Origin of the sequence: Streptosporangium sp. NPDC023615 (assembly GCF_040640155.1) — a bacterium.
GTDB lineage: Bacteria > Actinomycetota > Actinomycetes > Streptosporangiales > Streptosporangiaceae > Streptosporangium.
In genome coordinates this window covers 1-47,291 of the sequence record NZ_JBFABE010000063.1, presented here as the reverse complement: position 1 = coordinate 47,291, position 47,291 = coordinate 1, and the positions used below count along the sequence as shown (strand labels likewise).

Below are 47,291 nucleotides of genomic sequence, written 5' to 3'. Positions count from 1 at the left end.
TGACCACGTAGAGGACCGCGATCATCAGGGCGGGCACCAGCAGCCACAGCCGGCCAGGCCCGCCTGGGCGCGTATCGCCATCGCCGAGACGTGGTGGGCGACGGTGTCGTGCAGGTCGCGGGCGAGCTGTTCGCGTTCGAGCAGTTTGGCCTGGTCGAGCTCGCGCGCCCTGGCGCGGGCCCGGTAGCGCAGCGCCCCGCCCAGGGTGACGGTCGTGGACAGCACGGCGAACGCGCCGATCGTGCCGGCGCCGGTGGCGTCCTCGCCGATCGTGGTGAGGGAGGCCGAGACGATCATGATCACGAGCCCGGTCACGGCCTCGCGTCCCGACCCCCACCGGAACAGCGCGTAGGGGAGGATGAGCTGGTAGACCATCGTGTACATCTCCGACAGGGGCTCGCCCGTCAGGACGCCGGGCAGCCCCGTGACGGCGAAGCAGATCACGACCATCGCCAGCGGCCTGCTCCGGCGCCACAGCAGCGTGGGCACCAGCCCGACGGCGACGCACACCGAGACGGCCCGCCACGGAAGGTCCGGCCGCAGGACCCCTTCGAGCACGGCGACCGGGACGATCACCCCGACCAGCGCCCAGTCCCGCCACACGCGCCGAGGGGCGCCCGGAGGGCGGGGTTCGTCCCAGAGGGAACGAAGGACGGCGGGCACATCATCATCGTACGAGCCCGCGGGTCGTTCCGGACGGCCCGCGGACGTCAGGTGCAGGGGTTGGTCTTGCTGTCCACGACCTTGTCGGTGAGGGCGTCGGGGATCTTGGGGAGGGCGCGGACGCCCGGCCAGTCGGCGCCGATGATCAACTGGATGATCGGCCCGTCCGGGGCCTTGCCGTCGGCGGTGGGCGGGGGCGCCACCGTCGGCACGTACTTCTCCGTGGTGAGCGGCTTGACCTTGCCCGGGACCGGGGCGCGCTTGTCGCCGGAGAGCCTGGCGGCCACGGCGTCACCGTAGGAGGCGCCCTCGTCGGCGTCCTTCTTGGCGTAGCGGACCGTGGTGGTGGGCACGTTGCCGGTCGCCGGGCGGGCGTTGCCGACGTGGGTGACCACGAAGCCCTGGTCGGCCAGCTCGTCGGCGACCTGCTTGGCCCGGCCCGGCGTGTCGGTGCCGTTGAACACCTGGAGCCTGACCTGCTCGCGCTTGACCGCGGGCTTGGCCTTGGGGTCGGGCGGCGGGGTGACCTCGGTGTCGTTCTTGATCGCCGCGAAGAGCTGGTTCGCGTACGGCTGCACCCAGGCGACCCGGTTCGGGTCGTCGGGGTGGGGGCCCCACGGAACGGTGATCAGCTTCACGCCGCTCGCGGTCAGCTTCTGGGCGCTCTGCCCGATCTTGAGCAGGGTGCCGGTGTCCCTGGCCAGTTCCTCGTCCATCCGGACGGACTTGGCGGCGGTGTTGATGAAGTTCACCATCTTGGCGGGATCGGTCAGCAGCTCGCTGCTGGTGGCCTTCTTCACCACCTGGCTGAGGAAGACCTGCTGGCGTTTGATGCGGCCGATGTCGCTGCCGTCGCCGTAGTTGCGCAACCGGACGTAGCCCAGGGCCTTCTCGCCCGCCAGCAGGTGCCAGCCGGCCGGCAGGGTGAGCTTGGAGTCCTTGTCGTCGACCGGCTTGGTCAGGCAGACCCGGATGCCGCCGAGGGCGTTCACGATGTTCTTGAAGCCGGTGAAGTCGACCTCGACGAAGTGGTCGATGTGGATGTCGGTGAGCGCCTCGAGCGTGGTGATCGTGCAGGTGATGCCGCCCTCGTTGTAGGCGGCGTTGATCATCTCGGTCCGGGCCGCGACCTGCTGGCCCGTCTCCGAGGTACAGGCGGGCATGTCGACCATCGAGTCGCGGGGGAAGCTGACGAAGGTCGCCTTGTCGCGGTCGGGGGCGATGTGCATGAGGATGATGGTGTCGGTGCGCTTGCCGTCGGAGGCGGTCCACTCCTGGCCGTACTTGTGGTTGTCGCCCTCGCGGGTGTCGGAGCCCACGATCAGCACGTTGAGCGCGCCCTTGACGGGCGCGGGCCGGTTGTTGCCGAGCTTGCCGGAGAGGTCGAGCGTCTCGACCCCGCCGAGCGCGTCCCGGTAGACCTTGTAGCCGCCCAGGGTGCCGAGCACCAGCAGCCCGGTCGCCGCGATGCTCGCCCATGCGCCGACGCCGAGCCGCCGCGGCCCGCGCCCCCTGCCCTTCGAGGCCTTCCTGGGCGACATCGGCTCCGTGGGAGGCGCCGAGGCGGGAGGTGTCTGCGCCCCCGCCCGCCGTACCCCCCGGCGGCCGGGGGAGGTCGTCTCGGCCCGGCGGTCCCTGACGGCGGCCTGCCGGTGGTCGCTCATGCGGTCCTCCCGCTCGGCGGCGTCTTCCGGTGATGATGAGGCTCGATCACTGCGCCCAAAGAGTAGATCATGGGGTACGCGCCAGGAGCCGTGATGATGCGAACTTGGCCAAGACCGCCCCCTGAGACCGCTGTGTGATCCGGCGGCCAGCATACTCAAATACGGACATTTAGTGGAATGTTACTGAAATTAGGTTTACGTACGATCAAGGCCGCCGCCAGGCAGGCGGCGGGCACCGCCGGCAGCACGTAGCGGTAGTCGAACTCCGCCACCGCCGGAGGCATCACCAGCAGCACCGCCGCCACCGACCAGGGCAGCGCCCACGCCGTCGAGGCCGACCGGAACCGCCGGACGCACGCCGCCGCGGGCGGCAGCAGCAGGATCACCAGCACCGCCGCGCCCGGCAGCCCGGCGACCCCCTGGTAGGTACGCATCCAGCCCGCGTACGGTTCGACGATCCGGGTGGAGATCGGACCCCGCTGGTAGCGCTCCGCGGCCTGGGCGCCGACCGTCGCCGGGTAGCGCCCCGGCGGCGGGGGCGGCGTCGCCGGGAAGCGGTAGTAGTCGTAGATCTCCTGGTCCGGGTAGACCGGACGGCCCACGGTGAACGACCGGCTCAGCTCCGAGGCGACCGACCCCAGGTAGTCCAGCGGCTGGCTCCGGATCGCCAGCGAGGCGAACCGCCCGGCCAGCGCGTCGCTCTCCCGGGTGAACGTGATGCCGGGCAGCCTCACCAGCGGGGACTCCTGCGACCAGACGTACTCCTGCGCGGGAGGCCTCAGGGCCGGCGGGCGCGGGTCGCAGAGCACCGCCAGGTCCGGCGGCGGCCGCATCACACCGCAGTCGGCGAAGGTCATCGTCTTGGCGTACAGGAAGACGCCGTTCGCCCCCACGATGCCGATCCGCTGGGTCGTCGCGTGGAACCAGGCGCCGTAACCGAGGATCGGCACCGTCGCGGCGATCAGCATGATCCCCGCCGCGCGCACCCGGCCGCGCTCCCGGAGGATCAGCCAGCAGGCGAAGAGCGCCACCAGCGGCAGCCCGACGGTCCTGGTCAGCGTCGCCGCCGCGAGCAGCAGGCCGATCCCGGCCGCGGTACGCCACCCCGTCCGGCTCCCCGGACCCCCGGGGGTCAGGCCGCGTACGGCCAGGCAGGCCGCCGCGACGACCAGGACCGTGAAGAGGGTGTCGGAGACCAGCAGGTGTTCCAGCTCGATCTGGTAGGCGTCCAGCAGGGAGGGGGCCGAGGCCAGGGTCGCGGCCCAGCCGGGCGCCCGCAGCCGTCGCGCGGTGAGGTAGACCAGCACGCCGACGAGCAGGCCGATCAGGTGCTGGGCGACCGTGACCACGGCGAAGTCGTGGAACGGCTGGAGCAGCCTGAGGAACATCGAGTACCCGGCCGGCCGCACCAGGTCGGGCCGGGGCCTCATGGCCGTGACGACGTAGGTGTAGGAGTCGGGGAACCAGAGCGCGGGCCGGTACCCCAGCACGGTGACCAGCCGCAGCGCGGCCCCCGCGGCCAGCAGCCCCAGGAACCAGCGATGCTCTCGCGCCCCACGGGCCAGGAGGGGACCGCGGCCCTCGGGGGGAGCGTGCTCCCGGGGGGAGCCGTGCCCGTCCAGCGGATCGCGACCGCCCAGGAACCGCCGACGCAGCCGCGCCCACCCGAACACTCGTCCCCCTCCTCGCGCGCTGCGCGTACGCTACCGGCTCCCGGGTGACCTCGCGGCCCGCCCCCGGGCACGGCGCGCCCGCCGTCGCCCCGGGTTGGCAGTACGATCTCGTCACATCATGACCACCGGCCCGCTGGATCGCGCGCGCAGGCCCTCGGCGGGCAGGGTGCTCGCCGTGCTCTCGGTCGTCCCCCCGCTGGCGGTGGCGGGCTGGCTGCTGACCGGTCTGCCGCTGCTGCTGCTCGGCGCGTTCCGGCCGCTCCTCGCGGTCCCGCTCGGCCTGGTGATCGTCACGCTGCTCTGCCGGTACGGCCTGCGGCGCGTACCGGAGATCGGCGGGGCCACGGCCCGGCAGGTCGCCGGGGTGGTCGCGGTCGCCCTGGGGTCGGGGATCCTCAACGGCCTCCTGCACGGCGAGCAGCTCATCGTCCGCCGCGACCCGGGCACCTACGCGCAGTACGCCCTCTGGCTGGCCGGGCACGGCTCGCTGCCGGTGCCCTTCCAGGAGCAGGCCTTCGGCGGCGCCGACCCGGCCCTCCGCTTCGGCAGCGTGGGCTTCTACGACTTCGGCGGCGCGGTCGTGCCCCAGTTCATGCCGGGCGCGCCGATGCTCCACACGGTGGGCGCCTGGGCGGGCGACATCGCCGGGCTGCTGCTGGTGCCGCCCGTGCTGGGGGCGGCGGCCGTGCTCGTCGTCGCGGGGACGGCCGCCAGGCTCGCCGGTGCCCGCTGGGCGCCCCTGGCCGCGCTGCTCCTCGCCGTCTGCCTGCCGATCCTCTACACCTCGCGGACCACCTTCAGCGAGATCCCGTCGCTGATCCTGATCTTCGGGGGCCTCGCCCTGCTGCACGACGCCGGCACGGGACTCCGCTCCGGAGCCGGGCCCGGCGCCGGCGCCGCCCCCCGCCCCGGAGGGCCGGTGGACCCGAGGGGGGCGGCGGGGGCGGCGGGGCTCGCCGGGCTGGTGATCGGGCTGGCGGTCATGGTCAGGATCGACGGGCTGCGCGACATGCTCCCGGTGCTCGCCTACGCCGGGCTGCTGATCGCCCTCGGCCGGGCCGGTGACCGGGAGAGGGGGCGGCGGGGGGTGCCGCTGCTCGGCGGGCTGGTGGCGGGGGCCGGGCTCGGCCTCGCCGCCGCCTACCTGCTGTCGCGGCCGTACCTGGACTACCTGTCGGGATCGCTGATCCCGCTGCTGGCCATCTGCGGCGCGGTCGTGCTCCTCATCGCGGTGGCCGCGGCGCTCGCCCCGCGCCTCGCCGGTCCGGTGCGGCGGGCCGCCCGGACCCGCAGGCTGCCCGAGGCCGCCTCCGGCCTGGTCGTCCTGGTCGCCGCCGCCTTCGCCGTACGGCCGTGGCTGGAGACCGTGACCCGCCTGCCGGCCACGCCGGAGGACCGGACGACCTCCCTCTTCGTCGCCGCGGTCCAGCGGGCCAACGGCCTGCCGACCGAGCCGTACCGTCTCTACTACGAGAACTCGGCGCACTGGGTGGCCTGGTACATCGGTGTCCCGGCGGCACTGCTGGCCGTGCTCGCCGCGGCGGTGCTCGCCCGCAGGCTGGTCCGGGGGACGGCCGCCGGGTGGGTGCTGCCGCTGGCCGTCGTCCTGTGGACCACGGTCGGCACCCTCTACCGGCCGGCCATCACCCCCGACCACCCGTGGGCCGCCCGGCGGCTGGTCCCCGTGATCATTCCGGGCATGGTCCTGCTCGCCGTCTGGGGCCTGCGCTGGCTGCGCGACAGGGCCCGCCGGTCCGGGTACGGCCCGGCCGCGCTGCGCGGGCTCACGGTGGGCGGCGCCGCCCTGCTGCTGGTCTTCCCCGCCTTCACCTCGGCGGGGACGGCCTTCACCCCGATCGAGCGCGGCGAGCGCGCCGCGGTCGAGGCGCTGTGCGCGGCCCTGCCGGCGCGCGCCTCGGTGCTCGTCGCCGAGCGCGTCACCTCCGACCGCTTCACCCAGGTCGTCCGGGGCACCTGCGACGTGCCCACCGGGCGGATCGTCCTGGCGCCCCGCTCGGACGTGCCCGCCCGCGCCGACGTCGACCGGCTGAGCGCCCGCGTCCGCGCCGCCGGGCGCGTCCCGGTGCTGCTCGCGGCCAGGGCCGACCAGCTCTCCGCGTACGGGCTCCCCGTCCAGGTCATGAACCTCCGCGTCCGCCAGGACGAGCGCTCGCTGGTCGACGCGCCCAACGCCACCTGGTCGCTGTCCGCCGACGTCTGGATGGCGGTCCCGCGCGCGACCGGGTGAGGCGCGCCGCGCGCCGGTGAACCCGGGGGGCGGGGTCCACGCGCGCCGCTTTGCAGCGGAGCCGCCGCGAGCGGGATGCCGGGCGAAGTCGGCCGGTCGCGGAGCCGTTCCATTTCAGGTGATCAAATCCGCGGTGCTGTGTCACCATGGCTGTTCGCATTTCCGCCTATCGAGGTGAGTGACGCGTGTGGACATGACGGGCCCGCCTTCTCGTTCGCGTGACGAGGACGACGCCCCCGCCGCCGAGGAGTTGTCCTTCGCGCCCCCCGGGCGGGAGGTTCCCGCGGGGAGACGGGCGAGGCTCCGTCGCGGCCTGCCGGCCGTCGTGGTGGCCGCCGCCGTGCTGCTCGGCGCGGCCGGGACCGCCGCCTGGTACGTCCACCACGACGCCGTCCGGGTGCTCCCGCCCCCGGAGGGCCCCTGGCCCGAGGGCGGAAGGTTCACCGTTTATCTGTGCGCCGAGGCCGACCCCAACAAGCCGTGCCGTGAGCGGGAGATAACTCCGGCACAGAAGCGGTCGGTCGAGGAGAGGCTGCGGGCGATGCCGGAGGTCGCGCGGATCACATTCGTGCCCCGGGAAACGGCATGGGCCCGTTACGTGGACGAGGACCCCGACAACTGGATACTGAACTCACCTCTCGACATGGGACGAATACAGGCGTCCTTCGAGGGCGAGCTTCACCGGAGAGCCGATTTCGCGTCGTTCGGAACCGTCATGCAGGGAATGCCGGGTGTCGCCGAGGTCACCGCCTTCGGGCATGACTTCTGGAAGGGGAAGGCGGAGCTCCACGTCGAGCTGTGCCGAACCGGGAAGACGGAGCCCGACGAGACACCGGAGACACCCGACCCCTGCGCGAGGCGGGGAGCGGCGACGACGGAGGAGAAGAAGGCCGTCGAGGCGAGGCTCACGGCGCTCGAAGGGGTCGAGCGCGTCTATTTCGAGGACGCCGCTCACGCCCATCGGGTCTGGCGGCACACGAAGGTGAGCCGTGATTCCCTCTTCGTCGATTTCCTGCTGAAGGAGCAGGCACCGGAGGGTTACCGCGTCAAGCTCGCCGATCCGAAGGCCGAGCGGGCGGTCATCGACGCGGTGAAGAACATGCCGGGTGTCGCGCAGGCCCGCCCCCGGCATCTTTTCGACTGAGGGGCCGGGCCGCGGCCGAAGGGGCGTAGTGCGCTCGGGTCCCGGCCGGGCAGAGTATCCTCGCCCGTCGAGAGCATGCCCGAGAGCCCGAGAGTGGATCAGCCGTGGACGCAACGCCGTACGTGACCATCGTCCTGCCGTGTTACAACGAGCAGGACCACGTCATCGCCGAGGTCGAGCGCATCTGCGAGGCGATGGACCACAGCGGGTACACCTACGAGCTGGTGGCCGTCGACGACTTCTCCACCGACCAGACCCTGGCCAGGCTGAAGGAGGCCGCGCCCCGGTTCCCGAACATGCGCATCCGGGCCTTCCACCGCAACGGCGGCTCGGGCACGGTGCGCAGGATCGGCACGCAGGAGGCGCGCGGCGAGATCGTCGTGTGGACCGACGCCGACATGACCTACCCGAACGAGCGCATCCCCGAGCTCGTCCAGATCCTGGAGAAGGACCCGGGGATCGACCAGGTGGTGGGCGCGCGGACCAGCGAGGAGGGCTCCCACAAGTTCCTGCGGGTGCCCGCCAAGTGGTTCATCCGCAAGGTGGCCGAGCGGCTGGCAGGGCAGAAGATCCCCGACCTCAACAGCGGGCTGCGGGCGTTCCGCAGGTCGGTGGCCAAGCCCTACCTGCGGCTGCTGCCGCCCGGGTTCTCCTGTGTCACGACGATCACGCTGTCGTTCCTGTCGAACCAGCACGACGTCTACTACCTGCCGATCGGCTACAGCAAGCGGGCCGGGAAGTCGAAGTTCAGCTTCGTCTCCGACGCCTACCGCTACATCCTGCAGGTATTGCGGATGGTCATGTACTTCAACCCGCTCAAGGTGCTCATGCCGCCCGCGCTGTGGCTGATCGTCATCGGGATGGTCAAGGGCGTCGTCGACATCGTGCGCTACGGGTTCTACCTGACCAGCAACACCATCGTGATCTTCCTGTCCGGCATGCTCATCGGCTCGCTGGCGCTGCTGGCCGACCTCATCGTGCGCTCCCGGAGCGAGTAGGTGCGCGTCGTCCTGGTCGGGCCGACGTACCCCTACAAGGGCGGCGGCGCCGCGCACACCACCGAGCTCGCCCACCGGCTCGCCGCCGCCGGGCACGACGTGGTGATCGAGTCGTGGCGGGCCCAGTACCCCTCCTTCCTGTACCCGGGCAGGCAGACCGCCGACACGCCCGACGGCGAGCCGTTCGGGAACGTGCGGCGCGAGCTGGACTGGCGCCGCCCGGACGGCTGGGTCCGCGCCGGGCGGCGGCTCCGTGACGCCGACCTGGTCGTCCTGGCCGTGCTCAGCCCGGTGCAGGTCCCGCCCTACCTGGGCATCCTGGCCGGGCTGCGCCGCCGGACGCGGGTGGTGGCGCTCTGCCACAACGTGCTGCCGCACGAGCCCAAGCCGTACGACAGGCCGCTGATGCGGGCGCTGCTGCGCCGGGTGGACGGGGTGCTGGTCCACTCCGAGGGGCAGGCCGCCAAGGCCCGGGAGCTCGGCGCCCGGTCCGTGCGGGTGGCCGAGATGGCGCCGCACCTGCCCTCGCGGGGCGCCGGACGCACCGCCGCGACCGGGCGGGTGCACCGCAGGCTGCTCTTCTTCGGCCTGGTCCGGCCGTACAAGGGGCTGGACGTGCTGCTCCGCGCGCTGCCCGAGGGCGTGTCGCTGCGGGTGGCCGGTGAGTTCTGGGGCGGTCTGGAGGAGCGGACCAGGGCGCTGGTCGCGGAGCTGGGGCTGGCGGAGCGGGTGGAGCTGCGGCCCGGGTACGTGGCCGCGGCGGACGTGCCGGGACTGTTCGCGGACGTGGACGCGCTGGTGCTGCCCTACCGGAGCGGGACGGCCAGCCAGCAGGTCTGGATGGGTCACGAGCACGGGGTGCCGGTGATCGCCACCCGGGCGGGGACGCTCGGCGAGCACGTCGCCGACGGGGTGGACGGGCTGCTGGCCGAGCCCGGCTCGGTGGAGGACCTGCGCGCCGTGCTGGCCGCGTTCTACCGTCCCGGCGAGCCCGAGCGGCTGCGGGCCGGGGTCGAGCCCGTCGACCCCGGGCCGTACTGGGCCTCCTACGCCGAGGCGCTGCTGTCGCGCTGAGCGGCCTCGTCGCGGGTCCCGGAAGGGGCTTCGGGACGGGTCTCGCCGTCTGGCTCGGGGCGGTCGGCGGGGTGGGCCAGGCGTCCCCACAGGAAGCCGATCCCGGCCCAGCTCACGTCGGCCAGCGTGAACATCACCCGGGACACCACCGCCGCCACCAGGGCCTTGGGGGAGTCCAGCACCGGTGCCAGGGCGAGCACCATCGCCCCCTCGCGGACGCCGATCCCGGCGGGGACGATCACCGTGACGATGCCGGTCGCCCAGGCCAGCGCGTAGGCGCCGGTCGCCACCACGTACAGCGAGCCGGTGTCGCCCAGGGCGCCGAGGTCGGCCAGGGGCAGGAGCAGGTGCGGGCCGTAGGCCAGCCAGCCCGTGATCGTGAGGGCGACCGCGGCGAGCACGGCCCTGCCGCCGAGCAGCCGGGTCTGGCCGAGCGGTTCCTGGCGGGCGACGCGCAGGGCCAGGTCGAGCCCGAACGTGAGCACCCTGGGGTGCAGGCAGACGGCGATGACGGGGATCAGCGCCATCAGGTACCACGCCTGCGCCATCTCGCGCACGGTCTCGCGCAGGGTCACCGCCGCCACCAGCAGGGCGCAGCCCAGGGAGACCAGCAGCGCCAGCGAGATCGAGCCGAACATCCGCCGGGGCGGCACGCGGTGGTCGCGGCCGAGCTCGATCATCGCCGCGTACGCCCAGACGCTGCCGGGCACGTACTTGCCGAGCTGGCCGACGAAGAACACCCGCGCGGCCGCCCCGAGCGGCAGCGGCGAGCCCATGCCGGCCAGCACCGTCCGCCAGGCCAGCACCATCACGGCGATCCCGGCCATCACCGACAGGTAGGACCCCACCAGCGTCCACACCGAGAGCTGCGCCACCGCCGCGGCCGTCTCGTCGCGGTTCCTGGCCAGGCCGTACCCGAGGAAACCCACCGCGACCAGCGCGAGCAGCACGCGGAGCAGGCGGCTTGACCGCAGTCGGCTGAGCATCCGCCCAGGGTACGACGCCGCCGTTACCCGGCGGTAGGGCCGCCGGTCACCGGTACTCTTGGGCGGCGTGGCGCCCCGGCGCCGCCGTGGAGGGAGAACGGGAGCGGTGAGGTAGTGATGAGCGCCGAGCGGGTCGCGCAGCTTGAGTACTCCGAGTTCCAGGCGGCGATGCTGGACGAGGAGAAGCGCCGCAGGAAGGCCGCGAAGATCATCGCGGTGCTCGGCCACTTCCTCGGCCGCGAGAGCGACGTCCTGGCCGGCCTGACGGTGGCCGACATCGGCTGCTCGGCGGGGTTCATCGCCGACGAGCTGGCCTCGGCGGGCGCCCGCCGGACGTTCGGCGTCGACATCGACGTGCCGGGGCTGCGCAAGGCGGCCCGGCGGTTCGGCGAGCGGGTCGAGTTCGTCTGCGCCGACGGCACCGCGCTGCCCTTCGCCGACGGCTCGATCGACGTGCTGGTCTTCAACCACATCTACGAGCACGTGGTCGACCCGGACGCGATCATGGCCGAGATGCGCCGGGTGCTCTCCGGCGACGGCGTCCTGTACCTGGGGCTGGGCAACCGGCTCGGGGTGATGGAGCCGCACTACAGACTGCCGTTCCTGTCCTACCTGCCGCCCGCCCTGGCCGACCGCTACGTGCGGCTCTCCGGCCGGGCCGACAGCTACTACGAGCGCTACCGCACCCGGCGCGGCCTGCGCCGGATGGTGCGGGGCCTGCGGGTGTGGGACTACACCTTCCCGGTGCTCGTCACCCCGGCGGCCTTCGCCGGCGGCGAGCTCTTCCCCGGCGTGGTGGGGCGGGCGGCGGGGGCCGTGCTGTCGCGGCTGCCCCGGCCGGTGCTGCGGGCGCTGCTGCCGGTGGTGCCCACCTACCTGTGGGTGGCGACCCGGGGGGGACGCCGCCCGGCCGGGCGGTCCCTGCCCCGGCCGCCGGAGCCGGTGCGCCCGCTGTGACCCCTCCGGCCGCGCCCGCCTCCCGCGCGTCCGTGGTGAAGCGGCTGGCCCGCCTGGCCTTCCTGGCCCTCGCGCTCGGATTCGGCGCCTGGGTGGTGGTGAGGCAGTGGGACGAGATCCGCGACGGGTTCGCCCGGCTGTCCTGGACGTCGGTGGCGCTCTCGCTGGTCACGGTGGTCGCCGCGCTGTGCGGCGGGATGATGACCTGGCGGGCGCTGCTGGCCGACCTGGGCTCGCCGCTGCCGCTGCGCGCCGGGGCGAGGGTCTTCTTCGTGGGCCAACTCGGCAAGTACATCCCGGGCTCGCTCTGGCCGGTGATCGCCCAGATGGAGATGGGCCGGGAGCTGGGCGTGCCGCGCTCACGCAGCGCCGCCGCGTTCTTCCTGACCCTGCCGGTGCAGCTCGGCAGCGGGCTGCTGGTGGCCGGGGTGACGCTCTCGGCGACCCTGCCGGGTTCGGTCGCGCCGTACGCGTGGGCGTTCCTGCTCGTCCCGGTGCTGGCGACGGCGTTCCAGCCGAGGGTGGTCAACGCCGTCCTGGGGTTCGGGCTGCGCCGGCTGGGGCGCGAGCCGCTGGAGCGCCCGCTCACCCGCAGGGGCGTGCTCACCGCGCTGGGCTGGGCCCTGGCCGGCTGGACCGCCTACGGGCTGCACCTGGCGGCGATCGTCACCGACCTCGACCCGCGCGTCTCCACGGGCTCCGCGGGCTCCCCGGGCTCCGCGGGGTGGTCGGCCCTGTCCGTGGCCGCGTTCTGCGTCGGGGCGTTCGCGCTCTCCTGGTGCCTGGGCATCATGACGTTCGTCGTCCCGGCCGGGGCGGGCGTGCGGGAGGTCGCCATGGTGGCCGTTCTGGCGCCGGTCCTGGAGGGGGGACCGGCCATCGCGGTGGCGCTCTGCTCCAGGATCGTGATCATCGCCGGTGATCTTCTCTGCGCCGGGCTGGCCGGTCTGGCGGCACGCCGCGCCGCGGGATCCCGTAAGGACCACGCTTCGGGAAAAGCAGTGTGATTTCCCCCACGTTTCCGGAGCTTCGGGCAATAGAGTGAACAGAGGAAGGGGACTCACGTCCCGCGTGGATCATGAGGGGAGCGATCCTTCGTGTCGCCCAGAGTGCTCGTCGACGCGGCCGCGGTTCCGGCCGATCGCGGTGCGCTGATCCGGTACGTCGACGGGCTCGTCGCCGCGCTGGACAGGGCGGGAGCCGACCTCGCGGTCGTCTGCCAGCGTGCCGACGCGGCCCGCTACGCCGGCCTGGCGCCCTCCGCCCGGATCGTGCCGGGACCGCACGCGATCACCAACCGGGCCGCGCGCCTGACGTGGGAGCAGACGGGCCTGCCCTTCCTCGCCCGGCAGGTCGGGGCGGAGGTCATCCACGCCCCCTTCTACTCGATCCCGCTGAAGCCGGGCATGCCCACCGTGGCCACCGTGCACGACCTGACCTCCTTCACCGAGCCCCTGCAGCACGACGCGGTCAAGGCGGCGTTCTTCCGGGCGGCGACCCGCACCGCGGTCCGGCACGCCACCCGCGTGATCGTGCCCTCCAAGGCGACCAGGGACGAGCTGATCCGGCTGCTCTCGGCCGACCCGACCCGCATCGACGTGGCCTACCACGGCGTCGATCCGGCGCTGTTCCACCCGCCGTCCGAGCGCGAGATCCGGCACGCCTCCGACCGGCTCGGCCTGCACGGCACCCCGTACGTGGCCTTCCTCGGCCCGCTGGAGCCCCGCAAGAACGTCCCGAACCTGATCCGCGGCTTCGTCCGCGCCGTCGCCGATCTCGCCGACCCGCCCGCCCTGGTGCTCGCCGGGGGCGTCCGCGACGTCGAGGTGGACGCCGCGGTGGAGGAGGTCCCCTCGACCGTGCGGGTGCTGCGCCCGGGTTTCCTCTCCTTCGCCGACCTGTGCGGCTTCCTCGGCGGGGCGACCGTCGCGGCGTTCCCCTCGCGGGGCGAGGGCTTCGGCCTGCCGGTGCTGGAGGCCATGGCCTGCGGCGCGCCCGTGCTGACCACACACCGCACCTCGCTGCCCGAGGTGGGCGGCGACGCGGTCGCCTACACCGAGCCGGACGCCGAGAGCATCGCGGACGCGCTGCGTGCGCTGCTGTCCTCGTCCGAGCGCAGGAAGGCGCTGTCCGCGGCCGGGATCGCCCGTGCCAAGGAGTTCACCTGGGAGGCGTCGGCGGAGGCGCATATGCTCTCCTACCAGCGCGCGGCCGAGTAGTGAGTTAACCTCGCGGAATGACGGAGACCCCTTTGCCGGATCTTGAGGCGATCCTTCTCGTCGGTGGGCAGGGAACGCGCCTGCGTCCCCTGACGCTGGGCACGCCGAAACCGCTGCTGCCCACGGCCGGGGTGCCCTTCCTGGCCCACCAGATCGCCCGCGCCAGGGCGTTCGGCGTGCGGCGCATCGTGTTCGCCACCTCCTACCGGGCCGAGATGTTCTCCGAGGCGTTCGGCGACGGCGAGGCGTTCGGGCTCTCGCTGGAGTACATGACCGAGGAGATCCCGCTCGGCACCGGCGGCGCCATCCGCAACGCCTCGGCGGCGCTCACGAGCGGCCCGGACGATCCGGTGCTGGTGCTCAACGGCGACGTGCTCTCCGGCCACGACATCGGCGACCAGATCGCCACGCACGTGGCCCGCCGGGCCGCCGTCACCCTGCACCTGACCGAGGTGGAGGACCCCTCGCGCTTCGGCTGCGTGCCGACCGACTCCCAGGGGCGGGTGACGGCCTTCCTGGAGAAGACCCCCAACCCGGTCACCAACCGGATCAACGCCGGGTGCTACGTCTTCACCCGCTCGGTGATCGACACGATCCCGGTGGGCGAGGTCGTCTCGGTCGAGCGCCAGACGTTCCCCCGCCTGATCGAGCAGGGCGCCCTGGTGCTCGGGTACGCCGACGCCTCCTACTGGCTCGACGTGGGCACGCCGTCGGCCTTCGTGCAGGGCTCCCGCGACCTGGTGCTGGGCCGCCTGGCCTCGCCCGCCCTGCCCGGTCCCACCGGCGACTTCCTGGCCCTTCCCGGAGCCATGATCTCTCCCGAGGCGGAGGTATCCGGCGGGTCGGTGATCGGGGCCCGCGCGATCGTGGAGGCGGGGGCGCAGGTCAGGGGCAGCGTGCTCGGCGACGACTGCGTGGTGGACGCCGCGGCGGTGGTGGTCGACTCGGTGGTCGGGATCGGCGCGCGGATCGAATGTGGAGCGGTCCTGAGGGACGTTGTGGTCGGCGACGGGGCCGTGGTCGGGCCCGGGAACGAGCTGCTCGCCGGAAGCCGCGTCTGGCCCGGCGTCGTGCTGCCCGAGTCCGCGATCCGCTTCTCCAGCGACATCTGACGGCCGACGGCGCGGACGGCGGGGTCTTCGGTGGTCGCCCTCGGACGGGTCGCGGCGCGGGAACGCGAGTGGCGGGCCCCGTGGCCGGTGGACCCGGCGCTGGTGCTGGGCCCGCACCGGCGCGGCCCGGGCGACCCCACGATGAGGGCGGAACCGGGCGGGGCCGTCTGGCGGACCTCGCGCACCCCCGACGGGCCGGGAACGCTGCGGGTGGCGGCGGCGTCCGGCCGGGTGACGGCCACGGCGTGGGGGCCGGGGGCCGAATGGATGCTGGCGACGCTTCCGGCGCTGCTCGGCGCCGACGACGACGTCGCGGGATTCGTCCCCGGGCACGAGGTGGTGCGGGACGCGGCCAGGCGCTATCCGGGGCTGCGGATCGGGCGGACGTCGCGGGTGCTGGAGGCGCTGGTGCCGGCCGTCCTGGAGCAGAAGGTGGTCGTCACCGAGGCCAGGCGGGCGTGGCGGTGGCTGCTGGGCCGCTACGGCGATCCCGCGCCGGGGCCCGCGCCGGAGGGGATGCGCGTCTTCCCCGGGCCCGAGGTGTGGCGGTCGATCCCGTCGTGGGACTGGCACCGCGCCGGCGCCGAGGCCGTGCGGGCCCGGACGATCGCGAACGCGGCCCGGCACGCCGGGAGGCTGGAGGCGACCGGGGGCAGCGCCGAGGTGGACCGGTTGCTACGGGCGCTGCCCGGGATCGGGGTGTGGACGTCCGCGGAGGTGCGTCAGCGTTCGCACGGTGACGCGGACGCCGTCTCGGTGGGCGACTTCCATCTGCCGTCGCTGGTCGGCTGGTCGCTGAGCGGGGAACGGGCGGACGACGCGCGGATGCTGACGCTGCTCGCTCCCTACCGGGGGCACCGGCACCGGGTCAGCCGGTTGCTGCGGTTGGGCGGTGCGCGGCCACCCGCTCGCGGGCCGCGGGCACCCGTACGCGATCATCGGCGGTTCTGAGGGAACCCTCCTCGGCGGAGGGTTCGTGGCGCTGCCAGTCGCGGCCGTCGCGGGTGTCGGCGCCGATCATCGGGGCGAGAACGGCGACGGCGATGAGGACGAGAACGAACCAGATCATTTTCAGCTCCTGGGGTCGAGGTCCGGGGTGGATCGCCCCGTAGGTCCGGCGGATTCCCGCGGGAGCGGGGCCGGTGCGATGCCTCTAATCTATGCAACCGCAAGCATTTATGTCTATCGAGAGTTGCTTGCCCTGACTCTTTAGAGGAACTGAAATGTCGTCCTGAGGTGGCACGACCCGCCGACCCGGCACTCCCGGCCGCGCCGTAGTGTGCGGTCATGAGCGCCTACCCCACCGACACCGCGATGCGCCGGGCACTGGCCAGGGCTCGCGACGGCAAAGCTCTCGACACGACCGAAGCGGCCGTCCTGCTGCACGCGCGGGACGAACATCTACAGACCCTGCTCGGCCACGCCGGCCGGGTCAGGGACGCGGGGCTGGAGGCGGCCGGCCGGCCGGGGGTCGTCACCTACAGCCGCAAGGTCTTCATCCCGTTGACCCGGCTGTGCCGCGACCGCTGCGGGTACTGCACGTTCGCCACCGCCCCGCACAGGCTGGAGAGCGCCTTCCTCAGCCCCGACGAGGTGCTGGAGATCGCCCGGCAGGGCGCCGCGATGGGGTGCAAGGAGGCGCTGTTCACCCTCGGCGACCGGCCGGAGGACCGCTGGCACCAGGCCCGCGAGTGGCTGGACGCGCACGGCTACGACGACACGCTCTCCTACGTGCGCGCGATGGCCGTGCGGGTGCTGGAGGAGACCGGGCTGCTGCCGCACCTGAACCCGGGCGTGATGACCTGGCAGGACCTGCAGCGCCTCAAGCCGGTGGCGCCCTCGATGGGCATGATGCTGGAGACGACCTCCCGGCGCCTGTTCGAGGAGAAGGGGCAGCCCCACCACGGCTCGCCCGACAAGGACCCCGCCGTGCGGCTGCGGGTGCTGGAGGACGCCGGGCGGACGAACGTGCCGTTCACCAGCGGCATCCTGATCGGCATCGGCGAGACCGTCGCCGAGCGCGCCGAGTCACTGTTCGCGCTGCGCAGGATCGCGCGCGAGTACGGCGGCCTCCAGGAGATCATCGTCCAGAACTTCCGCGCCAAGCCGGACACCGCGATGCGCGGCATGCCCGACGCCGACCTCCAGGAGCTGGCCGCCACCATCGCGGTGACCCGGCTGGTCATGGGACCGAGGATGCGGGTGCAGGCCCCGCCGAACCTGGTCGACTCCGAGTACGAGCTGATGATCGCCGCGGGCATCGACGACTGGGGCGGCGTGTCGCCGCTGACGCCCGACCACGTCAACCCCGAGCGTCCCTGGCCGCAGATCGACGAGCTGGCCGCCCGCACGGCCGGCGCCGGGTTCACGCTGCGCGAGCGGCTGACCATCTACCCCGAGTACGTGCTGGCCGGGGAGCCCTGGCTGGACCCGAGGCTGAACGCGCACGTGGCCGCGCTGGCCGACCCCGCGACCGGCCTGGCCCGCGAGGACGCGGTCGTGACCGGCCGCCCCTGGCAGGAGCCGGACGGCGGCTTCGTCGCGCTGGGCCGGGTCGACCTGCACACGGCCGTCGACACCGAGGGGCGCAGCGCCGACCGCCGCGCCGACTTCGACGACGTCTACGGCGACTGGGAGGCGGTCAGGGAGCGGCTGCCCGGCGCGGGCACCGGGACCGCGGCCGGCGCCATCGGTGCCGCCGCCGGTGCCGGCGCGGCGGGCCGGGTCGCCGCGGACGTGCGGGAGGCGCTGCGCGCCGCCGAGAGCGACCCGGCGGGCCTGAGCGACGCCCAGGCGCTCGTCCTGCTGGGCCTGGCCGGGGACCAGCGCGGCGCGGGCGCCGACGACGCCGCGCTGGACGAGCTGTGCCGGATCGCCGACGGCCTGCGCGGGGAGGCGGCCGGGGACGAGGTCACCTACGTGGTGAACCGGAACATCAACTTCACCAACGTCTGCTACACCGGCTGCCGCTTCTGCGCCTTCGCCCAGCGTCGTACCGACGCCGACGCCTACACGCTCTCGCTGGAGCAGGTCGCCGACCGCGCCTGGGAGGGGTGGCAGGCCGGGGCGACCGAGGTGTGCATGCAGGGCGGCATCCACCCGGACCTGCCCGGCACGGCGTACTTCGACATCGCCAGGGCGGTCAAGGCGAGGGTGCCGGGGATGCACGTCCACGCGTTCTCGCCGATGGAGGTCATCAACGGCGCCAGCCGCACCGGCCTGTCCATCGAGGACTGGCTGGTCGCCGCCAGGGAGGCGGGCGTGGACTCGCTGCCCGGCACCGCGGCCGAGATCCTCGACGACGACGTGCGCTGGGTGCTGACCAAGGGCAAGCTGCCCACCGCCGAGTGGGTCGAGGTCATCTCGACCGCGCACCGGACCGGCATCCCGACGACCTCCACGATGATGTACGGCCACGTCGACACCCACGCCCACTGGGTGGCGCACATCCGGCTGATCCGCCGCATCCAGGAGGAGACCGGGGGGTTCTCCGAGTTCGTGCTGCTGCCCTTCGTCCACCACAGCGCGCCCATCTACCTGGCGGGGATCGCCCGGCCAGGCCCGACCGCGCGGGAGAACCGGGCCGTGCACGCGCTGGCCCGCGTCCTGCTGCACGGCGCGATCGCCAACATCCAGTGCTCCTGGGTGAAGCTCCAGGACGACCTCTGCCGCCAGGTGCTGCGGGGCGGGGTCAACGACCTGGGCGGCACTCTGATGGAGGAGACGATCAGCAGGATGGCCGGGTCGGAGAACGGCTCGTTCAAGACGATCAGCGAGCTCGAGGCCATGGTCGCCCACACCGGCAGGCCGGTGCGCCAGCGGACCACCTCCTACGGCGTGCCGGACGCCGAACGCCTGGCCGCCGCCGCGGCCAGCGACGGCGTCTGCCGCAGCGTGCGCGGGACCGGTCTCCCGTTGCTCACGCCGGAGCCGTCTGCGAAGTTATAACAAGTTCTATATTTCCTTGCCCTACGGGCGGGGTCACTTGGGAGAATCGACATTCCCCTCGAGCGAGAGGTCTCCGCGTGTCCTCCTCCGGCCGACACCGTGTGGCCGCCGGCGCCGAGCGGCGCCGGCGGCAGGCCCGTCTGCGCCTGTCGCTGGCGGCGGTCGCGATCGCCGTCGCCCTGGCCGGAGCCGTCGTGCTGGTCTCCGGACGGGTGAGCGGTTCCTGCTCCGCCCGCGATCCGGTGCTGGTCGACGTCGCCGCGGCCGTGGACATCGCCCCGACCGTCATGGAGGCCGCCGCGAGGTTCAACCGGAACCGGACCGGGATCGAGGGCCGGTGCGTGCTGGTGCAGGTGACCGAGCAGCCGCCCGCCACCGTGCTCCGCACCCTGCTGGGCGGCACCGCCGGGGTGCTCGCGAGCCGCCCCGACGGCTGGATCTCCGACTCTTCGGCGTGGATCAGGCTCGCCCGCAAGCAGGGGGCCGCGGACCTGGCCGGCACCGAGACCGTGATGGCGACCTCGCCGCTGGTCTTCGCCACCCGCACCTCCCTCGCCCGGGACTTCGCCGTCGGCAGGACCGACATGAACTGGCGGATGGTCTTCCCCGCGACCACCCGCGGCCGGATCCGGCCGACCGAGAAGGAACCCGACGTGGTCCGCGTCCCCGACCCGTCGCTCGCCGGGGCCGGGATCGCGACCGTGGCCGCGGCCAGGGACGTGGTCGGCAGCGGCGCCGAGGCCGACCGGGCGCTGACCGCGTTCGTCCGCTGGGCCCAGGCCGGGTCGGCGCCCGACTACCGCAGCATGCTCGCCGCCGTCGACGACCGGTCCTTCTGGCGGCGGCCGGTCGTGATCGTGCCCGAGCAGTCGGTCTGGCAGCACAACCGCCGCCCGTCCGACGACCCGGTGGTCGCCCTCCATCCCCGCGAGGGGACCGTCAACCTCGACTACCCGTACGTGGTGACCTCCTCCGACGAGGCCAGGGCGGGCGGGTCGCGGGCCTTCGCCGGCTGGCTGCGCTCCCCGCAGACCCAGGAGGCGGTCCGCAGGGCCGGTTTCCGCTCGGCGGACGGCTCCCAGGGGCCCTACGCGCCGGGTCCGGGCATCCCGACCGAGGCGCCCCGCACCCGCCCGAGCATCCTGCCCGCGCGGATCGACGAGGCCCTGGAGGCCTGGAGCAGGCTCGCCCCGCCGACCAACATCCTGGTGCTCGCCGACACCGGCAGGCACATGGCCGAGCCGATCAGCGGCAAGAAGGGGAAGACCAGGCTGACCGTCGCGCTGGAGGCGGCCCGGCTGGGGCTGCAGCTCTTCCCCGACTCCACCCACATGGGCATGTGGGAGTTCTCCTCGGCCAAGGGCGCCGACCAGCGGCGGCGGGTGCGCCTGGGGCCGATCACCGAGCCCGACGGCGGGCGGTTCGTCCGGCGCGGCCTCCTGGACGAGCTGACCCGGACCCTGCGCGCCGACGCCCGCCGGCCCAGCGCCCTGCACGACTCGATCCTCGCGGGATTCCGCGAGCTGACCGGCGCCTACGACGAGAGCATGAACAACACCCTGCTCGTCATCACGGCCGGCAAGGACGACGGCGAGGGCATCTCCGCGGGCGAGCTGGAGAAGGCGCTGCGCGAGGAGTGGGACCCAGAGGCGCCGGTCCAGGTGGTCGTCCTGGCGTTCGGCGCCGACCTCGACCGCGCCGGCCTGTCCCGGGTCGCCGCCGTCACCAACGGCTCCGTGCACGTCGCCCAGCGCCCCGAGGAGATCATCGACGTCTTCCTCTCCGCGCTCGCCCGGCGGCTGTGCCACCCGACCTGCCGCGACCCCGCCTGAGCGGTCCCGGCGGGCGACGGCTTCCGGCGTGACGCCTCCGGCGGGGGCGGCTTCCGGCGGGGGCGGCTTCCGGCGTACGGCGGCCTGACGCGCGGGGTCTCACCGGGTGCGCGGTGGCCGGGCGCGGTGGCCGGGCGTGGTCGCTCAGCGTACGGCGATGAAGTCGGCCGCCCGCCGGGGGGCGCGGTCGCGGGGAGGGGCGGCGGCGTGGCCGATCGCGACGGCGCCCATCGGGTCCCAGCCGGACGGCAGGTCGAGGACCTCGCGGACCACGTCGCGGCAGAACATCGTGGACGACACCCACGCCGAACCCAGGCCCTCCACCGCGAGCTGCACCAGGAAGTTCTGCACCCCGGCGCCGGCGGCGACCACGAACATCTCCCGCTCGGCGGCGTTGCGCCGGTCGTCGCGGTAGGTGTGCGCGCCGTCCGCCACCAGGCACGGCACCGCCAGGTACGGGGCCGCCCGCAGCACGTCGCCCCGCCTGACCCGCCTGGCCACCGACTCCTCGGAGAAGCCGTCGCCGCGCAGGTCGGCGATCCAGGCCTCGCGCATGGCGTCGAGGAGCTTCTCCCTGGTGGCGGCCGACTCCAGCAGCACGAACCGCCAGGGGGTCGTGTGGTGGGGGGCGGGGGCGGCGATCGCGGCCTCGACCGCCCGGCGGACCGCGGCGCCGTCCACCGGCTCGGGGGAGAACTCCCGGACGGTCCTGCGGGCGAAGACCACGTCGCGCGAGCCGTACCGGAACATGTCCTCGGCCGACGTGCGGACCAGGTCGCGGATGCCCGCCCCGTCCTCCTCGGTGGTGTACTCGGCCAGGCCACGGATCACCGCCACCGGGGTCTGCGCGAGCTTCCCCTTCACCAGGTCCCCGGCCGCGGCGAACTCGTCGGCGACGGCGGTCAGGGTCACCTCCAGGGCGTTCCCGTGATCGTCGGACATGCCCCGGTAGTCGAGGGCCGACCTCACCCCGGCCAGGCCGACCGCCATGTCGGTCTGGCCGTTGCGCCAGGGCCTGCCGAAGGTGTCGGAGACCACCACACCGACCGAGACGCCGAGCAGCTCGGCCAGGCGCGCCCTGATCGCCGACGCCGAGGCGTCGGGGTCGGCCGGGAGCAGGACCACCGTGCCGGGCCGGGTGTTGGAGGCGTCGACCCCGGCCGCGGCCATGACGAACCCGTGCGCCGTCTCGGCGATCACGGTCTCGCCCCTGCGGGCGACCACCCGCCTGGTCTCGGCCTCCACGGCCTCGGCGCGTGACACACCGTGCAGGACCCGGCCCTCGGCCTTGCTCGCGATCTTGGAGGTGACCACCAGGATGTCGCCGTCACGGAGGGTGGGGGCGGCCGTGGCGATCAGCTCGCCGACGTCGTCGCCCTCGCGCACCTCGGGCATGCCGGGTACGGCGAAGATCTCCACCTTGAGGTCGTGGGCCTCGCGCCCGCCCCGTCCGGCCGCGCGTCCCGCCCGGCCCGTCATGCCTCCTCCTTCGCGGTGACGTCCGTGGTGGGGGCGTCCGTGGTGGGGGTGGGGGTGTTCGTGGCGGGGGCGCCGGGGGCGCCGGGGGTGCCGGGGGTGCCGGGGGTGGGGACGGGGGCCAGGTGGACGGCCAGGTCCAGGGCGGCGCGGGCGAGGGCGGCGGCGGAGTCGAGGTCGTGCATGATCAGCGGGCGGGCCTCGACCCGCACGCCGTCGAGGGCGACCCCGGCGTCCTGTTCGGCGACCAGCCAGCCGTTCACCAGCGACGACCCGTACAGCTCCAGGACGGCCTGCGCGGTCGTGGGCACGCCGATGGCGGCCAGGCAGGCGTCGGCCATGCCCCGGACCGGGGCGCCGCCGACGATGGGGGAGACCCCCACGACCGTCTTGCCCTCCAGGGCCTCGCGGACGCCCTTGATCTGCAGGATCGTGCCGATGCTGACGACCGGGTTGGAGGGCGGCAGCAGGACCACGTCGGCCGAGGCGATCGCCTCCAGCACCCCCGGGGCGGGGACGGCCTGGTCCGCGCCGACCAGGATGATCTGCTCGGCGGGCACCGAGGCGCGCAGCCGTACCCACCACTCCTGGAAGTGGACGGCGCGCCGGCCCCGCTCGTCGGAGATGACCACGTGGGTCTCGGTCCGGTCGTCGCTCATGGGGATCAGGCGGACGCCCGGCCGCCAGCGCGCGCACAGGGCCTCGGTGACCGCCGAGAGCGGGTATCCGGCGTCGAGCATCTGGGTGCGTACGATGTGGGTCGCGAAGTCGCGGTCCCCGAGGCCGAACCACTGCGGCTCCACGCCGTAGGCGGCCAGCTCCTCCTTGACGACGTGCGACTCCTCCCGCCGCCCCCAGCCCTGCTCCTCGTTGATGCCGCCGCCCAGCGTGTACATCACGGTGTCCAGGTCGGGGCAGACGCGCAGGCCGAAGAGGCTGATGTCGTCACCGGTGTTGCCGATGACGGTGATCTCGGAGTCGGGGGCGGTGACACGGAGACCCCGCAGGAAGCGGGCGCCGCCGATCCCGCCGGCGAGGGACACGATGCGCATGCCGTCCAGTGTTCCACTAGGTCGTCACGGGTGTGGGCGGGGTAGGGCGCGGGTCACCGGACGGTCTGCTCACGGCACCGTTCACCGCGCCGATACGGCCGAATCGGCTGTCCGAAATATGCATATATATGAGTCAATGGAGCACTTATGGGGGTGGTGGGCTTCCTGAGACCACCGGCAGCAAAGTCAGCCATGTGCAAAACTGACCCGGGTTTACCTAAAGACCCTATGGGGGTAGTTGTGATCAATGTCGAGGCGAGCCGGCTCCGGGAACCGGCGGCGTGGCTCATGGTCGCCGTCGCGTCCGCGAGCGTTCTCGTCGGCATCGAGCGCCTGCTGTTCGGGGGGTCCGGGTTCGGGAGTCCGTCCTTCCCCACGCGTGCGGCGATCCAGCTCGGGACCTTCACCTCTCCGGTCACCGTCGCCCTGCTCGTCGGGGCCGTGCTGCTGGCCACCCACCTCGGCCCGGTGATCGCGCGGCTGCGGCCGCTGGTCCTCACCGTGACGATCACCCTGGGTCTCTCCGTGCTGTTCGGCCTGATCAGCCTGCTCGCCGGAGCGCTGGGCGGCGCGCCGAGCGCCCGGGACGCGATCGAGCTCCTCCTCGTCCACCTGCCCGCCCTGGCGCTGGCGGCGGTCGCGCTGCTGTACGTGCTGCCTCGCGTGATCCCGGCCACCTCGGCGGCCGGCGGGCCGCGCGGCGAGGGCGCTCCCGGTCACCTCCGCGGGGAGCGGGAGTGGCACCAGGGCCACGACCGGCCGTCCGGTCCCGGGTACGGCCCGGTGCCGATGGGGGAGCAGGGACGCTTCCAGGAGCAGGGACACTTCCAGGGCCAGGGCCAGGGGCACGCCCAGGGCCAGGGGCCGGACCCCTCCCGCGAGCACGCCCCGTTCCAGGGCGCCCCGTTCCAGGGGGCTCCCTTCCAGGGCACGCCGGAGGGCCGGGATCCGCGTGAGGGATACGGCCACCCCCAGGGCGCCCCCTTCCAGGGCGCCCCCGGTCAAGCGGCCCACCTCCAGGGCGTCCCCGGTCAGGGAGTTCACCCGCAGGGCGGCGCTCCCGGTCAGGGAGTTCACCCCCAGGGTGTCCCCGGCCAGGGGGGTCACCCCCAGGAGCACTTCTCCCAGCAGGGTTTCCACCCGCAGGACCGGCCCGCGCAGGGGATGCCGCCCGCCGCGTCCGCGCAGGCGCCGTCCCCGCAGATCCCGTACGGCCGCCCGGCGCTGCCGCCCGCTCCCGCGCACGCCTCCACCGGCACCCCCGTCGCCGAGAGCACCGCCGGAGGCGTCCCCTCCGAGGGATACGACCGCCACTCCTCCGCCTTCTCCGGGGACGGGCCCTCCCAGCCCTCCCAGGCGGGCCACCCGCCGCAGGCCGAGAACCGGCCGTACACCGAGGACCCGACCTGGCCGGGACGGCTGCGGACGCCCGAGCAGCAGGCGTCGCAGCACCCCGCCCCGGAAACGGTCTCCCCGCTCTCGGCTCCCCTTCAGGGGAACGACCCCGGCCCGTACATCGCCGCCGACGTCCAGCCTCCGTCCTCGTCCACGGCGTACGACCCGCAGGACTCAGGACGGCGCACCGACTCCCCGTCGTACGGATGGCAGGAGGCGTCGTCGCCGGGATCCTCCGGACGGCACTCCGAACCGCAGGCGCAGAACACCGGATGGCCCGAGCCTCAGCAGCCGGGGTACGGGCAGCACCATTCCAGCCCGCGCCTGCCGGACCCGCTGTCGTCGGAGTCCCTCTCCTCCAACCCCCGGCTTCCGGACCCGCTGACCTCGGTGCCGCCGCCTCCGGGCCCGCTCTCCTCCGAACCGGTGTACGGGCGGACCGACCCGCAGAATCCGGGATGGGGGACCGACACCCCGCTGTACGAGCACCGGGTCGAGCAGGGGCAGGGCGGTTCCGCCGCCGGACGCCCGGAAGGACCGGGATGGCAGGACTCCTCGTACGGACGGCAGGAGTCCTCGTCCGGCTGGTACTCCGGCTCCCAGGCGCCGGGTCCCGACCGGTCCGAGCAGTGGTCCCGGGACCGGTCCGAGCAGGGCCACCGGGCCGAGTCGCAGGGATTCGGGCAGCAGCAGGGCCCGTACACCCCCGACCTCCAGGCCGCCGCCCCCCGGGGGCAGGGGGACCGCCCCGAGCAGCAGGCCCCGGACGGCCCGGCCGGGGCTAACCTCGCGCCCGACGACGTCTCCGCGTCGCCGTTCGAGGACCGTCCCTCGCCGTTCGGCGACCCTCCCGCCTCGCCGTTCGGGGACCGGGCGCCGAACCCCTTCCCCACGCCGCCGGAGAACTACGGCGGACCGGCCGCCGCCCCGGGCGCGGACTCCGCGTACTCGACCGCGCCGGACCTGCACTACCCGACGCCCGACCCGGTGGACCTGCGGTCGCAGCAGATGGCCCAGGCGTACCAGCAGGCGAAGAACTACCAGCAGACGCGGGGCAACGAGCCGCCGCTCCGCGTCCCGGAGTACGGGACCTCGGGCTACGGCGACCCGTTCGGGCACCCGCAGACCCCGCAGGCCTCCCAGCACCCCGAGGACCAGCACCCGCGGGACCAGCACCCGCGGGACCAGCACGCCCACGACCCGTACTCGCAGGCGCAGCCGTCACAGGACCGGTACTCCCAGGCGCAGCCCGTACAGGACCGGTACTCGCAGGCGCAGCCGTCCCCGGCGCCGCAGTACCCGCCGCGTGACCAGCAGCGGTGGGACGCCCCGTCCGAGGCGTCCGAGGCGACGCTCCGGTTCGACCCGGCCGCCTACCGCGACGACCCGCTGGGCGCCCCCGCCCCGCCCGTCTCGCCCCCCGCGTCCGCCTCCGCGCCCGTCCCCGAGAGGTGGGACTCGCAGCCGATAGACCCCACCGCGATCTATCGTCCCGAGCAACGCCGGGGACAGGTCACGGATGAGGAAACCCCCGACACAGAGAAGGTGGGCCCCGGTCAGGATCAGAACATCTCCTGGTACGGTTCCGACCGCCGAGAGCCCTGAGCCCCTGGCGGTGACGGCGATCACCTGGTGCAATTGCCGTCGTGGCAGGCAGACGACCCACAACCGGGGAGAGCAGGTCTTTCCCCGGATACCAGTATGCCGCTTGACGTCACACCGAGCACGCGCGTGTAATTACACACGTGTAGTTACGCCTTCCTCTGGGTGGGTAAGGGGCAGGCGTTCATAGGGGGGCTCCATTTTGCGGGCGTGCGGCAGGGAGGTGTGCAGTGGCCGACCTGGTCATCGCACAGGAGAGCATCGCTGAAGAGCAGCTTGGCTGGCAGGAGCGTGCCTTGTGCGCGCAGACCGACCCGGAGGCGTTCTTCCCGGAGAAGGGAGGCTCCACCCGCGAGGCCAAGAAGGTTTGCCGCTCCTGCGAGGTGCGTGCCGAATGTCTTGAGTACGCGCTGGAACATGACGAGCGGTTCGGCATCTGGGGTGGACTGTCCGAGCGGGAACGCCGCCGGATCAAGCGCGAGGCGGTCTGAGCCGTCCGGACGACGGCCGACCGAGAGGTCTGGGAAATCCGAGATCCGGACGATCTGCGAGTCCGAGCACCGATGAACATCTGACGAGATCCGACTACATCCAACGACACCTGACGACACCTGACAGGCACCGGACGGGCACGTGCGGGCGCCGCGCGGACGACGCGGGCACCGTACGGGGCCAGAGGGCGCCGTATGAAGGCCGAACCCGGACAGATCCGGGCGGTTCAAGAGAACGACCCGGGAACGCATCCGGGCGATCCACTACAGACACATGACGCCCCTCGGGGGGCTTGACGGATATGTCCGCGAGGCCACGTGACCACCAGTCACGTGGCCCTTTTTCGTGCGCTTCAACTGGTGCAAGACATATGCCGACATGGGGTGCCGTATCGTGGTCGCGCCGATCGTCACCCCCTCCTGAACACGGGACGTATGTCCATCAACGACCCCCAGCGCCCCCCTCGCCCCCAGCACAGCGTCACCGCGATCGTCGTCTCCCACGACGGCTCCCGCTGGCTGGGGGAGACCCTGGAAGCCCTGCTCCGGCAGACCCGCCCGGTGGACCGGGTCGTCGGTGTGGACAACGGCAGCAAGGACGGCAGCGCCGCGCTGCTGACCGCCTCCCTCGGCTCCCGGGCCGTCCTGACCCTGCCCCGGTCGACCGGGTTCGGCGAGGCCGTCGCCCAGGTGCTCGACCGGCTCGGCCCCGGTGGCGGCCGGGAGTGGATCTGGCTGCTGCACGACGACTGCGCCCCCGACCGGCACGCCCTGCGCACACTGCTGGAGGCCGCCGACTCCGATCCCAAGGCGGGGGTGCTCGGCCCGAAACTCCGCGACTGGGTGGACCGCCGGCTCCTGCTGGAGGTCGGCTTCACCGTCGACCGGACCGGCCGCAGGGACACCGGCCTGGAGGCCCGCGAGTTCGACCAGGGGCAGTACGACGGGGTCAGGGACGTGCTCGCGGTCTCCACCGCGGGCATGCTGATCCGCAGGGACGTCTGGGAGGAGGTGGGCGGGCTCGACCCCGCCCTGCCGCTCTTCCGCGACGACCTCGACCTGTGCTGGCGGGTCAGGAGCGCCGGGTACCGCGTGCAGAACGTCACCCGGGCGGTCGCCTGGCACGCCGAGGCGGCCACCCGGCGGCGGCGCCGCATCACCGCCAGCGGCGACCACCCGCGCCGCCTTGACCGGCGCAACGCCCTGTTCGTCGTCATGGCGAACCTCCCGCCGCGGGCGCTGCCGTGGGCGCTGGTCCGCAACCTGGTCGGGTGCCTGGCCCGCACCGTGCTGTTCCTGGTGGCCAAGCAGCCGGCAGGCGCGCTGGACGAGTTCCTCGCGTTCGGCTCGGTGTTCGGCCATCCGGTACGGATCGTCAAGGCCAGGCGGGCGCGGGCGGCGGGGCGCGGGCCGGGCCAGGTGGCCTCCGTCCGGCTGCTCACCCCGGCGGGCGCGGGTTACCGCAGGCTCGCCGACCGGGTCCGGAGCTACCTGGCCGGGTCCGGGTTCGTGGAGTCCGCCGGCCGCCACCACGCCGTGGCCGCCGCGGCCCAGGGCCCGCAGGAGGACGGCGAGGAACTGCTCGCCGACACCGGGGTGACGCAGCGCGTCTTCGGCAACCCGGGTGTCCTGCTCTTCCTGGCGCTCACCCTGGTCGCGCTGGTCGCCGAGCGGGCCCTGAACGGCGGTGACCGGCTGGGAGGAGGCGCGCTCGTCCCGGTGATCGGCGGCGCCTCGGACCTGTGGGACCTCTACCGGGAGGGGTACCACCGGACCGGCCTCGGCACCGACGCCTGGGCCCCGCCGTACGTGGCGGTGCTGGCCTCGCTCTCCACGGTGCTGTTCGGCAAGACCTGGCTCGCGGTCTCGGTGCTGCTGCTGGGCTGCGTGCCGCTCGCCGGCGTCTCCGCGTACGCGGCCACCAGATGGATGGTCCCGGGCCGCTGGACCCGCGTCTGGCTGGCCTCGTCCTACGCCCTGCTGCCGGTGGCCACCGGCGCCGTCGCCGCGGGAAGGCTGGGCACGGCGGTGGTGTTCGTGCTGCTGCCCGTCTACGCGGCGCTCGCCACCGTCGTGATCACCGGGGAACGGCGCCGGGCCCGCCGCGCCGCCTGGGCCCTGGGGCTCCTGCTGGCGGTCGGCACGGCCTTCGCCCCGCTGGTCCACCCGCTCACCGCGGTGCTCGGCCTGCTGGCGGCGCTGGCCTTCCCGCGCCGGGGCGTCGCCGTCTCGATGATCATCGCCTTCGCCGTGCCCGTGGCCCTGCTCCTGCCCTGGCTGGTCCAGGTGGTCTCCTCCCCGGGACGGCTGCTGCTGGAGGCCGGGCTGCACCGGCCCTCCCTGGTCGATCCCGCGCTGCCGGCCGAGTCGCTGCTGCTGCTCAGCCCGGGAGGACCGGGCACGCCGCCGCTCTGGGTGACCGGCGGTCTCGTGACGGCCTGCCTGCTGGCGTCGCTGATGCGGCGGAACCGGGTGGTCGTCGCGGTCGGCTGGGGTGTGGCGCTCTTCGGCCTGCTGATGGCGATCCTGGTCAGCAGGACCCCGGTCACCTCGATCAACGGCGACACGGAGGCCCCGGCCTGGCCGGGGGTGCCGCTGGCGTTCGCCGCCACCGGCATGCTCGTGGTGGCGGCGCTCACCGCCGGCCGGATCACCGAGTTCCGGGCCTCGGGAGGGGTACGCGGGCTCGTCGCGCTCGGGGTCGTCGCGGTGGCGTTCTCCACGCCGCTGCTGGCCGCGGGCGTGTGGGTCTCCAGGGGCGCGGACGAGCCGATCCGCGGGAGCGTACGCGACGTCGTGCCCGCCCTGGCGGCGGCGAACTCCGCGGGCGGCGAGCGGACCCTGCTGCTGCGCGCCTCGCCGCGGGGCCTGCTCCTCACCGTGCTGAGCGGGCGCACGCCGCTGATCGGCGAGGCCGACATCCCCGCGCCCGAGGGCCCCAGGGAGCGGGTCCGCCTCGCCGCCGCCGGGCTGGTGTCCGGCAGGGGCGGTGACGACGCCCGGGTGCTGGCCGCCCACGGGATCCGGTTCGTCGTGGTGACCGCGCCCGTCGACGCGCGCGTCAGCGCCGCCCTCGACTCGCAGCCCTCGCTGGCGAGGATGAGCCTGTCCCGCTCGGTGGGCGTGTGGCGGCTGACCCAGCCCGTGGCCGTCCCGCCCGACCCGCCCGGTGACCCCTGGCACGGCCGCTGGCTCCTCGTCCAGGCCGTGATGGTGATCGTCGTCATGGTGCTGGCGTCGCCGGGCCGGGGCGAGGGCGACGAGCGCGCGGTGCCGCAGGAGCCTTCCCGGCCCAGGAGAGAGCGGGTCGCCCGATGAGATCCCCGATCGAGAACAGGTTCGGCCTGCCGGCGCTGGTGCTGGTGGCCCTGCTCGCCCTGTACGGGACGGCCGCCGCCACCCGGTCACCGGCGGCCCCCGCCCCCGTGCCCCGGCCCGAGAGGGTGCCCGTGGCCTCGGTGACGGCCGTCTGCCCGGCCCCCGGCGAGGCCGCGGTCGGCGTGCTGACACCGCCCGGCGACCAGGCGCCGGGCACGGCGTCGCTCGTCGCCGCGGGCAGGACCCTCGCCGCCGTGAACGTCCCGGGCCGCCTGTGGCGCGAGGAGGTGCCCGCCTCGTCGTCGCCCCTCGTCGTCACGGCCTCCGGGAGCATGGCCTCCGGCCTGGAGGTGTCGCAGACCCGCCGGGAGACCTCGGGCGGGCAGCGAGGGCTGGCCGGGGTGCGCTGCACCGAGCCGGTGGCGAGCACCTGGCTGATCGGGCCGGGACCGTCCGCGGCCGACGTCACGCTCCACCTGTCCAACGCCGACCCGGCCCCGGCCGTCGCCGAGGTCGTGATCTACTCCGGCGAGGGGCCGGTGATCACCGAGAACGGGAACGTGTTCACCCTCAAGCCGGGCGAGAACCGCACGATCAGGATGAGGGACCTGGCGCCCTCGGCGCTGGTCATGGCGATCGAGGTCCGTACCGCCTCGGGACGGGTGACCGCGGCGGCCCGCGCGCTGATGAACGGCGGGCGCGGCGTCGACTGGCTCCCGGTCTCCGCAGCCCCCGCCACCCGCGTCGTGGTGCCCGGCATCCCCGGCGGCGGCGGGAGGCGGGAACTGCTCGTCGCCTCCCCCGCGGAGGCCGACACGCTGGTCGAGATCAAGGCGCTCACCCCCGAGGGGACGTACGCGCTCAAGGACCGCGAGCTGGTGGAGGTACCCGCCGGTTCCGTCGCCGCCCTGGACCTGGCCGCCGGGATCGGCGGCCAGCCCGCCGCGCTGCTGCTCACCGCCGACACCCCGTTCGTCGCCGGGCTCGTCGCCACCGGCACCGGCGCGAGGACGGACGTGGCCTTCACCGCGGGGGCGGACCCCGTCGACCTGGGCAGCGTCGTCGCGGAGAACCGCGTGGACGGCGCGACGACCTCGCGGCTGCTGCTGACCGCGTCCCAGGCGGCGGGAAGCGTGAGCGTGCAGGTGGTGCCGGGCACCGGCGAGGCGCACGAGCCCTTCCAGGTGGACATCCCGGCCGCGCGCACCGCGCAGGTCGCACTGCCCAAGATCAAGGGGACCTTCGCGGTGGTCGTACGGCCGCTGCCCGGTTCGGGGCCGGTCCACGGCGGGCGCGTCCTGGAGGAGCGGCTCAAGGGAGGAGCGGCGCTGACCGTGCAGCCGCTGGCCATGGCCCGGATCTGGGCGCTGGTCCCGCCGATGGCCGAGTCCGCCGCGATCGTCCTGCCCTGAGCCGGGCGCGCCGCGTCACGGCGGCCGCGCCGCGCGGTGATCGCGTCGCGGGGTGGTCGCGCCCCGTGGCCGCCCGTGCGGGAGGCCGCTCGTGCGGGAGGCCGCTCGTGCGGGAGGTCAGTCGTGGTCGTCGAAGCCGGGGTCGATCGACTCCGGGGAGAGCCCCAGCAGGCCCGCGACCTGCTCCACCACGGTCTCGTGCACCATGGCGCCGAGATGGTCGCGATCGCGCGACCGGCTCTCCAGGGGGCGGCGGTAGATGATCACGACGGCCGGGCGGCTCCCCGCGGCCGGTTCGGACCGCCCGAACGGGATCGGCTCCCCCGTCAACAGGCCGGGACCGTCACCCAGCTCGCTGATCGGCGGGACCTCCTCGACCGCGAACTCCACGGCCGCCAGTTGCTTGCCCCAGCGGGGCTTGAGCCGGTCGACGGCGTCCAGGACCAGGTCGTCGAACCGCTCGCTGCGAGCCTTGGCGATCGGCACGTGCGAGGGGGCCAGCGGACCGCGCAGGCCACGGCCGTGCCTGTCGCGTCTGCGGGGAGAACGAGGTCTGCCGGGTGCCGGGCTCACGGCTCCAGCTTAGACGCGACCCGGGCGGGCACGGGAGAGCGCCGGCCGTGGCCGGGACGGGACCCGCGAGGCGGCGGGAGGCCCGGGGCGGGGGCGTGCGGACAGGGGGTGAAGCCGTACAGGCGGGTGGAAGCCGGGACACGTGTCCGAATTGTGGCGACACGCTCGTTAAGAGCGCTCAGATAGTGGCGCCCCGGACGCTTACCGGATACGGTCCCACCGTGAGCCCCGTCCGCCGCTGTTCCCGCACCGCGTGCAGTCAGCCTGCCGTTTTCACGCTCACGTACGTCTACGCCGATTCGACCGCCGTTCTCGGGCCCTTGGCGACGTACGCCGAGCCGCACTGTTACGACCTGTGTGCCGAGCACGCCGAGCGGCTCACCGCCCCCCGCGGCTGGGAGGTGGTCCGCCTGCCGACCGACGGCGCCCCGCCCAGCACGGACGACCTGGAGGCCCTGGCGAACGCGGTCCGCGAGGCCGCCCGGCCCGCGCCGGGCAGCGGCACCGAGCCGGTCGGCCAGGGGGTCGAGGTCGGACGCAGGGGACATCTGAGGGTCCTCCGCTCGGCTCAGCCCCAGCGTGACCGCTGACCCTACTAGGCTGGGGGTCGCCGGACACGACGCAAGGGGTGGAGCTGGAGTGGGCGACCTCGCCAAGATCTTCAAGGCGTACGACGTTCGCGGCGTCGTGCCGGACGAGTTCGACGAGGCGGCCGCCGAGGCCGTGGGCGCGGCGTTCGCCGAGGTGACGGGCGCCCGGAGCGCCGTCGTGGCGCACGACATGCGCGCCTCCTCGGTCCCGCTGGCGGCGGCCTTCGTCCGGGGGGTCGTCTCCCGGGGCGCGGACGTGATCAACGCGGGCCTGGGCTCCACCGACATGCTCTACTACGCGAGCGGCAGCCTCGACCTGCCCGGCGTGATGTTCACCGCCAGCCACAACCCCGCCCGCTACAACGGCATGAAGATGTGCAGGGCCGGCGCCGTGCCGATCGGCGGCGCCACCGGGCTCGTCGAGATCCGCGACCGGGCCGCCGAGATCCTCGCCTCCGGCTCCCCGGGCGGCCCAGGGGGCGGCACGGTCTCCGAGCGCGACCTGCTCACCGGTTACGCGGAGTACCTGCGCGCGCTGGTCGACCTGTCGGGCATCCGGCCGCTGAGGGTCGTGGTGGACGCCGGCAACGGGATGGGCGGGCACACGGTCCCGACGGTCCTCGACGGGCTGCCGGTCGAGCTGACCGCCCTGTACTTCGAGCTCGACGGCACCTTCCCCAACCACGAGGCCAACCCCATCGAGCCGGACAACCTGCGCGACCTGCAGAAGGCCGTGCTCGACGTGGGCGCCGACATCGGGCTGGCCTTCGACGGCGACGCCGACCGCTGCTGGGTCGTGGACGAGCGCGGCGAGTCGGTCTCCCCGTCCACGATCACCGCGCTGGTCGCGGTCCGCGAGCTGGGCAGGCACCCGGGAGCCGCGATCATCCACAACCTGATCACCTCCCGGGGGGTCCCGGAGATCGTCGCCGAGCACGGCGGCCGGCCGATCCGCACCCGGGTGGGCCACTCCTTCATCAAGGCCGAGATGGCCGCGACCGGCGCGGTCTTCGGCGGCGAGCACTCCGCCCACTACTACTTCCGGGACTTCTGGTTCGCCGACTCCGGCATGCTGGCCGCGCTGCACGTGCTGGCCGCGCTGGGCGAGCAGGACCGGCCCCTGTCGGAGATCCTGGCCGCCTACGCCCGCTACGCGGCCTCCGGAGAGATCAACAGCACGGTCGCCGACCAGGCGGCGGCGACCGGGCGGGTGCGCGAGGCGTTCGCCTCCCGCGACGGCGTCACCTTCGACGAGCTGGACGGACTGACCGTCTCCGGCCCCGGATGGTGGTTCAACCTCCGTCCGTCCAACACCGAGCCGCTGCTCCGGCTGAACGCCGAAGCGGCCGACGAGATCCAGATGGCAGCGATCAGGGACGAGGTCCTTGCCCTCGTGAGGAGCTGAACACGTGAAGATCGACGACTGGCTGCTGGAGATCCTGGCCTGCCCGAACTGCAAGTCCCCCCTGCGGGCCGAGCCCGCCGTGGACGAGCTGTCGTGCACCTCCCCCTCCTGCGGCCTGGTCTACCCGGTCCGGGACGACATCCCGGTCCTGCTGGTCGACGAGGCCCGGAAGTCGTGAACTGGGAGCCGGATCGGCTCGACGACCAGACGTGGCTGACCGAGGGCGACCCCTCGGGCATGCTGCGGGCCGTGGCCGACTCGGCCGCGCAGATCCGCACCTCCCGCAGGGCCGCCCTGGAGGCGGACCTGTCCTCGATCACCGGCCAGGGCCGCCCCCGGGCGATCGTGGTCGCGGGCATGGGGGGTTCGGGCACCGCCGGCGACGTCCTGAACGTGGTGTGCGGCCCCGGCGCCCCGCTGCCGATCCTGACCGTCAGGTCCCACCGGCTCCCGGGCTGGATCGGCGCGACCGACCTCGTGATCGCCGTCTCCCGCTCCGGCAGGACCGAGGAGACGCTCGCGGCGGCCGGCGAGGCCGTCCGCCGGGGATGCCGGCTGCTCGCCGTCGGCGGGGCCGGCTCGCCGCTCCAGGCGATCGCCCGGCAGGCCGGGGCGCCGTTCGTGCCCGTCGCCGAGGGCTCCAGGCCGCGTGCGGCGCTGTGGGCGCTGGCGGTCCCCCTGGTGGTCGTCGCGGCCGGGCTCGGACTGGTCGAGGCGGGGGAGGAGATCTTCGAGGGGGTCGCCGGGAGGCTGGAGGACCTGGCCAACCGCTGCCGTCCGGCGAGCGAGTCCTTCGTCAACCCCGGCAAGTCCCTGGCCATGGACGTCGCCGAGAGCGTGCCGATGATCTGGGGCTGCTCGCCCGTGGCGACCGTCGCGGCCCACCGGTGGGCGTCCCAGTTCGGCGCGACCGGCAGGTACCCGGCGATCTGGGGGGAGCTGTCGGAGGCCGGGCACAACCAGGTCGCCGCGCTGGAGGGTCCGCTGGCCCAGCGTGACATCTTCGCCGACGAGAGCACGAGGTCGCTCCGGCTCTTCCTGCTGCGCGACGTGGAGGAGGACACCGTCCTCCTGCGGCGCAGGGAGGCGTCGGTCCGGCTGGCCGAGGGACGCGGCGTCGGGGTCACCCAGATCGCCGCGGAGGGGCTGCATCCGCTGGAGCGGCTGGCCACGCTGATCGCGCTCGGAGATTTCGCGAGTACATACCTCGCACTCGGGTACGGGCTCGACCCGACCCCTGTGTCGGTCATGAACGAACTCAGGGCGAGAATTTCCCCATAGGATTCCTGTCTCGTCCTTCGACCATACGAGCTGAGCGGAGGCTGCCGTGAGCGCGGGCGGCGGTACTAAGGCAATCATCGCGGCGTTGGCCGCCAACCTGGCGATCGCCGTGGCCAAATTCGTGGCGTTCCTGTTCACCGGTTCGTCATCGATGATCGCCGAATCGGTCCACTCGGTGGCCGACTCGGGAAACCAGGCCCTTCTGCTGCTGGGCGGCAAGCGCGCGCAGCGCGAACGCACGCCCCAGCACCCCTTCGGGTACGGCCGGGAGCGCTACTTCTACGCGTTCGTGGTGGCGGTGGTGCTGTTCACCATCGGCGCGGTGTTCTCCCTCTACGAGGGGATCCACAAGCTCCAGCACCCCGAGGAGCTCACCTCCCCGCAGTGGGCCTTCGGCGTGCTGATCTTCGCGATCGTCGCCGAGTCGTTCTCGTTCAGGACGGCGATCATCGAGTCCAACCACGTCCGGGGCAACCAGTCGTGGGTGCAGTTCATCCGCCGCTCCAAGTCGCCCGAGCTGCCGGTCATCGTGCTGGAGGACCTCGGCGCGCTGCTGGGCCTGATCTTCGCGCTCTTCGGCGTGACGATGGCCGTGGTGACCGGCAACCCGATCTGGGACGGCGTCGGCACCATCATGATCGGCGTGCTGCTCGCGGTCATCGCCATCATCCTGGCGATCGAGACCAAGTCGCTGCTGCTCGGCGAGGGCGCGGGCCCGGAGGTCGAGGTCGCCATCATGCAGGCGCTGGAGAGCGCCCCCGAGGTGACCCGGGTCATCCACATGCGCACGCTGCACCTGGGCCCCGAGGAGGTCCTGGTCGCGGCCAAGATCGCGGTCGACCACGACGACACGGCCGCGGAGGTGGCCCGGGGCATCGACGAGGCCGAGCAGCGTATCCGCGCCGCCGTCCCGACGGCCCGGGTCATCTACCTGGAGCCCGACCTGTACAGGTCCGACGCCGCCCCCGCTCCCACGCCGGGGACGGCCCCCTCCGGCACGGTCTGATCCCTCCTCCCGGACGGCCCGCCCGCGACGGCTTCTCACGAGGCCTTCCCGGCGGCCCTGTCCGGGGCCTTCCACGCCGGTCGCCTCAGGGCCGCCCCCTCAGGGGGCGGCCCTGAGGCGTTTCTCACGGGCGGCCCTGAGGCCTTTGACCCTGCGGGCGGCCCCCGGGGCCGCCCTGGAGCAGGCGAAGGGCCTTCTCCTTCTCGAAGTCCAGGGCCCTGCGAGGAGCCTGCAGGCGGCCGATCCGCAGCCCCAGGTCCCGTACGGCCTGGGCGACCGCGGGTTCGCTCAGCACGCGCAGCGCGAACGCCAGCTCGGCGGGGGAGACGTCGAACCGCCTCTCCAGGTCGAGGCTCTGGGCGACGGCCGCGAGCTCCTCGGGGCCGAACCGGCGGTGCGCGCCCTGGTTCCTGATCGGGGGCAGCAGGCCGAGCGCCTCGCGGTAGCGGAGCATCCGCGGGGACATCCCGAGCCTTCTGGCGGCCTCGGTGATCCGCATCGGTGACCCCTCTCCAAGGAACCTTACATTCTTGTGTCAGGTTAACCCCTCAAAGGGTGCGCGGGGTCGTTCCGTCCGCCTAAACTCGCAAGCGTCGACTTTCCGGTGGAGCGGTGAGCCGGGGAGGCGGGCCTGAGAGCGAGGCCGGTCGCGGGACGAGAGCGACAGGCGCGGGCGCGAGGCGCACACCGCCCATCAATCAGAGGAGTAACCACACATGGATTTCAAGGTCGCCGACCTTTCCCTCGCGGCTTTCGGCCGTAAGGAGATCCAGCTGGCGGAGCACGAGATGCCCGGCCTGATGGCCGTCCGCGAGGAGTACGCCGCGGCCCGGCCGCTCGCCGGAGCGAAGATCATGGGCTCCCTGCACATGACCATCCAGACCGCCGTGCTGATCGAGACCCTGGTCGCGCTCGGCGCCGACGTCCGCTGGGTGAGCTGCAACATCTTCTCCACCCAGGACCACGCCGCCGCCGCCGTGGTGGTCGGGCCCGAGGGCACTCCGGAGGACCCCAGGGGCGTCCCGGTCTTCGCCTGGAAGGGCGAGACCCTGGAGGAGTACTGGTGGTGCACCGAGCAGGCCCTGGCGTGGCCCGGCGGCGGTGGCCCCAACATGATCCTCGACGACGGCGGCGACGCCACCCTGCTCGTCCACAAGGGCGCCGAGTACGAGAAGGCCGGCGCCGTGCCCAGCGCCTCCGAGGACGACCCCGAGGAGTGGGGCATCATCCTGGAGCTGCTCCGCCGCACGGTCACCCCCGAGGGCCACTGGACCAAGGTCGCCGCGGGCATCAAGGGTGTCACCGAGGAGACCACGACCGGCGTCCACCGCCTGTACGAGATGTTCAAGAACGGCACGCTGCTCTTCCCGGCGATCAACGTCAACGACTCGGTCACCAAGTCCAAGTTCGACAACAAGTACGGCTGCCGCCACTCGGTGATCGACGGTCTCAACCGCGCCACCGACGTGCTGATCGGCGGCAAGGTGGCGCTCGTCGCCGGGTACGGCGACGTCGGCAAGGGCTGCGCCGACGCGCTCAGGGGCCAGGGCGCCCGCGTCATCGTCACCGAGGTCGACCCGATCTGCGCGCTCCAGGCGGCCATGGACGGCTACCAGGTCACCACGCTGGAGGAGGTCGTCGGCATCGTCGACATCTTCGTCACCACGACCGGCAACTTCGACATCATCACGGCCGACCACATGGCCCGGATGAAGCACAACGCCATCGTGTCCAACATCGGCCACTTCGACAACGAGATCGACATGGCCGGCCTGGCCAGGATCCCGGGCATCGAGAAGACCGAGGTCAAGCCGCAGGTCCACACCTGGCGCTTCCCCGACGGCAAGCAGATCATCGTGCTCGCCGAGGGCCGCCTGATGAACCTGGGCTGCGCCACCGGCCACCCCTCGTTCGTGATGTCGAACTCCTTCACCAACCAGGTGATCGCGCAGATCGAGCTGTTCACCAAGACGGACGACTACCCGATCGGCGTCTACGTGCTGCCCAAGCACCTGGACGAGAAGGTCGCCCGCCTGCACCTGGACGCCCTGGGCGTGAAGCTCACCAAGCTCACCAAGGCCCAGGCCGAGTACATCGGCGTGGACGTCGAGGGCCCGTACAAGGCCGACCACTACCGTTACTGATACCGACGGTACGTCTAGGTACGTTCCACCGGGCCCCCGCGACGTCGCGGGGGCCCGTCCGGGTGAGCGGGGGAGAGACGTGGACAGCGACCTGGTGGCCGCGGGCGAGCGGAGAATCGGGTGGGCGGCGCGGGCGATGCCGGTGCTCAACGCCCTCGGCGAGCGGTTCGCCGCCGAGAGGCCCCTGGAGGGCCTGCGGATCGCGGCCTGCCTGCACGTCACCGCCGAGACCGCCGTGCTCATGGGCACGCTCCGGGCCGGCGGGGCCGAGATCGCCCTGGCCGCCTCCAACCCCCTGTCCACCCAGGACGACGTGGCCGAGGCGCTGCGCGACTACGGGCTCGTCGTGCACGCGCAGGCCGGGGTGACCCGGGAGGCCTACTACGGCCACATCCACCAGGCGCTCGACCTGCGTCCCGACATCGTGCTGGACGACGGCTGCGACCTGGTCAACATCCTGCACACCGAGCGGACCGAGCTGCTGGACGGGGTCTCGGGAGGGTGTGAGGAGACCACCACCGGGATCATCAGGCTCCGCCAGATGGCCGCGGAGAACGCCCTGAGGTTTCCCGTGGTGGCCGTCAACGACACCCGGACGAAGCGGATGTTCGACAACCGCTACGGCACCGGCCAGTCGACGATGGACGGCATCATGCGCGCCACCAACACGCTGCTGGCGGGGAAGATCGTGGTGGTCGCCGGGTTCGGCTACTGCGGCCGGGGCGTCGCCGAGCGGGCCAGGGGGCTGGGGGCGCGGGTCGTGGTGACCGAGGTCGACCCGGTCAAGGCGGTGGACGCCCTGCTCCAGGGCTACGACGTGCGGTCGATGGCCGCCGCCGCCGAGATCGGCGACGTCTTCGTCACGGTCACCGGTAACCGCGACGTCATCGGGGGCGAGCACCTGGCCCGGATGAAGGACGGCGCGATCCTGGCCAACGCGGGTCACTTCGACGTCGAGATCGACGTCCGCGCCCTGGACGACCTGGCGCACGCCGTCCACCGCGGGGTGCGTCCCAGCACCGACGAGTACGTCCTCGCCGACGGCCGCAGGATCCTGCTGCTGGCCGAGGGCCGCCTGGTGAACCTGAGCGCCGCGGAGGGCCATCCGGCCGCCGTGATGGACATGTCCTTCTCCGCGCAGGCGCTCTCGGTGGCCTGGCTGGCCCGCGAGCGGGCGCGGCTCGCGCCCGGCGTGTACGACGTGCCCGAGGACGTGGACGTGGAGGTGGCACGCCTGAAGCTGGCCGCCGCGGGCATCGAGGTGGACGAGCTCACCCCCGACCAGGAGGAGTACCTGCACTCCTGGCGGCTCGGCTCGTAACCGCTCCCCCCCGCGGCCGTCCCGGCCCGCGCGGCCGCTGCCGGCTCACCGTGGCCGCGCCCGGCTCCTCTCCGGTCGCGCCCGGCCTCTCCGCGGGCGCGCCCGGCTCAGAGTTCGGCCTCCATCTCGCGCATCCTGCGGATCTCGGCGGCCTGGCCGACCGAGACGTCGTTGGCCAGCTCCTCGACCCGCTGGTGCGCGCCGGAGACCAGCACCTTCTCGGACATGGTGAGCGCGCCCAGGTGGTGGGCGGTCATGAGCTTGATGAAGAGCCGGTCGAACTCCTTGCCCGAGGCGGCCCTGAGCGCCGCCAACTGCTCCGGGGTGGCCATTCCGGGCATGGAGCCGTGCCGGGCGTGGTGCGCGGGGGCGCGCAGCCCCTGCTGCTGGAGCCAGGAGATCATGAACTGGATCTCCGGTCCCTGCGAGTCCGCGATGCGCGAGGCCAGGCTCTTCAGCCGGACGTGCTCGCCCCGGGTCGGGGCCAGGGAGGCCATCTCCAGGGCCTGACGGTGGTGGACCACCATGTCCTGCACGTACGTCACGTCGGCGGCGTTGGCGGTGGCGGTGGGCACGAGCGTGGCCGCCACGTCGGGGGCGACGGTCCTGGCGGGCTCGCCGGGCCGGCCCGGGACGATCACCGGTGCCGAGGCCCCGGAGGTCGCGGGCGGATCGGCCTCCGACGTGCACGCGACCAGGGAGAGTGCGGCGATCACGACGACGAGCGCGGCGCGCACCCGGCCTCCTTCTGGTGGTGTCCAGTGATGAAGGACCGTAACCCCCCGATGGTCTGCCCGTAAAGAGCTTATTTCGACAGCAGTTGCTAACACTATGACAACTTGTCGCGCGAGTCGCGAAGGTGGAGTATTTGGCCTTTATGCTCCTTTTATTGGTGCATGTACCAAGGAGGTCCACGAGTGTCCACCCTCTTCAGGAAAGGCCTGACCGGCCGATTCCTGGTCGCGGCGGGTATCGCCGTCGCGACGGCCATGGCCGCCCTACCCGCGCAGGCCGCAGACATCCCGGCGCCCGGTGAGATCGCCAAGAGCGAGAACATCGAGCACGTCCTCAACGTCCCCAAGCCCGGCGAGCTGGCCGACATCCACACCGACATGGCGTTCCAGGGCGACTACGCCTACGTCGGCAACTACTCCGGCTTCTCGATCTACGACATCAGGAAGCCGAAGAAGACCTCGCTGGTCAGCTCGGTGGTCTGCCCCGGCGGCCAGATGGACGTGGCGGTCTACGGCAACCTGCTCTTCGGCGCGGTCGACTCCCCCCGCAACAACGACTCCTGCGAGAGCGTCGGCCAGGGCGCCGACATCAAGGAGTCGTGGGAGGGCGTGCGGATCTTCGACATCAGCGACAAGAAGAACCCCAAGTACATCAAGGCGGTCGAGACCAACTGCGGCTCGCACACGCTGACCCTGGTCCCGGGCAAGGGCAGGGACCGCAAGAACGTCTACGTGTACGTCTCCTCGTACCGGCCGAGCGCCTCGTTCCCGGACTGCCAGCCGCCGCACGACAAGATCTCGATCATCAAGGTGCCGCTGCGCGACCCGGCCTCCGCCGCGGTGGCGGCCACCCCGGTGCTCTTCCCGGACGGCGGCAACCCCGGTGACGGGCTGCCGTACCCGGAGGGCACCTCGGCGACGAGCGGCTGCCACGACATCACCGCCTACCCGGAGAAGGGCATCGCCGCCGGCGCCTGCATGGGCGAGGGCATCCTGATGGACATCTCCAAGCCGCTCGAGCCGAAGGTCACCGCGACGGTCCGGGACGACCAGAACTTCGCGTTCTGGCACTCGGCGACCTTCAACAACGAGGGCACCAAGGTGATCTTCACCGACGAGCTCGGCGGCGGCAGCAGGGCCACCTGCAACGAGGCCATCGGCCCGAACCGGGGCGCCAACGCCTACTTCGACATCAAGAGGGGGCAGTTCGTCTTCAAGAGCTACTTCAAGATCGCCCGTCACCAGGCCGACACGGAGAACTGCGTCGCGCACAACGGCTCGCTGATCCCGGTCAAGGGCAAGGACATCATGGTCCAGGCCTGGTACCAGGGCGGCATCTCGGTCGTGGACTTCACCGACTCGGCCAACCCGAAGGAGATCGCGTTCTTCGAGCGCGGCCCCGACGAGACCGCTCCTCCGCTCAGCGGCGGCTTCTGGTCCGCGTACTACTACAACGGTTACATCTACGGCAGTGACTTCAACCTCGGCCTCGACGTGTTGAAGATCAACGACCGGCGTACGGACAAGGCGTCGAAGGTCAAGTTCGACATCCTGAACGCGCAGACCCAGGCCTCCTACCGCGAGGGCTGGGGCTGGGGCTGGGGACACGGCCACCACTGATCTCCGACGGACGGCACGACGGCCGCCGGGCGCTCGACGGAGTGCCCGGCGGTCGCCGTCTCCGGGGCGGGCGCGCCCCCGATCCCCTCCCCGTCGGCGCGCGAAAGCCTATGAAAGTACTGTTCACATGATGAAGCGTAAAGACCTGAAATAGCATTTTATTGTGACAAAGTGACATCGCGTCAATGCTTGATGTCAAGAATGTCGCGTGTTATCTCACATATAACTCATCTCCGTCCGCGGGAGGCGTCCTCGTGTTCGCTCCTCGAAGAGCCTTACGGACATCGGTGCCGGTGGTGTGGACGGCGGCGGTGGCGGTGGCCGTCGCCATGCCGGTGCCCGCGACTCCCGCGCGGGCCGATGACATCCCCCCGCCCGGCAAGGTCGCGACCAGCGCCAACGTGAAGCACCTGGGCACCCTGCCCAAGCTCCCCGGTCTCGGGGCCACCACCAACAGCGACATCGCCTTCCAGGACGACCACGCCTATGTCGGCAACTACGGCGGCTTCTCGATCTACGACATCAAGAACCCCGCGCGGGCCAAGCTGGTCAGCGGCGTCCTGTGCCCGGGGTACCAGATGGACGTCGCCGTCCACGGCAACCTGCTGTTCACCGCGGTCGACGAACCCCGCAGCAACGACTCCTGCGCCAGTACCGCCCTGAGTCCCGGTGCCAAGGAGTCGTGGGAGGGTGTACGGATCTTCGACGTCGGCGACAAGAGCAACCCCAGGTACATCCAGTCGGTCAGGACCGACTGCGGCGCGCACACGCTGACCCTGGTCCCGCCCAAGGGCAAGGACCGTGAGAACGTCTACCTGTACGTCTCCTCCTACGACCCGAGCGCCTCGTTGCCCGGCTGCACGCCGCCGCACGACAAGATCTCGGTCATCAAGGTGCCGCTGCGCAGTCCCGTGGACGCGGCCGTGGTGTCCACCCCGGTCGTCTTCCCCAAGGGCGGCAACGCGACGCAGTCGAGCCTGTTCATGCCAACCAGCGGGTGCCACGACATCACCGTCTACCCGGAGAAGGACATCGCGGCCGGGGCCTGCCTGGGTGACGGCGTCCTGTTCGACATCTCCGACCGGGAGCGGCCGGTGCTCACCGCCAGCGTCACCGACCCGAACTTCGCCTTCTGGCACTCGGCGACCTTCGACAACCGGGGGAACAAGGTCGTCTTCGCCGACGAGCTCGGCGGCGGGAGCACGGCCACCTGCAACGAGAGCACCAGGCCGACCCAGGGGGCCGACGCCGTCTACGAGATCGTCAAGGGCCGGCTCGTCTTCAAAAGCTACTTCAAGATCCCTCGCCACCAGGCCAGCTCGGAGAACTGTGTCGCGCACAACGGCTCGCTGATCCCGGTCAAGGGCAAGGACATCATGGTCCAGGCCTGGTACCAGGGTGGCGTCTCCTTCGTGGACTTCACCGACCCGGCCGACCCGAGGGAGTTCGGCTACTTCGAGCGCGGCCCCGAGCCCGACGGGAAGGGGGGCGGCATCTGGTCGGCCTATTACTACAACGGTCACGTCTACGCGAGCGACTACCGCCGGGGGCTGGACGTCCTGCGGATCGACGACCGCCGGACCGACCCGGCCAGGCGGGTCCGCACGGACCGGCTGAACGTGCAGACCCAGGGCTCCCTTCCCGAGCGCCGGCGCTGACCGCCCGGCGGGCCGCCGTTCTCCCTGACGCCCCGCGGGGGACGTGCGACGAGGGGCCCGTCCCACCGTGAACGAGACGCCCCGGCCACCGACGGCCGGGGCGTCTCGGCGTGGCGGGCGCCCCCGCGTCCCGCCTCGCCGCACCCCGCTCCGGTCCGGTTCCGGAGGTCCGGGGCCCTTCCTCCTCAACTGTTTAGACTGTTATAGTCTAATACAAACAGTTGGAGGTGGAATCATGTCCTTGTCCGCTGTGGCTCCTCGCCACGCCGATCACGCCGCGCCGGGACGGACGCGCCGGTTGATCCTGACGATCCTCGGCCCGGTGCTCCTCCTGACCGTCTCGCTGGCCGTGGCCAGGCTGTACGACGACGACCCCGGCCGCGTTCTCTCCGCCGGCTGGCCGGTCGACCCCCGGTACGAGTTCACCTGGCGGGACGTGTCCGCCCAGCCGGCCTTCGGGATGATGGTGTGGTTCGAGGCGTTCCTCGTCGTCTCGTTCCTGTACTACTGGCGCCTGCCCCGGGTCCAGCGGGTACTGGTCGCCACCGGCTTCGCCATGGGCCTGACCGTTCCGGCGGCGGGCGTGCTGTCGATGCTCGCGCCGGTCGTGGCCGCGGGCTCCACGAGCTCCGCGGGCCGGCCGCCGTGGTACCTTGCGGTGGAGATCGCCGCGGGAGCCGGGGCGTTCGCGCTGGGCTGGAGGGCGGCCGGTCCGTCACCGCGGCCGCCCGAGGTGACCGCCGCACCACCGCCGCACGCGCCCGCCATGGCGCTCGGCCCGCGGCAGCGTGCCCTGTTCACCGCCTCGTCCTGGTCGGTCCGGAACCTGCTGCTCGCCACGGCGGTGGCGACGGTCACCGCGCTGACCGCTGTCCTGTGGGCCGACTACGAGTGGCAGCGCGTGGTCCTGCTCGCCGGGACGGCGGTCTTCGTGGCGGCACAGGCGCGTACCCGCCTGCAGATCGACGCCTCGGGGGTGACCCTGCGGGTCCCCTGGGTGCCCTTCCTGAGCCGTACCGTGCCGTACGCGCTGATACGGTTCGCCGAGGCCAGGAACGAGCCTCCCCGCCGGCGTGAGGGGCCGGCCGGGGGCGAGCCCGCCGACGGGCCCCCTCCCGGGCGGTACGTGCTGGGCGACAGCGCGGCGGGGTGGGGTGTCGTCAGCGGGAAGGGCCCGGTGCTCGTCCTGTCCCTGGCCGACGACCGGTGGTTCGTCTACTCCACGCGCGAGGCGCGGGACGCGGCTGCCCTGGTCAACGGAGAGCTGCGCAGGCAACGACAGGCGGGAACGGCAGAATGTTGATCACGGTTGACCCCTCGTCGGCCCAGCCGCTCGCCGACCAGGTGGCCGACTCGGTCCGCGTCGCGCTGGCCGACGGCAGGGCGGCGCCCGGGGACCGGCTGCCCTCGGCGCGGACCGTGGCCGCGGCCCTGGACATCAACCTGCACACCGTCCTGCGCGGCTACCAGCAGCTACGCGAGGAGGGGCTGGTGGAGCTGCGCCGAGGCCGGGCGGCCGTCATCACCGGGCAGGCCGACGGGCTCCGCCTGAGGCTCGCCGCGGCGGCCGAGGAGTTCGCCAGGGCCGCCCGGCAGGCCGGGGCCTCCACCGAGGAGGCGCTCGCCGCGGCCCGCGAGGCGCTGGCCCGCTGACCGGCGGCGGCGTGACGGCGGCGACGGCGGCGGCGACGGCGACGGCGGGAAGGTCAGACCGGAGGAGCGAAACCGTCCTGGGCCGGCCCGGAGGCGGCCGGCGGATGAGCGGGCCGGGGCGGGGGACCGCCGGGCGGGTACCCCCAGACGGGCGGGGGATCGCCGGGCGGGTACCCGCCGACGGGCGAGGGACCGCCGGGCGGGTACGCGCCGGTGCTCCTCGCGAGGCGGAGCTGCTCGCGGCGCCGGCGTTCGGCCAGGACGGCGGTCAGGTAGGCGAACGGCGGCGCGCCGGGCGGCGCGGGCGGGGAGACGAAGGCCGACATCTCGGTGGCGATGCGCACACCCATCTCGTGCTGGACGGCGGGTGACAGGTCGTGCCAGCGCAGGAGGTACTGGCGCGCGGTGGCGGCGACCTGCTCGGGCAGCCGCGACAGCTCCAGCGTCGCCGCCCACGCGGCCAGCGGCGGGGGCATGTACAGCATCGGCCCGTACTGCCGGGGAGCGCGCTCGGAGATCACCATGGTGCCGGCGAAGATGTCACCGAGCCTCTTGCCCCGCTCCGAGATCAGCGAACTGATCAGCGCGGGGGCGCCGGTGAGGATCCAGAACTCCAGCACGCCGGCCAGCCCGCGGAACAGGGCCTGCCGGAACCGTTCCGGGCCGCCGTCGTCGCTGACCACCCGCAGTCCCAGGGCGAGCTTGCCCAGGCTGCGCCCACGGGTGAGCGTCTCGAAGATCACCGGGTAGCCGACGATCACCAGCACGCTGAGCGAGAGGTAGACCATCGTGGTCAGGGCCGGGTCGCTCAGCAGGCCCAGGCTGCCGACCAGCAGGGAGACGCCCAGCAACGTCGCGATCTGGACGGCCATGTCGATCATGAGCGCCGCTGCCCTGCTCGGGGGCAGGGCGACACGTACCTCTAGGACCACGGCCTCGCCGGTCACGACATCGGACACAACCAGCACCCTACCGCCGACTGGATAGGCTGCCGGAGTGGACATCGACGCGTTCGTCACCGCGCACCGGCCCGCCTGGGACCGCCTGGAGGCGCTGATCCGGCGGCGCAGGTCGCTGAGCGGCGCCGAGGTCGACGAACTGGTCGACCTCTACCAGCGGGTGGCCACGCACCTGTCGCAGGTCCGCTCCACCTCGGCCGACCCGATCCTGGTGGGCCGCCTGTCGGCGCTGGTGGCCCGTGCCCGCTCGGCCGTGACCGGGGCGCACACCCCCGCCTGGCGGGAGCTCGCCCGCTTCTTCACGGTCTCCTTCCCGGTGGTCGCCTACCGGGCCCGCTACTGGTGGGCGGCCACCTCGGCCGCGTTCCTCCTGGTCACGACGGTCGTCGCCGTCTGGGTGGCCAAGGACCCCGCGGTCCAGTCGGCGATCGCGACGCCCGAGCAGATCACGCGGCTCGTCGAGCACGACTTCGCCGACTACTACTCGGAGAACCCGGCGGCCTCGTTCGCCGGGCAGGTCTGGGTCAACAACGCCTGGGTGTCGATGCAGGTCATCGTCATGTCCGTCCTGCTCGGCCTGCCGATCCCGTACGTCCTCTGGGAGAACGCCCTGAACGTGGCGGTCTCGGCCGGGCTGATGGGCTCGCGCGACAGGCTCGACGTCTTCTTCGGCCTGATCACCCCGCACGGCCTGCTGGAGCTGACCGCGGTGTTCCTGGCCGCGGCCGCCGGCATGCGCCTGGGCTGGACGGTCGTGGACCCGGGCCCGCGCGGGCGCCTGGAGGCCCTGGCCGAACAGGGCAGGGCCGTGATGAGCGTGGCGCTTGGCCTGGTCGTGGTGCTGTTCGTCTCCGGGCTGATCGAGGGCCTGGTCACGCCCTCGGGGCTGCCCACCTGGGTCCGGATCGGCATCGGGGTGGTCGCCGAGGCCCTCTTCCTCGGTTATGTGATCTTCTTCGGCCGCCGGGCGCTGGCCGACCGCGAGACCGGTGACCTGGAACGCGCCCCCGACCTCGCCCCGAGCGCCGGCTGACCTCGTCCTCCCCGCCGGGCGCGGTGGCGCGGACGTCCGCGCCACCGCGC

37 protein-coding genes are annotated in these 47,291 nt (G+C 73.0%); 27 read left to right on the top strand and 10 right to left on the bottom strand.

What is annotated here, in order from left to right:
* Positions 1-24: 24 nt before the first annotated feature.
* The 3 genes from AB0G16_RS31005 to AB0G16_RS30995 form a co-directional block, all read right to left on the bottom strand.
* Positions 25-663 (bottom strand): histidine kinase dimerization/phosphoacceptor domain-containing protein, encoded by a 639-nt coding sequence (locus AB0G16_RS31005; protein WP_362812935.1) that lies wholly within the window; start codon positions 661-663, stop codon positions 25-27.
* A gap of 47 nt (positions 664-710) precedes the next feature.
* Positions 711-2,327, bottom strand: a complete 1,617-nt coding sequence (locus AB0G16_RS31000) for an LCP family protein (protein WP_362812932.1) — start codon at positions 2,325-2,327, stop codon at positions 711-713.
* A 155-nt stretch (positions 2,328-2,482) separates the two neighbouring features.
* Positions 2,483-4,000, bottom strand: a complete 1,518-nt coding sequence (locus AB0G16_RS30995; RefSeq protein ID WP_362812929.1) for a phospholipid carrier-dependent glycosyltransferase — start codon at positions 3,998-4,000, stop codon at positions 2,483-2,485.
* A 118-nt stretch (positions 4,001-4,118) separates the two neighbouring features.
* Between AB0G16_RS30995 and AB0G16_RS30990 the strand changes: the two genes are divergently transcribed.
* The 4 genes from AB0G16_RS30990 to AB0G16_RS30975 all read left to right on the top strand — a co-directional run bounded on the left by AB0G16_RS30990 (position 4,119) and on the right by AB0G16_RS30975 (position 9,464).
* Positions 4,119-6,248: a hypothetical protein gene (locus tag AB0G16_RS30990; protein ID WP_362812926.1), complete on the top strand. Its 2,130-nt coding sequence runs from the start codon at positions 4,119-4,121 to the stop codon at positions 6,246-6,248.
* Between the two features lie 340 nt (positions 6,249-6,588).
* Complete coding sequence (locus AB0G16_RS30985) at positions 6,589-7,392, top strand: permease-like cell division protein FtsX (protein WP_362812923.1); 804 nt, start codon at positions 6,589-6,591, stop codon at positions 7,390-7,392.
* 104 nt (positions 7,393-7,496) lie between these two features.
* Positions 7,497-8,390 (top strand): glycosyltransferase family 2 protein, encoded by an 894-nt coding sequence (locus tag AB0G16_RS30980; RefSeq protein ID WP_362812919.1) that lies wholly within the window; start codon positions 7,497-7,499, stop codon positions 8,388-8,390.
* Positions 8,391-9,464 carry a glycosyltransferase family 4 protein gene (locus tag AB0G16_RS30975; protein WP_362812916.1) on the top strand — a complete coding sequence of 358 codons (1,074 nt, stop codon included), beginning with the start codon at positions 8,391-8,393 and terminating at the stop codon, positions 9,462-9,464.
* Here the strand turns inward: AB0G16_RS30975 and AB0G16_RS30970 are convergent.
* The gene (locus AB0G16_RS30970; protein ID WP_362812913.1) at positions 9,437-10,450 is read right to left on the bottom strand and encodes a YbhN family protein; all 1,014 of its coding nucleotides are present in this window, start codon (positions 10,448-10,450) and stop codon (positions 9,437-9,439) included. The two genes, AB0G16_RS30975 and AB0G16_RS30970, sit on opposite strands and share 28 nt — an antisense overlap.
* 117 nt (positions 10,451-10,567) lie before the next feature.
* Here AB0G16_RS30970 and AB0G16_RS30965 point away from each other — a divergent pair, with 117 nt between their 5' ends.
* From AB0G16_RS30965 to AB0G16_RS30935, 7 genes are all read left to right on the top strand, one after another.
* On the top strand, positions 10,568-11,407 hold the full coding sequence (locus AB0G16_RS30965; RefSeq protein ID WP_362812910.1) for a class I SAM-dependent methyltransferase: 840 nt from the start codon (positions 10,568-10,570) through the stop codon (positions 11,405-11,407).
* Positions 11,404-12,414 carry a lysylphosphatidylglycerol synthase domain-containing protein gene (locus AB0G16_RS30960; RefSeq protein WP_362812906.1) on the top strand — a complete coding sequence of 337 codons (1,011 nt, stop codon included), beginning with the start codon at positions 11,404-11,406 and terminating at the stop codon, positions 12,412-12,414. Before AB0G16_RS30965 ends, AB0G16_RS30960 begins: the two co-directional genes overlap by 4 nt.
* 90 nt (positions 12,415-12,504) lie before the next feature.
* A complete protein-coding gene (locus AB0G16_RS30955; protein WP_362812903.1) occupies positions 12,505-13,626 on the top strand; it encodes a glycosyltransferase family 1 protein in 1,122 nt (373 codons plus the stop codon).
* Positions 13,627-13,643: 17 nt separating this feature from the next.
* Positions 13,644-14,738, top strand: a complete 1,095-nt coding sequence (locus AB0G16_RS30950) for an NDP-sugar synthase (protein WP_362812900.1) — start codon at positions 13,644-13,646, stop codon at positions 14,736-14,738.
* 30 nt (positions 14,739-14,768) lie between these two features.
* Entirely contained in the window at positions 14,769-15,689 is a 921-nt protein-coding gene (locus tag AB0G16_RS30945) for a DNA-3-methyladenine glycosylase 2 family protein (RefSeq protein WP_362812897.1), read from the top strand.
* A 336-nt stretch (positions 15,690-16,025) separates the two neighbouring features.
* Positions 16,026-18,686, top strand: coding sequence for a bifunctional FO biosynthesis protein CofGH (locus tag AB0G16_RS30940; RefSeq protein WP_362812894.1), 2,661 nt, complete (start codon positions 16,026-16,028; stop codon positions 18,684-18,686).
* 77 nt (positions 18,687-18,763) lie between these two features.
* Positions 18,764-20,518, top strand: coding sequence for a substrate-binding and VWA domain-containing protein (locus tag AB0G16_RS30935; protein ID WP_362812891.1), 1,755 nt, complete (start codon positions 18,764-18,766; stop codon positions 20,516-20,518).
* A gap of 144 nt (positions 20,519-20,662) precedes the next feature.
* Here the strand turns inward: AB0G16_RS30935 and AB0G16_RS30930 are convergent, their stop codons facing one another.
* Positions 20,663-21,997: a coenzyme F420-0:L-glutamate ligase gene (locus tag AB0G16_RS30930; RefSeq protein WP_362812888.1), complete on the bottom strand. Its 1,335-nt coding sequence runs from the start codon at positions 21,995-21,997 to the stop codon at positions 20,663-20,665.
* Positions 21,994-23,046: a 2-phospho-L-lactate transferase gene (gene cofD, locus AB0G16_RS30925; protein WP_362812885.1), complete on the bottom strand. Its 1,053-nt coding sequence runs from the start codon at positions 23,044-23,046 to the stop codon at positions 21,994-21,996. The genes AB0G16_RS30930 and cofD overlap by 4 nt, the downstream gene beginning before the upstream one ends.
* A gap of 228 nt (positions 23,047-23,274) precedes the next feature.
* On the opposite strand from cofD, the gene AB0G16_RS30920 reads away from it, so the two are divergent.
* The 4 genes from AB0G16_RS30920 (at position 23,275) to AB0G16_RS30905 (ending at position 31,264) form a co-directional block, all read left to right on the top strand.
* On the top strand, positions 23,275-26,046 hold the full coding sequence (locus AB0G16_RS30920) for a hypothetical protein (RefSeq protein ID WP_362812882.1): 2,772 nt from the start codon (positions 23,275-23,277) through the stop codon (positions 26,044-26,046).
* A gap of 227 nt (positions 26,047-26,273) precedes the next feature.
* The gene (locus AB0G16_RS30915) at positions 26,274-26,534 is read left to right on the top strand and encodes a WhiB family transcriptional regulator (RefSeq protein ID WP_037969494.1); all 261 of its coding nucleotides are present in this window, start codon (positions 26,274-26,276) and stop codon (positions 26,532-26,534) included.
* A 435-nt stretch (positions 26,535-26,969) separates the two neighbouring features.
* Positions 26,970-29,852: a glycosyltransferase family 2 protein gene (locus AB0G16_RS30910; protein ID WP_362812879.1), complete on the top strand. Its 2,883-nt coding sequence runs from the start codon at positions 26,970-26,972 to the stop codon at positions 29,850-29,852.
* A complete protein-coding gene (locus AB0G16_RS30905; protein ID WP_362812875.1) occupies positions 29,849-31,264 on the top strand; it encodes a DUF5719 family protein in 1,416 nt (471 codons plus the stop codon). Before AB0G16_RS30910 ends, AB0G16_RS30905 begins: the two co-directional genes overlap by 4 nt.
* Before the next feature lie 117 nt (positions 31,265-31,381).
* Here the strand turns inward: AB0G16_RS30905 and AB0G16_RS30900 are convergent, their stop codons facing one another.
* A complete protein-coding gene (locus AB0G16_RS30900) occupies positions 31,382-31,837 on the bottom strand; it encodes a metallopeptidase family protein (protein ID WP_362812872.1) in 456 nt (151 codons plus the stop codon).
* A gap of 221 nt (positions 31,838-32,058) precedes the next feature.
* Here AB0G16_RS30900 and AB0G16_RS30895 point away from each other — a divergent pair, with 221 nt between their 5' ends.
* The 5 genes from AB0G16_RS30895 to AB0G16_RS30875 are packed head-to-tail and all read left to right on the top strand — an operon-like array spanning position 32,059 to position 36,119.
* A complete protein-coding gene (locus AB0G16_RS30895; RefSeq protein WP_068894558.1) occupies positions 32,059-32,427 on the top strand; it encodes a DUF3499 domain-containing protein in 369 nt (122 codons plus the stop codon).
* A gap of 49 nt (positions 32,428-32,476) precedes the next feature.
* Positions 32,477-33,832, top strand: coding sequence for a phosphomannomutase/phosphoglucomutase (locus tag AB0G16_RS30890; RefSeq protein ID WP_362812868.1), 1,356 nt, complete (start codon positions 32,477-32,479; stop codon positions 33,830-33,832).
* Between the two features lie 4 nt (positions 33,833-33,836).
* Entirely contained in the window at positions 33,837-34,010 is a 174-nt protein-coding gene (locus AB0G16_RS30885; protein WP_362812865.1) for a Trm112 family protein, read from the top strand.
* On the top strand, positions 34,007-35,113 hold the full coding sequence (locus AB0G16_RS30880) for an SIS domain-containing protein (protein WP_362812862.1): 1,107 nt from the start codon (positions 34,007-34,009) through the stop codon (positions 35,111-35,113). The genes AB0G16_RS30885 and AB0G16_RS30880 overlap by 4 nt, the downstream gene beginning before the upstream one ends.
* A 46-nt stretch (positions 35,114-35,159) precedes the next feature.
* A complete protein-coding gene (locus AB0G16_RS30875; RefSeq protein ID WP_362812859.1) occupies positions 35,160-36,119 on the top strand; it encodes a cation diffusion facilitator family transporter in 960 nt (319 codons plus the stop codon).
* A 124-nt stretch (positions 36,120-36,243) separates the two neighbouring features.
* Here the strand turns inward: AB0G16_RS30875 and AB0G16_RS30870 are convergent, their stop codons facing one another.
* Positions 36,244-36,618 (bottom strand): MerR family transcriptional regulator, encoded by a 375-nt coding sequence (locus tag AB0G16_RS30870; RefSeq protein ID WP_362812856.1) that lies wholly within the window; start codon positions 36,616-36,618, stop codon positions 36,244-36,246.
* Between the two features lie 217 nt (positions 36,619-36,835).
* Here AB0G16_RS30870 and ahcY point away from each other — a divergent pair, with 217 nt between their 5' ends.
* Both ahcY and AB0G16_RS30860 read left to right on the top strand, forming a co-directional pair.
* A complete protein-coding gene (ahcY, locus tag AB0G16_RS30865) occupies positions 36,836-38,263 on the top strand; it encodes an adenosylhomocysteinase (protein WP_362812853.1) in 1,428 nt (475 codons plus the stop codon).
* Positions 38,264-38,342: 79 nt separating this feature from the next.
* Positions 38,343-39,584 carry an adenosylhomocysteinase gene (locus AB0G16_RS30860; protein ID WP_362812849.1) on the top strand — a complete coding sequence of 414 codons (1,242 nt, stop codon included), beginning with the start codon at positions 38,343-38,345 and terminating at the stop codon, positions 39,582-39,584.
* Positions 39,585-39,691: 107 nt separating this feature from the next.
* Here AB0G16_RS30860 and AB0G16_RS30855 read toward each other — a convergent pair whose 3' ends face one another.
* A complete protein-coding gene (locus AB0G16_RS30855) occupies positions 39,692-40,321 on the bottom strand; it encodes a DUF305 domain-containing protein (protein ID WP_362812846.1) in 630 nt (209 codons plus the stop codon).
* Positions 40,322-40,573: 252 nt separating this feature from the next.
* On the opposite strand from AB0G16_RS30855, the gene AB0G16_RS30850 reads away from it, so the two are divergent.
* From AB0G16_RS30850 to AB0G16_RS30835, 4 genes are all read left to right on the top strand, one after another.
* Positions 40,574-41,938 carry a hypothetical protein gene (locus AB0G16_RS30850; RefSeq protein WP_362812938.1) on the top strand — a complete coding sequence of 455 codons (1,365 nt, stop codon included), beginning with the start codon at positions 40,574-40,576 and terminating at the stop codon, positions 41,936-41,938.
* Positions 41,939-42,225: 287 nt separating this feature from the next.
* Entirely contained in the window at positions 42,226-43,596 is a 1,371-nt protein-coding gene (locus AB0G16_RS30845; protein WP_362812843.1) for a hypothetical protein, read from the top strand.
* A gap of 235 nt (positions 43,597-43,831) precedes the next feature.
* A complete protein-coding gene (locus AB0G16_RS30840) occupies positions 43,832-44,899 on the top strand; it encodes a hypothetical protein (protein ID WP_362812840.1) in 1,068 nt (355 codons plus the stop codon).
* Positions 44,893-45,249, top strand: a complete 357-nt coding sequence (locus AB0G16_RS30835; protein ID WP_362812837.1) for a GntR family transcriptional regulator — start codon at positions 44,893-44,895, stop codon at positions 45,247-45,249. The genes AB0G16_RS30840 and AB0G16_RS30835 overlap by 7 nt, the downstream gene beginning before the upstream one ends.
* Before the next feature lie 53 nt (positions 45,250-45,302).
* Here AB0G16_RS30835 and AB0G16_RS30830 read toward each other — a convergent pair whose 3' ends face one another.
* Positions 45,303-46,208 (bottom strand): RDD family protein, encoded by a 906-nt coding sequence (locus tag AB0G16_RS30830; protein WP_362812834.1) that lies wholly within the window; start codon positions 46,206-46,208, stop codon positions 45,303-45,305.
* A 37-nt stretch (positions 46,209-46,245) separates the two neighbouring features.
* On the opposite strand from AB0G16_RS30830, the gene AB0G16_RS30825 reads away from it, so the two are divergent.
* The gene (locus AB0G16_RS30825; RefSeq protein WP_362812831.1) at positions 46,246-47,241 is read left to right on the top strand and encodes a stage II sporulation protein M; all 996 of its coding nucleotides are present in this window, start codon (positions 46,246-46,248) and stop codon (positions 47,239-47,241) included.
* Positions 47,242-47,291: the final 50 nt, after the last annotated feature.

Excerpts from the sequence above, each read along its gene's own strand:
- AB0G16_RS30905 (WP_362812875.1), top strand. The coding sequence starts at position 29,849 with ATGAGATCCCCGATCGAGAACAGGTTCGGCCTGCCGGCGCTGGTGCTG.
- AB0G16_RS30950 (WP_362812900.1), top strand. The coding sequence starts at position 13,644 with ATGACGGAGACCCCTTTGCCGGATCTTGAGGCGATCCTTCTCGTCGGT.
- AB0G16_RS30965 (WP_362812910.1), top strand. The coding sequence starts at position 10,568 with ATGAGCGCCGAGCGGGTCGCGCAGCTTGAGTACTCCGAGTTCCAGGCG.
- AB0G16_RS30930 (WP_362812888.1), bottom strand. The coding sequence starts at position 21,997 with ATGACGGGCCGGGCGGGACGCGCGGCCGGACGGGGCGGGCGCGAGGCC.
- ahcY (WP_362812853.1), top strand. The coding sequence starts at position 36,836 with ATGGATTTCAAGGTCGCCGACCTTTCCCTCGCGGCTTTCGGCCGTAAG.
- AB0G16_RS30840 (WP_362812840.1), top strand. The coding sequence starts at position 43,832 with ATGTCCTTGTCCGCTGTGGCTCCTCGCCACGCCGATCACGCCGCGCCG.
- cofD (WP_362812885.1), bottom strand. The coding sequence starts at position 23,046 with ATGCGCATCGTGTCCCTCGCCGGCGGGATCGGCGGCGCCCGCTTCCTG.
- AB0G16_RS30910 (WP_362812879.1), top strand. The coding sequence starts at position 26,970 with ATGTCCATCAACGACCCCCAGCGCCCCCCTCGCCCCCAGCACAGCGTC.
- AB0G16_RS31000 (WP_362812932.1), bottom strand. The coding sequence starts at position 2,327 with ATGAGCGACCACCGGCAGGCCGCCGTCAGGGACCGCCGGGCCGAGACG.
- AB0G16_RS30940 (WP_362812894.1), top strand. The coding sequence starts at position 16,026 with ATGAGCGCCTACCCCACCGACACCGCGATGCGCCGGGCACTGGCCAGG.
- AB0G16_RS30870 (WP_362812856.1), bottom strand. The coding sequence starts at position 36,618 with ATGCGGATCACCGAGGCCGCCAGAAGGCTCGGGATGTCCCCGCGGATG.
- AB0G16_RS30920 (WP_362812882.1), top strand. The coding sequence starts at position 23,275 with ATGGGGGTAGTTGTGATCAATGTCGAGGCGAGCCGGCTCCGGGAACCG.
- AB0G16_RS30835 (WP_362812837.1), top strand. The coding sequence starts at position 44,893 with ATGTTGATCACGGTTGACCCCTCGTCGGCCCAGCCGCTCGCCGACCAG.
- AB0G16_RS30990 (WP_362812926.1), top strand. The coding sequence starts at position 4,119 with ATGACCACCGGCCCGCTGGATCGCGCGCGCAGGCCCTCGGCGGGCAGG.
- AB0G16_RS30970 (WP_362812913.1), bottom strand. The coding sequence starts at position 10,450 with ATGCTCAGCCGACTGCGGTCAAGCCGCCTGCTCCGCGTGCTGCTCGCG.
- AB0G16_RS30850 (WP_362812938.1), top strand. The coding sequence starts at position 40,574 with ATGGCCGCCCTACCCGCGCAGGCCGCAGACATCCCGGCGCCCGGTGAG.